Annotated in this window: 47 protein-coding genes (1 of these 47 cut by a window edge); 16 read left to right on the forward strand and 31 right to left on the reverse strand. The window is 56.4% G+C overall.

What is annotated here, in order from left to right; all coding sequences use genetic code 11:
* Positions 1-102: 102 nt before the first annotated feature.
* The 5 genes from B9A24_RS05140 to B9A24_RS05160 all read right to left on the reverse strand — a co-directional run bounded on the left by B9A24_RS05140 (position 103) and on the right by B9A24_RS05160 (position 6,689).
* Positions 103-549, reverse strand: coding sequence for a nucleoside deaminase (locus tag B9A24_RS05140; protein ID WP_084444161.1), 447 nt, complete (start codon positions 547-549; stop codon positions 103-105).
* Positions 550-615: 66 nt separating this feature from the next.
* Positions 616-1,188, reverse strand: coding sequence for a hypothetical protein (locus tag B9A24_RS05145; protein WP_084444108.1), 573 nt, complete (start codon positions 1,186-1,188; stop codon positions 616-618).
* A 260-nt stretch (positions 1,189-1,448) separates the two neighbouring features.
* The gene (locus tag B9A24_RS05150) at positions 1,449-1,907 is read right to left on the reverse strand and encodes a hypothetical protein (RefSeq protein WP_084444109.1); all 459 of its coding nucleotides are present in this window, start codon (positions 1,905-1,907) and stop codon (positions 1,449-1,451) included.
* Between the two features lie 83 nt (positions 1,908-1,990).
* A complete protein-coding gene (locus B9A24_RS05155; protein ID WP_084444110.1) occupies positions 1,991-5,611 on the reverse strand; it encodes a M1 family aminopeptidase in 3,621 nt (1,206 codons plus the stop codon).
* A gap of 184 nt (positions 5,612-5,795) precedes the next feature.
* A complete protein-coding gene (locus B9A24_RS05160) occupies positions 5,796-6,689 on the reverse strand; it encodes an ABC transporter ATP-binding protein (protein WP_084444111.1) in 894 nt (297 codons plus the stop codon).
* 264 nt (positions 6,690-6,953) lie between these two features.
* On the opposite strand from B9A24_RS05160, the gene aspS reads away from it, so the two are divergent.
* The 5 genes from aspS (at position 6,954) to B9A24_RS05185 (ending at position 12,525) form a co-directional block, all read left to right on the forward strand.
* Positions 6,954-8,756, forward strand: coding sequence for an aspartate--tRNA ligase (aspS, locus tag B9A24_RS05165; protein ID WP_084444112.1), 1,803 nt, complete (start codon positions 6,954-6,956; stop codon positions 8,754-8,756).
* 3 nt (positions 8,757-8,759) lie between these two features.
* Positions 8,760-9,218 carry a hypothetical protein gene (locus B9A24_RS05170; RefSeq protein WP_084444113.1) on the forward strand — a complete coding sequence of 153 codons (459 nt, stop codon included), beginning with the start codon at positions 8,760-8,762 and terminating at the stop codon, positions 9,216-9,218.
* An 89-nt stretch (positions 9,219-9,307) separates the two neighbouring features.
* Positions 9,308-10,102 (forward strand): 3'-5' exonuclease, encoded by a 795-nt coding sequence (locus tag B9A24_RS05175; RefSeq protein ID WP_200813868.1) that lies wholly within the window; start codon positions 9,308-9,310, stop codon positions 10,100-10,102.
* A gap of 222 nt (positions 10,103-10,324) precedes the next feature.
* The gene (locus B9A24_RS05180) at positions 10,325-11,719 is read left to right on the forward strand and encodes an OmpA family protein (protein ID WP_084444114.1); all 1,395 of its coding nucleotides are present in this window, start codon (positions 10,325-10,327) and stop codon (positions 11,717-11,719) included.
* 167 nt (positions 11,720-11,886) lie between these two features.
* Complete coding sequence (locus B9A24_RS05185; protein WP_084444115.1) at positions 11,887-12,525, forward strand: hypothetical protein; 639 nt, start codon at positions 11,887-11,889, stop codon at positions 12,523-12,525.
* A 109-nt stretch (positions 12,526-12,634) separates the two neighbouring features.
* Here the strand turns inward: B9A24_RS05185 and B9A24_RS05190 are convergent, their stop codons facing one another.
* From B9A24_RS05190 to nuoK, 5 genes are all read right to left on the reverse strand, one after another.
* A complete protein-coding gene (locus tag B9A24_RS05190) occupies positions 12,635-14,038 on the reverse strand; it encodes an NADH-quinone oxidoreductase subunit N (protein WP_084444116.1) in 1,404 nt (467 codons plus the stop codon).
* 102 nt (positions 14,039-14,140) lie between these two features.
* Complete coding sequence (locus tag B9A24_RS05195) at positions 14,141-15,607, reverse strand: complex I subunit 4 family protein (protein WP_084444117.1); 1,467 nt, start codon at positions 15,605-15,607, stop codon at positions 14,141-14,143.
* Positions 15,608-15,659: 52 nt separating this feature from the next.
* Complete coding sequence (locus B9A24_RS05200) at positions 15,660-16,127, reverse strand: hypothetical protein (RefSeq protein ID WP_143434767.1); 468 nt, start codon at positions 16,125-16,127, stop codon at positions 15,660-15,662.
* 24 nt (positions 16,128-16,151) lie between these two features.
* A complete protein-coding gene (gene nuoL / locus B9A24_RS05205; protein ID WP_084444119.1) occupies positions 16,152-18,104 on the reverse strand; it encodes an NADH-quinone oxidoreductase subunit L in 1,953 nt (650 codons plus the stop codon).
* A gap of 146 nt (positions 18,105-18,250) precedes the next feature.
* Complete coding sequence (nuoK, locus tag B9A24_RS05210; RefSeq protein WP_084444120.1) at positions 18,251-18,583, reverse strand: NADH-quinone oxidoreductase subunit NuoK; 333 nt, start codon at positions 18,581-18,583, stop codon at positions 18,251-18,253.
* A gap of 230 nt (positions 18,584-18,813) precedes the next feature.
* Between nuoK and B9A24_RS05215 the strand changes: the two genes are divergently transcribed.
* From B9A24_RS05215 to B9A24_RS05230, 4 genes are all read left to right on the forward strand, one after another.
* A complete protein-coding gene (locus B9A24_RS05215) occupies positions 18,814-20,163 on the forward strand; it encodes an SWIM zinc finger family protein (RefSeq protein WP_084444121.1) in 1,350 nt (449 codons plus the stop codon).
* A gap of 21 nt (positions 20,164-20,184) precedes the next feature.
* Positions 20,185-20,829 (forward strand): hypothetical protein, encoded by a 645-nt coding sequence (locus B9A24_RS05220; RefSeq protein WP_084444122.1) that lies wholly within the window; start codon positions 20,185-20,187, stop codon positions 20,827-20,829.
* A 135-nt stretch (positions 20,830-20,964) separates the two neighbouring features.
* Positions 20,965-21,567 (forward strand): RNA polymerase sigma factor, encoded by a 603-nt coding sequence (locus B9A24_RS05225; protein ID WP_234997001.1) that lies wholly within the window; start codon positions 20,965-20,967, stop codon positions 21,565-21,567.
* Between the two features lie 73 nt (positions 21,568-21,640).
* Positions 21,641-22,018 carry a periplasmic heavy metal sensor gene (locus tag B9A24_RS05230; protein ID WP_143434768.1) on the forward strand — a complete coding sequence of 126 codons (378 nt, stop codon included), beginning with the start codon at positions 21,641-21,643 and terminating at the stop codon, positions 22,016-22,018.
* Between the two features lie 75 nt (positions 22,019-22,093).
* Here the strand turns inward: B9A24_RS05230 and B9A24_RS05235 are convergent, their stop codons facing one another.
* From B9A24_RS05235 to B9A24_RS05290, 12 genes are all read right to left on the reverse strand, one after another.
* On the reverse strand, positions 22,094-22,603 hold the full coding sequence (locus B9A24_RS05235) for an NADH-quinone oxidoreductase subunit J family protein (protein ID WP_084444123.1): 510 nt from the start codon (positions 22,601-22,603) through the stop codon (positions 22,094-22,096).
* A 222-nt stretch (positions 22,604-22,825) separates the two neighbouring features.
* Entirely contained in the window at positions 22,826-23,803 is a 978-nt protein-coding gene (locus B9A24_RS05240; RefSeq protein WP_084444124.1) for an NAD-dependent epimerase/dehydratase family protein, read from the reverse strand.
* Between the two features lie 5 nt (positions 23,804-23,808).
* A complete protein-coding gene (locus B9A24_RS05245) occupies positions 23,809-24,579 on the reverse strand; it encodes a WecB/TagA/CpsF family glycosyltransferase (protein WP_084444125.1) in 771 nt (256 codons plus the stop codon).
* 806 nt (positions 24,580-25,385) lie between these two features.
* On the reverse strand, positions 25,386-25,964 hold the full coding sequence (locus B9A24_RS05250) for a NuoI/complex I 23 kDa subunit family protein (RefSeq protein WP_084444126.1): 579 nt from the start codon (positions 25,962-25,964) through the stop codon (positions 25,386-25,388).
* A 64-nt stretch (positions 25,965-26,028) separates the two neighbouring features.
* The gene (nuoH, locus tag B9A24_RS05255) at positions 26,029-27,129 is read right to left on the reverse strand and encodes an NADH-quinone oxidoreductase subunit NuoH (protein ID WP_084444127.1); all 1,101 of its coding nucleotides are present in this window, start codon (positions 27,127-27,129) and stop codon (positions 26,029-26,031) included.
* Positions 27,130-27,202: 73 nt separating this feature from the next.
* Positions 27,203-28,204, reverse strand: coding sequence for an NADH-quinone oxidoreductase subunit G (locus tag B9A24_RS05260; RefSeq protein ID WP_084444128.1), 1,002 nt, complete (start codon positions 28,202-28,204; stop codon positions 27,203-27,205).
* A 113-nt stretch (positions 28,205-28,317) separates the two neighbouring features.
* Positions 28,318-29,658: an NADH-quinone oxidoreductase subunit NuoF gene (nuoF, locus tag B9A24_RS05265; protein WP_084444129.1), complete on the reverse strand. Its 1,341-nt coding sequence runs from the start codon at positions 29,656-29,658 to the stop codon at positions 28,318-28,320.
* Positions 29,659-29,733: 75 nt separating this feature from the next.
* On the reverse strand, positions 29,734-30,291 hold the full coding sequence (locus B9A24_RS05270) for an NADH-quinone oxidoreductase subunit NuoE family protein (RefSeq protein WP_084444130.1): 558 nt from the start codon (positions 30,289-30,291) through the stop codon (positions 29,734-29,736).
* A gap of 21 nt (positions 30,292-30,312) precedes the next feature.
* Positions 30,313-31,575 carry an NADH dehydrogenase (quinone) subunit D gene (gene nuoD / locus B9A24_RS05275; RefSeq protein ID WP_084444131.1) on the reverse strand — a complete coding sequence of 421 codons (1,263 nt, stop codon included), beginning with the start codon at positions 31,573-31,575 and terminating at the stop codon, positions 30,313-30,315.
* Positions 31,576-31,593: 18 nt separating this feature from the next.
* Positions 31,594-32,160, reverse strand: coding sequence for an NADH-quinone oxidoreductase subunit C (locus tag B9A24_RS05280; protein WP_084444132.1), 567 nt, complete (start codon positions 32,158-32,160; stop codon positions 31,594-31,596).
* Between the two features lie 70 nt (positions 32,161-32,230).
* Positions 32,231-32,788 carry an NADH-quinone oxidoreductase subunit B gene (locus B9A24_RS05285; RefSeq protein ID WP_084444133.1) on the reverse strand — a complete coding sequence of 186 codons (558 nt, stop codon included), beginning with the start codon at positions 32,786-32,788 and terminating at the stop codon, positions 32,231-32,233.
* A gap of 71 nt (positions 32,789-32,859) precedes the next feature.
* Positions 32,860-33,252 carry an NADH-quinone oxidoreductase subunit A gene (locus tag B9A24_RS05290; RefSeq protein WP_084444134.1) on the reverse strand — a complete coding sequence of 131 codons (393 nt, stop codon included), beginning with the start codon at positions 33,250-33,252 and terminating at the stop codon, positions 32,860-32,862.
* 128 nt (positions 33,253-33,380) lie between these two features.
* Between B9A24_RS05290 and B9A24_RS05295 the strand changes: the two genes are divergently transcribed.
* Complete coding sequence (locus B9A24_RS05295; RefSeq protein WP_084444135.1) at positions 33,381-33,992, forward strand: Uma2 family endonuclease; 612 nt, start codon at positions 33,381-33,383, stop codon at positions 33,990-33,992.
* A 73-nt stretch (positions 33,993-34,065) separates the two neighbouring features.
* Here the strand turns inward: B9A24_RS05295 and pruA are convergent, their stop codons facing one another.
* From pruA to B9A24_RS05320, 5 genes are all read right to left on the reverse strand, one after another.
* Positions 34,066-35,736, reverse strand: coding sequence for an L-glutamate gamma-semialdehyde dehydrogenase (gene pruA / locus B9A24_RS05300; protein WP_084444136.1), 1,671 nt, complete (start codon positions 35,734-35,736; stop codon positions 34,066-34,068).
* Between the two features lie 146 nt (positions 35,737-35,882).
* The gene (locus B9A24_RS05305) at positions 35,883-36,431 is read right to left on the reverse strand and encodes a nucleoside/nucleotide kinase family protein (RefSeq protein ID WP_084444137.1); all 549 of its coding nucleotides are present in this window, start codon (positions 36,429-36,431) and stop codon (positions 35,883-35,885) included.
* Positions 36,432-36,470: 39 nt separating this feature from the next.
* Positions 36,471-37,193, reverse strand: a complete 723-nt coding sequence (locus B9A24_RS05310; RefSeq protein ID WP_084444138.1) for a YjjG family noncanonical pyrimidine nucleotidase — start codon at positions 37,191-37,193, stop codon at positions 36,471-36,473.
* Between the two features lie 2 nt (positions 37,194-37,195).
* Positions 37,196-37,492 (reverse strand): (2Fe-2S) ferredoxin domain-containing protein, encoded by a 297-nt coding sequence (locus B9A24_RS05315; protein ID WP_084444139.1) that lies wholly within the window; start codon positions 37,490-37,492, stop codon positions 37,196-37,198.
* A gap of 16 nt (positions 37,493-37,508) precedes the next feature.
* Positions 37,509-37,892 carry an ArsR/SmtB family transcription factor gene (locus B9A24_RS05320; protein ID WP_084444140.1) on the reverse strand — a complete coding sequence of 128 codons (384 nt, stop codon included), beginning with the start codon at positions 37,890-37,892 and terminating at the stop codon, positions 37,509-37,511.
* A gap of 208 nt (positions 37,893-38,100) precedes the next feature.
* On the opposite strand from B9A24_RS05320, the gene B9A24_RS22580 reads away from it, so the two are divergent.
* From B9A24_RS22580 to B9A24_RS05345, 5 genes are all read left to right on the forward strand, one after another.
* Positions 38,101-40,461 (forward strand): ATP-binding protein, encoded by a 2,361-nt coding sequence (locus B9A24_RS22580; RefSeq protein WP_234997003.1) that lies wholly within the window; start codon positions 38,101-38,103, stop codon positions 40,459-40,461.
* A 134-nt stretch (positions 40,462-40,595) separates the two neighbouring features.
* Positions 40,596-43,925 (forward strand): S41 family peptidase, encoded by a 3,330-nt coding sequence (locus B9A24_RS05330; protein WP_084444141.1) that lies wholly within the window; start codon positions 40,596-40,598, stop codon positions 43,923-43,925.
* Positions 43,926-44,029: 104 nt separating this feature from the next.
* Positions 44,030-46,714, forward strand: a complete 2,685-nt coding sequence (locus B9A24_RS05335; protein WP_084444142.1) for a M14 family metallopeptidase — start codon at positions 44,030-44,032, stop codon at positions 46,712-46,714.
* A 422-nt stretch (positions 46,715-47,136) separates the two neighbouring features.
* The gene (locus B9A24_RS05340) at positions 47,137-47,760 is read left to right on the forward strand and encodes a carboxypeptidase-like regulatory domain-containing protein (RefSeq protein WP_234997005.1); all 624 of its coding nucleotides are present in this window, start codon (positions 47,137-47,139) and stop codon (positions 47,758-47,760) included.
* A 308-nt stretch (positions 47,761-48,068) separates the two neighbouring features.
* Positions 48,069-49,457, forward strand: coding sequence for an NAD(P)/FAD-dependent oxidoreductase (locus B9A24_RS05345; RefSeq protein ID WP_084444166.1), 1,389 nt, complete (start codon positions 48,069-48,071; stop codon positions 49,455-49,457).
* A gap of 59 nt (positions 49,458-49,516) precedes the next feature.
* Here B9A24_RS05345 and B9A24_RS05350 read toward each other — a convergent pair whose 3' ends face one another.
* Positions 49,517-52,717, reverse strand: a complete 3,201-nt coding sequence (locus B9A24_RS05350) for a TonB-dependent receptor (protein WP_084444144.1) — start codon at positions 52,715-52,717, stop codon at positions 49,517-49,519.
* 340 nt (positions 52,718-53,057) lie between these two features.
* Here B9A24_RS05350 and B9A24_RS05355 point away from each other — a divergent pair, with 340 nt between their 5' ends.
* Positions 53,058-55,523, forward strand: a complete 2,466-nt coding sequence (locus tag B9A24_RS05355) for a bifunctional YncE family protein/alkaline phosphatase family protein (protein ID WP_084444145.1) — start codon at positions 53,058-53,060, stop codon at positions 55,521-55,523.
* Positions 55,524-55,642: 119 nt separating this feature from the next.
* Here the strand turns inward: B9A24_RS05355 and B9A24_RS05360 are convergent, their stop codons facing one another.
* From B9A24_RS05360 to B9A24_RS05370, 3 genes are all read right to left on the reverse strand, one after another.
* Positions 55,643-56,017, reverse strand: coding sequence for a PH domain-containing protein (locus B9A24_RS05360; protein WP_084444146.1), 375 nt, complete (start codon positions 56,015-56,017; stop codon positions 55,643-55,645).
* A gap of 131 nt (positions 56,018-56,148) precedes the next feature.
* On the reverse strand, positions 56,149-57,471 hold the full coding sequence (locus tag B9A24_RS05365) for a sensor histidine kinase (protein WP_084444147.1): 1,323 nt from the start codon (positions 57,469-57,471) through the stop codon (positions 56,149-56,151).
* A protein-coding gene (locus B9A24_RS05370; RefSeq protein ID WP_084444148.1) for a response regulator transcription factor crosses the window boundary here: on the reverse strand, positions 57,468-57,671 show its final stretch. It continues 507 nt past the right edge of the window; the window shows 204 of its 711 coding nt (coding positions 508-711); its start codon lies off the right edge, out of view — the gene reads right to left on this strand; it ends in the stop codon at positions 57,468-57,470. The genes B9A24_RS05365 and B9A24_RS05370 overlap by 4 nt, the downstream gene beginning before the upstream one ends.

Raw genomic sequence — 57,671 nt, forward strand, 5'->3', positions numbered from 1 at the left:
AAACGCGTAAGGCTGCCCGGCGTTCGGGCAGCTACTGTACTTCTTTAACTGACAAAGCCGCCGAAGGGTTAGAATTTGCCCCCCAGCGGCCCTCAAAAGTAATTATTTCCGCTTGCGGGCAAAAAACTCCTGCATCAGCCCGGCACTTTCCGCTGCCATGATTCCCGTAACCAATTCTGTGCGCCGATGCAGCAGGTTGCCGTGCCGCCGAAATCCATGTTTTTCCTCGGGTGCGCCATACACCACCCGCCGCATCTGGGCCCAGGCACTGGCGCCCGCGCACATCACGCAGGGCTCCACGGTGACGTACAAAGTGCAGTCGGTAAGGTATTTATTGCCTAAGAAATTAGCCGCTGCCGTCAGGGCCAGCATTTCGGCATGAGCGGTTACGTCGTTTAGCTTCTCCGTTTGGTTGTAGGCCCGCGCAATAATCTGCCGCTCCAGCACCACCACCGCCCCAATCGGAATCTCGTCTTCGGCTAGGGCGTAGCGTGCCTGTTTCAGCGCCTCTCGCATGTAGCTTTCGTCGCTGTAAAGAGAAAGAGTCATAGGTTCATTGATAATTTTATTCAAGGCGGTCACGCAGAGCGGAGCGAAGCATGACCGCCTTTGTCTCTACTTCAACGCAATACTCTTCATCATGGCCTGAGCAGTAGGCTGCCATTGAACCTGCTCCTCGGCGGGACAGTTGAAGGTGAAGACGATAAGTTGGTCGCCCTCAATGGCGTACTGCACCAGCTGGTAGCGACGAATTGGCGCCAGATTGCCCCCCCGGCGCGTATCCGCCACCGACGAGACGAACTCCAGTACCACAAAATCACGCTTATTGATAGTGCGGATGTCTTCGGCCAGGAAATCCACTTTGGTGTAAGCATTCTGAATGCTGGCTTTATAAATCTTGAGCAGAATGCCGTAATCCTTGCTGGTGAAGGTGCTGGGCTTCTGAGCTACGCTGAAATCGACGCGGCCGCTGGGGTTGGTAAATACGGCCAGGGGCTTGCGCGGAGCGGGGTATTTGGCGGCTATTCCATCGTCGGGCAGGGCCGTGAAGCCTTCGGGAATGCCAACGGTGAGACTTTTGGTAATCGACGTTTTCTTGAGCTTGGGCTTTGGCGCGGCAAATGCGACCAAGAATAAAAGCAGCAACGCGTAGGGAGCAAATCGAAGCAAGCGCAAAGGCATTTTCATAGAAAGAAGAAAAGAAAAATCGAACGGGATGTTATCAAAGAACGACGCTCATGGCGGTAGAGACGCGTATTCGCCTCTAGTCGTTGCTGACGTTATTTAGTAAAGTGGTGCGGTACCAGTCGTTCAACGACCAGACATGAATATCAGTCTCTACATTAAGTGCATTGGCAGATTTCGTTTTCAACAAAGCGGCTACAAATAAAAAACCTCCGAAGCCGAAACGACTACGGAGGTAAAAAAAGCTAACTAAATAGGCGGATTTAGCGTCGCTTCTTTTTTTTGCTGGTCACTGGTGCCGATGGATACTTGATGCGTACCTTTTTCCAGTACACATAATTGCCGGTTTTGGCCTCTACCAAGTATGTGCCAGCTGGGATGCGGCCCAGGTCCACGGGCTGGCCGGTGTTGTTCGCAGGGTCGAGGGAGGCGGTATATACGGGGGCATTTTTGTAGTTGGTCATCACCAGCGTGCCGGGCTTGGTGAACTGCTGGGTGAAGCTCAGGAAAATGGTATTCGTGTTGGCATCAGGATACACATCGATGCCGGAGAGAGTCTCCACGCGCTTGATCGGGCCGTCGAGGATGACGGGTTCGGCGCTGGTCTTGGACTTGACGCTGGTGCCGTTGACCTCGGTTTTGGTCTTGCCTTTAGTGGAAGTTTGAGCCTGGGCAGATGCTGCGGTAAGCAAGGCCGCAGCGAGAAGTGCAGTATATTTCATAGGAAGAATAGACAAAAGGCCGGAAAACAAGGTTCTGCTCCGGCCCTTTGCACAATCCGGGCCAAACCCGAAAAGCCCCCCAGCTAGCTACGCGGTAAGTTTTTGACGTTGTCGTCTGGGTCGCGGTCAATTAATTCATTAAATGGGTCAATACCAGCCTTTACCGGCTTTTCGGCCACGATAATTTCGAGCTTATTATTGCCTGCTTTCAAACGGGTTTTGCGCCGGTACAGCGGCTCGTCGCGCCACTTACCATTTACTTTGCGTTCGATGAGCACCGCAATATCTATCCAGTCGTTCATGGGCGCAGGGCGCTCATTGCCTAGGCTGTCGGCGTAGAACTTCTTGCTGTTCAGGTTGAGCGTGACGCGGTATTTGCCCCCCGGCAGCTTCTTGTAAGAAACCGAATCAACCCGGTTTTCATACAGCGTAATCCGCTCAAACATATCAGTAACAAGATATTGAAGGGAGTCGGGCGTAACCTGGCGCAGGTGGCGCAGCAAATCCGGCGAGGTAGTGTAGGGCGGTTGCTGAAACTTTACCTCTTTGATATAGGCCGCCAGCGCCTGGTTTACCTTGTCTTCCCCAACGTAATCCTGCAAGGCATACATCGCCACCGAGCCTTTGCGATAATGGATATACTGCTGATTCTCTACCTTATAGAGCGGCTGCTCCTTGCTTTGCTCCGTGGCGCGGCCGGTGAGGTAGCGGTCCATCTCGTGCTTCAGGAACTTGCGCATGCGGGCCTCGCCGTAGAGCTGCTTCATCACCATCAGGGCCGCGTACTGAGAAAGGGTTTCCGACATCATCGTGGAGCCCTGCACGTTGGCCCCAATTACCTGGTGCGCCCACCATTGGTGCGCCACCTCGTGGGCCGTCACGTAGTAGGGGTAATCTACGTCCTCGGGGTCGGCGGAGTCGATTTTGGCGATAAAGCCGATGTTCTCGGAGTACGGAATGGTGTTGGGGAAACTCTGGGCAAACGTCTGGTAGCCCGGAAACTCCACGATGCGCACCTGCCGATGCTGGTAAGGGCCAAAGTTTTTGGTGAAGTAGGTCAGGCCATCCTGCACGCCGCGCACCATGCGGTCGAGGTTGTACTCGTGGCCGGGCTGGTAATAAATGGCAATATCGATGTCGTTCCATTTAGCCTTGCGCACCGCATAGCGGGCCGATTGGAAGGAGTAGAAATTGAGAATAGGCGCGTCCATTTCGTAGCGGAAATAGCGGCGGCCATTCTCGGCCCATTCCTTCTTCAAGTAGCCGGGCGCCAGCGCCAGCTGGTCGGGCTCGGTGCTGACGGTGGCCGCAAAGCGCACCCAGTCCGAGTCGTGGCTAATGTAGGTATTGCGGCGGGCGGCGGTATCAGTGAGCGACGCCATACGGGGCTTGGGGGGCAAATTATAGTCCTTGCGCGTTTCCTCATCGCTGATTTCGGCATTCGGGTTATAGCCAATGTTGGGTAGGAGCTGACTATTGATAAAAGTGCCGTTGTAGACCACGCTGGTGCGGTTAGTCACGTTCTCAAAACCCGGCGCGGCGTAATACAAATCGAAGCGCAGTGGCAGGGAGTCGCCCGGAGCTAGGGGCTGCGGTAAGCGCTGCACATAGAAGCCCAGCAGCGAATCGCTGAGTACCGTGCGGGCTGGCGCTGCGCCGGCTGCGCCGAGGGTGAGCAGGCGAATACGGGCCTCCTGAGGTAGGTTTAGCTGCACCGAATCGATTGGTTGGCCCGTTTTGTTGCGTAGCCAGTACTGGCCCCGCAGCCGCACTTCCTGACGGCTCGGAAACAGGTCGGCCTGCACTTCCACAGCCGTGATGCGCGGCTGCGGGCGGCGGCCCAGGCGGCTGTATTTTCTCTCAAACTCTACGGTCTGCTTCTCCTGGGTTTTGGAGCCCTGGTAGCGGTTGAGCACGTTGGTATTGTAGTAAATAAAGCCCCCCACGACCAGAAACGTGAGCAGGCCGGCGCCCATCGCCAGCCGGGCCGGGCCGGTAAAGCGACTGGCTGCCAGCTTTTGTCGCACGTTTGCGCTGGTTTCGGTGCCGCGCACCCAGAGCAAATTGGCCCCCACGGCCAACACCAGAGCCAAACCTGCCCAGTACAGCTTAAACCACAAAAACGGCCCGATAAAGTGGCCAAATTTATTCAGGGCCGAGTACTGCACGCCGGGGTCGGAGCCATAAATCGCCAGGTTGTGCTCTAGTCCGATTTGGCTCGCGAAAAGCGTGAACATGTAGTAAAGCAGCATCACGAAGTGGCCCAGATACTTGTGATTTACAAGCACATGCACTGCTATTGCCAACACTACCAACAGCCAATAATCAAGTAGCCGCAGCCCGAACAGGTATTTGATGTACAGCCCTAGCTCAAATTGGTAGTAGCCGGAAAATATCTGCGTCAGCAAGCCGCAAACCAACACTATTACTTGCAGCACCACGGGCACCAGCAGTAGGGCCGCCAGCTTGGAAGCCAAAGGCACCCAGTTAGGCAGGGGCAGGGCGTCATAAATCTGATTGAGGTGAGCGTCCCGTTCCCGCCACACCAGCTCGCCAGCGTAGAAGGTGATAATTGCCAGCGAGAACAGGCTAAACGACCCCGACAAAATGATGGCCACCTGAGCCGTGACGGGAAAGGTTCGGGTGTCGAAGATCTTACCGATCTGCAGGGCGGCAACCAGCAAAAAGGCCAGACCCGCTACCACGATAGCAATAAAATAGGGGCTACGGATGATGTCCAGAAACTCCAGCTTGGTCAGGCGCGCCCACTGCCGCAGGTATTGGCTGGTGCCGAACTGCTGGTGCACGCGCGGCAGCACTACGCTGGCCGTGGTGGGCACTACATCCAGGCCGGGCCGCTCAGCGCGTCGCCGCACAGGTCCTTCGGCGGCACTTTGAGTGAAGCGGAAACGCCAGAAGCAGAAGCCCAGCAGTGCCAAGCCCACCCCCAGCCACACCAGGCGGTTGCCGAGCAGCAAGCCGGTGAGCGGTACGAGTTGGGTGTTTTTCTCGGCCGTCGTCCAGTATTTGGTGAGTTGGCGGGAGGCGCCGCTGCCCATCGGGTCGAGCAGGCTGCCAATGGTCTGGTTATCGAGATCGGAGAGCTGGCCTTGAGCGACAAAATACAGCACCAGAAACACGATACTGCCCACATACGTAGCCAACGCCTTGCGCGTGAGCGTGCCTAAGGCAAAGAAAATGGCCCCCATCAGCACTACGTTCGGCAGTACCAGCGTGAGGTAGGGATTTAAGTAGCCCATTAGCCGCTGCGGCCCGATTCGCTCAGCCGGCATGCCCGGTATCAGCGTTCCAATAAATAAGCCTACCGCAATACCGCTGAGCACCAGCATCGTAATAACGAGCGTGCCGGTGAAGCGCCCCCCCAGATACCCCAGCCGCGAGATGGGCGTAGTAAAGAGCAGCGGGTGCATACGGGTTTCAAAGTCGCGCAATATGGCCGGCCCAAACATAGCCGAAATCAGCAGCACGCCCGGGATGAGAGTCAGAACAGTGGTGTAGCCATTCAGGGAAAACGGCGAGTTCACAAACACCTTACTGCCCACACTCACCGATAGGCCCTTAAAAAAGCCCCCCGAGGTGAGCATCAGCAGCAAAGCCAGCAGCAGCAGAATGCCGAAATATATATAGGTAGCCGGCCGCCGCAGCCGGTACCACAGCTCAAATTTGAATATCTGGAGAAACATGGGAGAGGATGTTAAATTCTTATAAATGGAGCAACGATTGACCTCACCCCCTATCCCCCTCTCCTCGGGGAGAGGGGAAACTAGCTCTAAAAACTAGTCTTCTAGTTAATGCTAGGTTGCTAGAAGAACTAACAGCTAGTCCCCCCTCTCCCCGAGGAGAGGGGGCTAGGGGGGAGATCCTTAACTAAGCTACTACCGCCATGCCCCGTTCTGCCTCCGCAATGCGGGCGAAATACACATCCTCCAAAGAAGGCGTTACGGACTCATACTCCACCCCCGGCGACCCGTCGCTGACCACGTGCACAATGGTCTGGCCTGCATACAGGCGCGAGGAAATCACCTGCTGCTCCTGCTGCAAAGCTGGCAGCTGCTCCTTGGCAATAGCGCGGCGCCATACCTGACCTTGCAACTCATTCATGACTACCAGCGGGTCGCCGGTCAGGAGTACTTGGCCTTTATTGATGATGGCCATGTTGCGGCACAAGTCGCTCACATCACTCACGATGTGGGTGCTCAGAATGACAATGATGTTCTCGCCAATCTCGCTCAGCAGGTTGTGAAAGCGGTTGCGCTCGGCCGGGTCGAGGCCGGCGGTGGGCTCGTCCACGATAATCAAGCGCGGGTTGCCGAGCAGGGCCTGCGCGATACCAAAGCGCTGCTTCATCCCGCCGGAATAGCCCCCCAGATTTTTTTTGCGGACTTCGTAGAGGTTGGTCTTGTGCAGCAGGGCGGCCACCGTGGCCTTGCGCTCCTTGCTGTCGGCAAGGCCCTTGAGCACGGCGAAGTGGTCCAATAAATCTTCGGCCGTGACTTTGGGGTACACCCCAAATTCCTGGGGCAAATAGCCCAGAATGCGGCGTACGCCATCTTTTTCGCGCAGCACATCCAGCTCATCCAGGCGGATGCTACCGCTGTTGGCCTCCTGCAAGGTGGCGATGGTGCGCATCAGGCTTGACTTGCCTGCGCCATTGGGACCTAGCAGGCCAAACATGCCGGTCGGGATAGTCAGGTTCACGTCGCGCAGGGCCTGCACGCCGTTGGAATAGGTTTTCGACAGGTTTTCGATGACGAGGGCCATGTGCGGAGAGGTAGTTAAATAAGAAATGAATCTATAGTGTGGAAAAGGCGGAAAGAACCACCTGAAAGATAGAGCATAGACTATAATAGTTGCCTTGTCGACGCATAATCTTTTGGGAGGAATAAGCCATACATCGCCGCTCTGGGGCAGGTATTACAGCCCCGAAAAAATAAAGCAGCGGCCCTCCCTGAATTTCGGAGCCAGCCATATCTTCCTACCTTCGCTCTCGAAGTCCCGATCACCTCTTACCGACTATTCAAGCACATGCTCCGTACCCATACCTGCGGCGAACTTCGCCTCGAACACGCTGGCCAATCTGTTACTCTTTGCGGCTGGGTGCAGCGTACCCGCGACAAAGGCGGCATCCTCTGGATTGACCTGCGCGACCGTTATGGCCTCACTCAACTGGCTCTGGAAGAAGGCGTTGAAACGGCCGAGGTCCGTGAGCAGGCCCGCCAGCTGGGCCGTGAATTTGTGCTCTGCGTGACGGGCAAAGTAGCCGAGCGCCATTCCAAAAACGATAAGATGCCCACCGGCAACATCGAGATTCGGGTGGAGAAGCTGGATGTGCTGAACCCCGCCAAACTGCCCCCCTTCCTCATCGAAGACGACACCGACGGCGGCGACGACCTGCGCATGAAGTACCGCTACCTGGATTTGCGCCGCTCGCCCGTGCGTCGCAATCTGGAGCTGCGCCACCGCGTGGCCCAGGCAACGCGTCGCTTCCTCGATGGGCAGGAGTTTATCGAGGTAGAAACGCCCGTACTCATAAAAAGCACCCCGGAAGGTGCCCGCGACTTTGTGGTGCCTTCGCGCATGAATCCCGGCGAGTTTTACGCCCTGCCCCAGTCGCCCCAGACGTTCAAGCAGCTGCTGATGGTGTCGGGCTTCGACCGCTACTTCCAGATCGTGAAGTGCTTCCGCGACGAGGACCTGCGCGCCGACCGCCAGCCCGAGTTCACCCAGATTGACTGCGAAATGTCCTTCGTGGAGCAGGAAGACATTTTGCGCACCTTCGAGGGCCTGGTGCAGTACCTCTTCAAAGAAGTAAAAGGCCTGGAAATCGGGATGCTGCCGCGCATGACCTACGCCGATGCCATGCGCTTCTACGGCAACGACAAGCCCGACACGCGCTTCGAAATGAAGTTTGTGGAGCTGAAAAACGCCGAAAAAACGCCCCCCACGGCCGATCAAACGCAGGATATCGTGTCGGGCTATAGCTTTCCGGTGTTCGAAAGCGCGGAACTGGTTGTGGGTATCAACGCCATCAACAGCGCCGTGTACACGCGCAAGCAGCTCGACGAACTGACCGAGTTTGTGAAGCGTCCGCAGATTGGCGCTACCGGCCTCATCTACGCCCGCGTAGAAGCGGATGGCAGCGTCAAATCGTCGGTTGATAAGTTCTACGCGCAGGAAGTATTGCAGCAGTGGAAAGCGGCATTCAACGCGGCTCCCGGCGATTTACTGCTCATTCTGGCCGGCGAAGCCAACCGTACGCGCAAAGCGCTTTCGGAGCTGCGTCTGGAAATTGGGCAGCGCATGGGCCTGCGGAATAAGGACACATTCTCCCCGCTGTGGGTCGTTGATTTTCCATTGCTTGAGTTCAACGAGGAGGAAAACCGCTACTTCGCCATGCACCACCCCTTCACCTCGCCCAAGCCCGAGGATATTGCCCTGCTCGACAACCCGCAAACTATCGGTCAGGTACGCGCCAATGCCTATGACATGGTAATTAACGGCGTGGAAGTGGGAGGAGGATCCATCCGTATTCACGACCGCACGGTGCAGGCGCGCATGTTTTCACTGCTCGGCTTCTCGGATGAGGAAGCGCAGGCCCAGTTCGGCTTCCTGCTCGATGCCTTCGAGTACGGCGCGCCGCCCCACGGTGGCATTGCCTTCGGCTTCGACCGCCTCTGCAGCCTCTTCGGCGGCGCCGACTCCATCCGCGACTTCATCGCCTTCCCCAAAAACAACTCCGGCCGCGATGTGATGATCGACTCGCCTTCGCCGATTTCCGGGGGGCAATTAAAGGAGCTGAGTATTGCTACGGCGGTAGTGGGGAAGTAATCAATGAAAAAGCCCCCCAAGAAGCCCAAACAGATTAGTTATAAATACGAAATAGGGTACTCACAGGGGAGAATAGTAGTTGATGTTGTAATTGGGCTGTTTTTCATTATAGTATTTGGCATTTCCAGTAAATGGTGGATGGGTAATGTTTGGTGGCTGATCATCTGGATAGCAATTGGCACTTTCATTTTATGGGGCGCAATAAAACGAGCCAAAAACCAAGGGCCACAAATAAAAATTAGTTATGCAGGTATTTGGACTAAAAAGACAGGATTGCTGAGTTGGCATAGGATAAGCCTACAAATTCGGCAATTCACTACCTACCGTAGCGTTTCATATAGCCTGGTTATATCTAACCGCGTCAGTGGTATTGAATTGATAAGTTTTAATACTGGAGACCTTGATATGAACCTAGTTGAACTACGTAAAATAGCCAGTGAATTCTCCTCAACTCTAGCTTAGATGAAATAGAGCGTGAAAAGATAAAATTTGCCCCCCAGCGCCCAAAAACCCTATCTTCGGCTCTATCGCCCGCTAGCCACACCTATCCCATGCAGATTCTGCGCAAAACTCCGCTCGACCAAATCTTTGTCCTCGACATTGAAACGGTGCCGTGCGTGGGCTGCCACGACGAGCTGAATGACATGCTGCGCCTGCTCTGGGAACACAAGTGCCACGCATTGCGCCGCGACAAAGGTTGGCGCACCGGCCCCGAGGAAGTGGAAGCTATGCCCTCGCACCTGGAGGCCGCCAGCTTATTCGCTCAGGCGGGTATTTACGCTGAGTTTGGCCGGGTGGTATGCATTTCGGTGGGCTGCTTCAACTTCAATAAGCAGGAAGAAACCTGGCGCTTCCGCGTGAAGTCTTTCGCCCATGAAGATGAGAAGCTGATGCTGCGCGAGTTTTCCGCGTTGCTGGCCCGCAAGCCGCAGTACTTGCTTTGTGCCCACAATGGCAAAGAGTTCGACTTTCCTTACCTGGGGCGCCGCCTGCTCATCAACGGCCTGCCGCTGCCGCCGCAGCTGGATATCGCCGGCAAAAAACCGTGGGAAGTAGCGCACTTCGACACGATGGAGCTGTGGAAATTCGGCGACCGAAAATCCTTTACCTCCCTGCCGCTACTGGCGGCCATGTTCGGCATCCCGACGCCCAAAGACGACATTAGTGGGGCGGATGTGGCGCGGGTGTACTACAACGAGAAGGACTTACCGCGTATCGTGAAGTATTGCCAGAAAGACATTATCACCACGGCCCGCCTGCTCCAGAAGTTTCGCGGCGACGAGCCATTTCATGATGATGCAGTGGTGTACGCTGATGAGGCAAGCACCGTGATGCGACGAATATAGAAGCGGGCTTTGTTGCCGCTCCTGAAAGGATTCGGCCGGAGGTGTAGGCGCGCAGGGCAGAAAAGCCGTAGATGCGAGGGGGTGAAAATCAGTTGCGGGTGCATCTGCCAGAAATTATAAACCACCTATACACTATTGAATATGAGTAGTTTATCAATCAAAATATAAAATTTTTTCCATAAAAATTAGTACTATTATTCTCTCTTCAACTTCTTGCCTGCTATGACTTATAACTTACTGGAGACCGTAAAAAACCACTTCTCCACTGAGGCTATTCAGCAAACCGGAGTAGCCGCGGTAGGAGAAAGTGAAGCAGGCATCGAACGAACCCTATCGAGGGTCATTTCTTTGGTAATAAATAGTCTGACCAACCTAGCCGAGCAAGTGGGTGGGGCGGAAGTGCTCTGGAGCATGGCGCGCGAAGCCCACGACCAGGGCGTGCTAAGTCCCTCCGCCGGCCGAATAATCGGGGGCGGTGGCTGGCAGAGTCGGGGCGCTGAGCTGATGAAGTCGCTGCTGAGCGACCGATACACATTCGCGGTGGAAACCATAGCAGATGGTGCGGGTAGTCAGAAAGCTACCGTGAGCAATCTGCTGGGATTGGCTACTCCTATTACTCTGGCTGTCTTGGGGCAGCAGGCTGCCGAAGCCGGACTGGATTCCAGTGGGTTGAGCCAGTGGCTACAGGAGCAACGCCGTATGGTGGGCGCTATTCAGCCCGACATGGCCCGGCCTTTTGCCCCCCAGCCTCAGCCACAAGCCCAGAATCAGACACAGTCCATTCCCCGCCCAAGTCCGATGAGCTTTGATACGCCGCGCGTGAACGGACTGGGTTATAACCCCGATAAGGTTGGGCTGCAAAATCGTCGTACCTCAGCCGTCGGCGACTACTACCACCCGGAAGAAGTGCCGGTCAAAACTTCTATCTGGTCTTCCAGCTGGCTGGGCTTAGGGATATTGCTGGTAGCAATTGCCGCCGCGCTCGGCTACTTTTTAGGCCAGGACCGGATAGATGCAAGCTTAAACAACTTGCCTGGTAACTCTGAATCGGAGGCTGCGGCTCAGACTACCGTGGTGGCGACCGGGCCAGCCGGTACTACCCAGGGACGCTACGACGAGGCTACTGGCAACTACATCTACGATACGGGCCTGCCCACGCTTATCAAGCTGCGCGATGGCCCGCGGCAAATGGTGGGGGCCAACTCGACGGAAAACCGGTTGTATCAGTTTCTGGCTAATGACGCTGCTCAGGTAGATTCGGTGAACAGAACGAAAGGCTGGATCAGCTTCGACCGGATTTATTTCGCGCCTTCCAGCGCCGTGCTTACCCCCGAGTCGCAGCAACAGCTCCGAAATGTGGCGGCTATTCTAAAGAACTTTCCACGCGCTAAAGTGCGTATTGGCGGCTATACCGATAATAGCGGCAGTTTCGTCAGCAACATGAAGATGAGCGAGGACAGGGCCAATGCCGCGATGGCCGTCCTGGTAGATCTGGGGGTTGATGCCACCCGCGTTACTACCAAAGGCTACGGACAGAAAATACCGATTGCCAGCAACGACACGGAAGACGGCCGGGCCCTCAACCGGCGCATCAGTCTGCGCGTGACGCGTAAGTAGAGACAAGTTTTCAGGATCCTCTGAAAGCCTCCTTATACACTAAGGGGGCTTTTTTTGTGGAGAATCGGGCACTAAAAAGCCCCCCAGAGGTTATCAGAGTCGGCCGGCTTGGTTTGCTCGCTAGGGGTAGTGAAAGCGTATTATCTGGATAAGATGGAATTGCAGGAATGATGATCAACTGGAGTGATGTCTTGGCAAATGTCAGCGTATATGCGCTGCTAATTGGAGCCGCCTCCTGGGTAGCGAAGGCGCTGGGCGAACACTTTCTGAAGATGCGGTTCCGAGCCTATGAGAAGGAACTAGAAAGCAAGTCGATTGAATTCAAAGCCCAGCTCGAGCGGAGTTTGGAGCAGTTTCGAGCGGAGTTACAGCTAGCTAATACCAAGGACTCGCGGCTCCACGAAAAGCGCATGCTCGTGCTGGAAAATCTCTACCAAAAAATAGTGAGCCTGAATGCGGCGCTAAAGGAAATGACAGCCACCCTGAAATTTATCCGCGCCGATGCCGATCAGGAAGAAGACGAGCGTATTAAAATGGCCAGCCAGGCGTATGATGCGTTCCTGAAATATTACACAGAAAATAAAATATTCTTTTCTCTGGAATCGTGCGGCCAACTCGATGCGTTGCGCAATAGCTACTTTGATAGTATGCAGAAGTATAGCGCGTCGGAATATCTAATAGGAAGCGACAATTTTCGTCCTGACTTCGGTAAGGCTCAGCTAGCCTCTGAAATAGTGCGAAAATCAATTCCGATAGTTATGCGGAATATTGAAAAGGATTTTCGGGAATTATTAGGGGTAAAGTAATATAAGGGTTATTATATGCGCCTGGAAGTTAACGAAGCTATAGCTGAACTGGCTGTCATGCTGAGCTTGTCGAAGCATGACAGCCAATTTTTTAATTGTTACGTTCTTCTTACAGAATGCCGCTTACTAAGCCGGGCAACACACCCAGTGCTACGGTCAGCAACGCCAGCACGAATAGCACCGCCGATTGAAAGCTGCCTACGGCAATGGGAGTGGCAACATCATCGTCGGCCGGCTTCATGTACATCGCAATGATGGGCCGCAGGTAGTAGTAGATGCCCACCATCGACATGACGACCGCGAAGACCACCAAGCCAATGTAGCCTTTGTCCACGGCCGCGCCGAAAAGGAAAAATTTGCCAAAAAAGCCCCCCGTGAGCGGAATGCCCGCGAGGGAAAGCATGGCAATAGTCATGACAAAAGCCAGCAGCGGATTGGTGCGGGCCAGGCCGTTCAGACCGTCGTAATCCTCGCGCTGGCGCTGGTCGTGCACGAGCTTGAGCACGCCGAAGGCGGCCACTGTGGCAATGGAATAAGCTAATGAGTAAAAGAAAATTCCGTTGGCCGACAAGCCGCTGAGCTGCCCATTAAACGCCACTAAGCCAATAAGCAGATAGCCCGCGTGCGAAATGCTGGAGTAAGCCAGCATGCGCTTTACGCTCTGCTGGGCAACGGCTCCTACATTGCCAATCAGCAGCGTGAGGGCACACATAGCAACGATTGTAGGAATCCAGAAGTCCTGAGCGGCGGGGAAAGCCTGCACCAGCAGCTTGAGAAAGGCCGCGAAGCCAGCCGTTTTCACTACGGTGCTCATGAAGGCCGCGAAGAACGTGGGCGTACCTTCGTATACGTCGGGTGTCCAATAGTGGAAGGGCGCGGCCGATACTTTGAAACCGATACCAATGAGCATCAGCAGAATGCCGATGTAGAGCATGGGGCGCAGCGAGTCGTTGGCAGGATTCGTAACTGCCGTACCGATTTCGCTGAGTTGGAAAGCGCCCGTAGCGCCGTATACCAAGGCAATACCGAAGAGCAGAATGCCGGTAGCAAACGAGCCCATGAGAAAATACTTGAGGGCGGCTTCGTTGGAACGCACGTTGCGCTTATCGGAGCCGGCTACCACGTACATGGAAATACTCAGGATTTCGATGCCTACGAACAGCATGAGCATGTTGTCGTAGCTGACCATCATAATGGCCCCCACGAGCGAGAACAGCAGCAGGGAGTAGTACTCAGCGAGATTGGCCTCGTTGTCGCGCACGTACTTCTGCGAGAAGGGCAGCAACAGCAGCGTAGTCAGAACCACAATGCCCGTGAAGGCCACCGAGAACCGGTCGATGGTGAGCATCTTGTTGAAATACGACTGGGCAGGCGCGTTCCAATCGTACACGTTGGCTCCGAAGACGATTAACAGAATAACCATAGCTGCGGGCAGCAGCATGCGGTTCGAGCGCAGAAAGCCTAAGAACAGATTGGCGATGCCCAGAACGGAAAGTAATATAATAGAGGCCATTGGCAGGATGTAACCCCAAAGTTTAGCTGTGCTGCCCTTCGGTGAGTCGTTGAATGAGGTCGTTACAGCGGTGCGAACGACACATGGAGCATAACCGCCTGTTTACCGCTGCATCAAGCTCAGAATCCGAATCACGCTGGGCTCCGACATTTGCAGGAAGGTATTTGGAAACAAGCCAATCCAGAAGATCATAACGATCAGGGGCACCAATACGGCCAGCTCGGCGCCGTTCAGGTCGCGGAAAGCGGCGGTGAAGGCAGTAGCCGGACCGAGCATCACGCGTTGGAACATGCGCAGCAGATAAACAGCCCCCAGAATGATGGTGATGCCAGCCACCGCGCCCAGCCAGTTGTTGTACTGAAACACGCCCGCCAGCAGCAGAAACTCACCCACAAATCCACTAGTGAGGGGCAAAGCCACCGTGGCGAGCAGCACCACCAGAAAGCTCACGGAGAGCAAGGGCGTGGTTTGGGTCAGGCCACCCAGCTCGGGGATGAGGCGGGTATTGGTGCGGCGCTGAATAATGTCAGCAATGAAGAACATGCCCACCACGTTTACGCCGTGGGCCAGCATCTGAACGACGGCGCCCTGCAACCCCATTTGCGTCAGCGAGAACACGCCCGCCGCCATCAACCCGACGTGGGAGAGGGAGGAATAAGCAATCAGCCGCTTCATATCACGCTGGCGGATGGCGATGATAGCGCCGTAAATAATGCCGATAACGGCCAGAATCATGATCAGCCAACCCCACTGACTAACGCCTAGTGGCGTGATGGGCAGGAGCCAGCGCAAACAGCCGTAGATACCCATTTTGAGCATAATACCCGACAGCAGCATGGTAGCCGGAGCCGGGGCTTCAGTATATGTATCAGGCTGCCAGGTGTGGAAGGGGAAGATGGGCATCTTCACCGCGAAGGCAATGAAAATCAGCCAGAACAGCCATGACTGCTCCGCGGCAGTTAGGCTCAGATTATAGAACGCCTGAAGATCAGAAGTGTGGGCGGCCAGGCCATTGGCGGCGGGGCCGGTTTGGTAGTAGAGGTACACGAAGCCGGCCAGCATAAACAGCGAGCCGATGATGGTGTACAGGAAAAACTTAAAGGTGACAGCCACGCGCCGCTCCCCGCCCCAAATGCCAGCCAGAAAGTAGATCGGAATAAGCGCCACTTCCCAGAAGAAGTAGAACAGGAACGCATCCATGGAGGTAAATACCCCAATCAGGCCGGTTTGCATGAACAGTACCAGCGCGTAGAAAGCCGACTCATTCTTGTAGTCGTGGCGGAAGGAAGCCAGCAGAATCAGCGGCACCAGGAAGGTGGTGAGCAGCACGAGCAGCAAGCTCAGCCCATCCATGCCGATGTGGAAGCTGATGCCCGCCGAGGCAATCCAGGGCAGGTTCACTTCCAACTGGCCAGTGTTGCTGGCATTGAAGGTAATCGCCGCGTACACCGCGACCAGAAACTCCAGCAGCGCCGCCCCGAAGGCGAATACACGCCCGGCTTTGCCTTTAACAAAGTGCAGCAGCAGCGCGGCGGCAAGGGGGAAGAAAAGGAGAAGAGCTGTGAGCATCCAATCTGGGAAGAGAGTTGGGTTTGACTTAATTTCTAGATGTATAACTGTCTTATTTTTTAGTCTTTGCTTTCACTGCATCCATGTCACATTCAGCTGTATATAAAATAAAATTTCCGCTGTATTTGACAGTAATGATTGCATTGTTTTCATAGTCAGACCAAGTATCTGCCTTAACTTTTTTAAGTTTTTTAGTCCAACTTTCTAAATCAAATTTGTCGGCTGGAAAAGCAAAAGTTACCCTAATGAGCGTTCCTTCTAGGAAGTCAAAGGATATTCCACCATAATCGTGCATATTCAGGAACTTCACGTTCCCAAACGACTCGTCGTCCTTTTCTGAAGAGAACTGATAACCAGTGTTTTGTACATATTTTTTTCTGGTCGAAGATTCATCCAAAAACCATCCCCATTCCTTATTACTAGGCATAGTTGTTAGATAATTATCTACAGCAAAAGATTGGGCTTTTAATGGGGAATTAATAAAAAAGAATCCTAATAAAAGGGATAAAAAGAGCTTCATAATATTCTTTATCGTTTATAGATGTTAAAACTTACCAAAGTTCAGCGCGAGAATCAGCACGATACCCACCACCATTAGAATCAGATACACGCCAATTGTGCCGGTCTGTACGTAGCGTAATAAGTACCCCCCACCGAGAGTCAGGCGACCTAGGCCGTTCACGATGGGATCAATGATGCCTTGCTCCACGAAGCGGTACAGCCCGCGCGATAAGCCCATGATAGGACGCACGAAGAGGGCGTTATATAGCTCATCGATGTAGTATTTATGGTACACCAGGCTCTCGGGAGCCGAGCGTTGCGCTTCGTCTGAAACTGGGCGTACGCCGCGGGAAATGTACTGCACGTAGGCGAAGATGATACCTAGCACGCCAGCGGCAACGGAGGCGCCGATGAGCATGAGTTCGGTGCTGTGGTCGATTTCGCCAGTAAAAGCGCCTGGATTGATTTGGCGGGAGTACGTGAAAATGGGAGCCAGGAAATCGGCCAGGTAATGTTTGCCCCCCAGGAACATGGGTGCGCCCATAAAGCCTCCCACAGCCGCCAGAATGGCCAGAATAATCAGCGGGAGCGTCATGGAGGCCGGCGACTCGTGCAGGTGGTGCTTCTGCTCCTCCGTACCCCGAAACTCGCCGAAGAACGTGAGGAATAGCAAACGGAACATATAGAAAGCCGTCAGGAAGGCGGTGAACAGGCCCACGGCCCACATGAGCTTACTGTGCTCGTAGGTGTGCGCCAGGATTTCATCTTTGGAGAAGAAGCCTGAAAACGGCGGAATGCCGGAAATAGCCAAGCAGCCGATGAAGAAAGTCAGGAAGGTGATGGGCAAGGCTTTGCGCAGGCCGCCCATACGGCGAATGTCCTGCTCGTTGCTCATGGCGTGAATCACGGAGCCAGCCCCGAGGAACATCAGCGCCTTGAAGAAAGCGTGGGTCAGGACGTGGAATAGGGAGGAGGTGTAGCCCATTACGCCCAGGGCCAGGAACATGTAGCCGAGCTGGGAAACCGTGGAATAGGCCAGCACCTTCTTGATGTCGTTCTGCGCCAAGCCAATAGTAGCCGCGAACAGCGCCGTAGCTAAACCAATGATACCCACTACTTCGAGCGTAGCCGGAGCCAAGGTGAAGAGCACATTGGCCCGCAGCACCATATAAATGCCCGCCGTCACCATGGTAGCGGCGTGGATCAGGGCCGATACGGGCGTGGGGCCGGCCATGGCGTCGGGGAGCCAGGTGTAGAGCGGCAGCTGGGCCGATTTGCCCATAGCACCCACAAAAAGCAGCAATGTAATAGCCGTTAGAATGCTGACGGTGTAGGGGCCAAACTGGCTGAGCGCGGCCTTCTGAAATACCTCGGCGTACTGTATTGAGTCGAAGGTGAGGTAGATGAGGAAGATGCCGAGCAGGAAGCCTAAGTCACCGATGCGGTTCATAATGAAAGCTTTCTTGGCGGCGTTGTTGTAGTCGTGGTTTTTGTTCCAGAAGCCGATAAGCAGGTAGGAGCAGAGCCCCACGCCTTCCCAGCCGATAAAGAGAATCACAAAATTGGCCCCCAGCACCAGCACCAGCATGCTGAAAATGAACAGGTTCAGGAAGCTGAAGAACTTACCCACGTTTTCATCGTGGGCCATGTATCCGATGCTGTACACGTGAATCAGGAAGCCCACGCCCGTCACCAGCAGTAGCATAATCAGGCTGAGCTGGTCGATCTGGTACTGGAAGGGAATGCGCATGGAGCCTACCGTAATCCAGTCGAAGAGCTGCACGGTGTACTGCCGCTCGAAGGTGGTGAACAGGTAGATCGAAATCAGGAAAGAGCCCAGCACCGTGGCGCTACCAATCAAGCCCGCCACAGTGGCCGACAGGCGCTTGTTCAGCAAGCCATTGATCAGGAAGCCCAGGAAGGGCAACAGCGGAATAAGAACGTACAGCAGCGTGGAATAGGGTGCGCCGTAATTGGGTAAAACGAGTTCTTGCATATGCTGGTGGGGACCTCATCCCCTAGCCCCTTCTCCTCGGGGAGAAGGGGGACTAGCTGTAATCTTGTAGAATAACTAGCAGCTAAAAAAGCTAAAAACTAGTCCCCTTCTCCCCGAGGAGAAGGGGCTAGGGGATGAGGTTATCATTACCACTTCAACCGACTCAACAGATTGACGTCGGTATTCTGAAAATTACGGTAAATCATCACGATAATACCTAGTCCGACCGACACCTCAGCGGCCGCTACGGCCATGATGAAAAACACGAAAACCTGGCCGTTCGGGTCAGCGCGGTAGGCGGAGAAAGCGGTTAGCAGCACGTTCACGGCGTTGAGCATCAGCTCGATGCACATGAAGATAATAATAGCATTGCGCCGCGTGAGCACTCCGGTTACGCCAATGGCAAATAGAGCCGTGGCAAAGAAAACGTAATACTGAAGCGGGACGGTGCGAATGACTTCTGGGATGGTCTGTTCCATGCAGTTGGGCTAGCCGACAAAGCAAAAAGCCCCCCGAAGCTCGGTCGGGGCTGATTAGCTGGCAAAGGTATCCTGAAAATCGGAAAACACTACCCTTAAAATTGGCTTGGTCGCGAACTGAGAGTGGGTACAAGAACCTGAGACCAACCCAAGTTCCTGCGTGGCGCGCCGTGGGCTGGGAAAGGCTAAAGCAGAATCTGTTACTTTGTTTTTTATCTACGTTGCTGCTTATGTTCACGCTGTTCGACCTGCGCGTTCTAGCCAATGCCGCCAGCTTCAGCCGGGGCCGGGCCTATTTTGAAGAAGGAGCCGTGGGCCGCGTCCGGCACCAGGCCGACGACAACTTGTTCTCCGCCACCGTAAGCGGCTCCGACGACTATACCGTGGAGCTGACGCTGACCCCGGATGGCCCCGACTTCTTCTGCGACTGCCCGTACGACTACGACGGCATCTGCAAGCACTGCGTGGCTCTGGGGCTGACCGTATTGGAGGAATTCGGGCTGGAGGCCGAGGCGAGAAACCCGGCTTTGAAACCTAAAAAAGGTTCTGCTGGCAGCCAAAAAACCGTAGCCCCTTTACCGGCCAAGCCCGCTTTGGCCGAGGCCGCGCCGCCCGTGTCGGCGGCGGCGCTGGAAGCGGCCCTGCGCGAAGTGGGCAAGCCCGAGAAGCTGAAGTTTCTGGAGTTGCAGCTGCGCCAGAACCCCAGTCTGGCGCAGGCTTTCCTGATCCATTTCTACGGCCCGCCCTTGCCCCCCGACCCGCTCGATGCTGACACCACGCTGCCCCGCCCGGACGACTTGCGCGACGAGCTGCGCCGCGCCCTAGGCCGCCTGCGCTTCGACTACGACTACCTGGCCGACGACGATGGTAATTTGCCGCCCGTCGTCACCATATACGGGCAGGCCAGCCGGTTTTTGCCGGCCCTGACGGAGCGTATTGGGGCGGTGCTGGAGCCGGTGCTGCTGCCCGTGGCCGCCGCCATCCGGGCGGCCCTGGAAGCCGGACGACTAGCCGAGGCCGTGCGCCGCTGGCACGGGGCCTGGCTAGGCATCACAGGGGTAAAGCGGCCCGCCGCCGACGCGTACTATCTGTTTTCGGGCGGTCAGTATGCCCGGCAGGTGGTGGAAACCTGGCTGCGTCTGCTGCCCGAAGTGGGGGTGGAGAAGCTGCTGAGCCGTCAGGAATTTGCCCCCCAGGAAGTGGCCCGCTGCGTGCCGGTGCTCATCCGGCCGGTGCTGCGCGAAGCTCACTCCGTGCGACCCCAGCCTAGCCCGCCCACGTCCCTGGCCCAAGTGCCCGACGCCGACCAAGTGCTGCTGCTGGCTGTGGCCTTCAACCCCAGCCTGGCCCCGGCCCTGCGCGCGGCCCTGCAACCCCACGAGGACCGGCTGCCGGTGCTGCTGCGCCTGCGCCTGGCCACCGGCTGCCGCGATTGGGCCTCCTGGGAGCCGCTGACCGCCCAGGAGGCCGCGCACAACCCCGGCATTGCCCTCAGCCTGCTTCAGTTTTACCTCGACCACGACCGACGGGCCGACCTGCTGCGGGCCGCTGACACGTATTTTACCCCCACGCCCAGCTAATCGGGCCGTTCGTGCTGGCCAATGTCACGCCCGCCGAAAGCCGCCATCTTATATGTGAAGGCGCTGACACAGCGGGCCGAAGCCAGCCAGGAGTTTGCCGATTTTGAGGAGCTGGCCGGGCTTTGGACGGCGAAGGAGCGGGCGGCTTCTGTAAAACAGGTGTTGGAGACGCGCAAGGCCCGCTTCTCGCCCCTGTTCCGGGCGCTGGCCGCCGAAAACCGCCCGGCTGATATTCTGTCCCTGGCCTTGCAGCTCGACTGGCACCCCTGGCCCCGCACGTCCTACTGGTCCGTGGCCCCGCCCAACGACCTCACCGACCTGCCGGAGCTGTTGCGCCTGGCCGCTCGCCACGACCCCGAGGCCACTCTCGACGCCGTAATGGAGCGCACGGAAGAATATCTGGATGACAAAATCCGTCGCTCCGTGGAGCTGTACGAGCGCATCGGTGGCTGGCTGAAGGTGCTGCACGAGCTGCCCGCCCTCACCGAGCAGGTGACGCTGTTTGCCGAAGGTCTGTACGCTCAGCACAACAAGCTGGCCTACCTGCGCCGGGCGCTACGGGCGGCCCAGGTGCTGCCCGAGCCTGAACCGGCCCCGCCCGCCCGGCCGGGGCCGGTTCAAGCAGCGCGATCCGGCCGCAAACCCCGTAATCCCTTCGCTCGGTAAGCGCTACCTTCGCAGTTCTCACTTGTTCCGCACGCCATGAGCATTGCTACTATACCTGGCGGCGTCGCTGGGGGGTAAAATAATTCTCGGCAGCAACTAAAATATTTGCCCCCCAGCCACGTCTGCCGAAGCAGAATGGAAACGCTACCCCTCACGCTCGATGCCACGCTGGCAATGACCGCAGGCCACCAAGACCAGCAGATACAGGAAGCAGTTCGCACCCAGCGCGCCCGACTGCTTGCCTTCATCCGTCGCCGTATTCCCGATGAGGCGGAGGCCGAAGACGTATTGCAGGATGTATTTGCCGAACTCGTAGAAAGCTACCGCCTGTTCAAGCCCGTGGAGCAGGCCGCAGCCTGGCTTTTTCGGGTCGCTCGTAATAAAATCACCGACCTTTACCGCCGCAAAAAGCCTGTTTCACTGGAAAATGAGTTGGCAAGCGGCTTTGATGATGAAGATTCCCTGCTGCTGGCTGATGTGCTGCCGGCCGCTGATGACTCGCCCGAGAACCGCCTGCTGCGCGAGACGCTGATGGAAGCCTTGGCAGAAGCACTGGAAGAATTGCCCCCCAATCAGCGTCAGGTGTTCGTATGGCACGAGTTGGAGGAGAAGACGTTCCGCGAAATGGAGGCCGAAACCGGTGTCCCGCTCAAAACCCTGATTTCCCGTAAGCACTACGCCGTGCAGCACCTGCGCAAGCGCTTGCAGAAACTCTACACCGAGCTATTTACAGACTAGAGAAGCCCCCCAGAAGCCATTGCTCCGCATGAGTGCCTCTTCTGCGACAAAAATACTTCCTAAAGCCACCCCCATGAATCGTTCATTCTGGCTGCTACGCGGCCTCAAGTTTTTCTTTCTCGCCGCCCTGTTTGTGGCGGCTGCCGGCTTTGTAACCATGCGCTTGTGGAACTGGCTGGTGCCCGTGCTCTTCAAAGGGCCGTTTATCAGCTTCTGGCAAACACTTGCGTTATTGGTGCTTACTCGTATTCTCTTCGGCGGCTGGGGACGCGGTGGCCGGCCCGGTGGCTGGGCTCGGCGACGCGAAGTATGGCGCAAAAAGATGGAATCGCGCATGGCCCACCTGACGCCCGAAGAGCAGAAGAAATTTCGCCAACAGATGCGCTCTAGCTGCGGGCCACCCTGGATGCGGCGGTCGGTGGAAGAAGAAACAGCCTCTACCTCCGCATAGAATCGGCTAAGCGATAAAAACAAAAGCGGCGACTGAGTTTCAGTCGCCGCTTTCGCTATAGTGCAAAGTGTTGTTTTAGAAGTTGCGCTCTCCCGTTTCCCGCTTGCCCAGCATCACAGCTCCCACCATTGCAGCGATAAACAATACCGATACCAGCTCAAAGGGTAGCATGTACTGCTTGTACAGCGTCATGCCCAGCCGGTCTACCATCCCGATTTGCGAATCGAAAGTTGTGGCGTTAGCGCCGCCGGGCTGAATGTCACGCAGAGCAGCGACCAGGATGAGTAACAGCGAGCCGCCAGCTATAGCCGCCGCTATCTTAGACAGAGCTGATTTATGTGGCTCCGTGTCGGCGTTCAGGTTCAGGAACATTATCACGAACAGGAACAATACCATAATGGCCCCGGCATACACAATGATATTTACGGCCGCCAGAAACTGCGCGTTCAGCAGCAAGTAATGCCCTGATATCGTGAAAAATGTCAGAATCAGGAACAGCACACTGTGAACCGGATTTTTGGCGAGCACCACACCCAGCGCACTAAACAGCGCCACAAATGACAGAAAGAAAAAGAGAGGAGACATAAACGAAGGTAGCACCAAACTTCAGCTTGGCGAATCAGTGAACGGTATTGGTGCGGTAAAGATACTCCTCCACGACTCGAAAATTGTCATCATTGCACGCGCTACACTAAACCTCTCTAACTTCAAGCTTACGGCAATCCTTCGGTGTATACCGGCAGGCACCAGACACGAAAAGGCAGCACTAGTGCTGCCTTTTCGTGTCTGGTGCCTGCCAATCAGAAGTTACTCGACTGTTTCCAGTTGCTTAACTATCTGCTCAGCAATCCAGGGGTATGTTCTCTCCAATCCCTGACGGAGATTAAGTTTAGGCTCCCAGCCAAGCTTCTCCCGGATCAGGGCGTTGTCGGAGTTTCTTCCGCGCACGCCAGTTGGGCCAGGGATATTCTTGATACTCAGCGGTTTGTTGCCAATTTCCATTACCAGCTTAGCAAGGTCATTGATAGTAATCATCTCCTCTGAGCCAATATTAACGGGGCCTGAGAAATCGGAATCCATGAGCTGACGAACGGCATCACAGCAGTCCTGTACGTGCAGGAAAGAACGCGTTTGCTTCCCATCACCCCAGATTTCCATCGTACCACCTTCATCGGCAGAAGCTACTTTCCGGCACATAGCGGCGGGTGCTTTCTCCTTGCCACCCATCCAAGTACCTTCTTCTCCGAAGATATTATGAAAGCGGGCTATGCGTACCTGAATACCGTGGTTCCGGTTATAAGCCAGATACAAACGCTCGCTAAACAATTTCTCCCAGCCGTACTCACTGTCGGGGGCGGCGGGGTAAGCCGAATCCTCGGAGCATTTGGGATTGTCAGGATCCAATTGATTGTATTCAGGATACATACAGGCCGATGAGGAGTAGAAGATTTTCTTCACTCCTGCCAGGCGGCTGGCTTCCGCGACATTGAGGTTGATGGTAGCCGAATTATACATCACAGCTGCATCGTTATTGCCAGTGAAGATGTAACCTGCTCCGCCCATATCAGCGGCCAGTTGATAAACATCTTCTATGTCTTTCACTACCTCCCGGCAAATCACCGGATCAGTTAGATCACCTACGATAAACTCATCGGCGGGCGAAGGGCTGAACTCATTACGCTTCAGGTCACATACCCGTACCCAATAGCCTTCGCTTTTTAATCTTTTAACCAAGTGGCCGCCAATGAAACCACCGCCGCCACAGACGAGAATTTTTTTGCTCATAACTGTCAATGTTGAATTTTGGAGTGTCTTAAATTTAAAATGTTGTAGTAGACGAACAATGGGACTATCTGTAAATATCGCTTCCAAAGTCGCTTAGGCTCTACGCACAGGCGGAAAAACCACTCCAAGCCCATCTTTTGCATAAATCCGGGGGCCTGCACTACTTTCCCAATATGGAAGTCAAAGGCAGCCCCCACGGTGACTATGAAATGTACATTCGTGTAGCGAGCGAGTTGGTATGCAAACTTTTCCTGCTTGGGAGTGCTGATGCCAACCCAAACGACATTTATATCTAAAGAGGTGATTTTTTCGCCTAATTCTCGGAATTCCTGATCTGATAATTCCCGGAAAGGGGGGCAAAATGTTCCGACGACGTTATAATTGTGAAACTTACTGGCGCAAGCCGCCTTCAGTTCGTCAGCTACTCCCTCCTTACCACCGCAGAAAAAGTGCCGAATTGGCGTATGGGCCGTCGATTGCATCATTTCAGCAAAAAAATCGGGACCATAACACCGCTGCATTTCCTTTTCACCCTTCATCCTTCCTACCCATACCGTAGGCATACCGTCGGGCAGATTTATATAAAAGCTGGAGAGAATATTCTTTAGGTTTGGATCGGAGTGTGCCGTAACCAGGCCATGCGCGCCCGTAGCACTAATACAATAGTTATGCCGGGCTTCCTTCCGCATCTCATTCCTCAGAATGCTAGATGCATCCTGAATATTCCCCGCAAAAAGAGGCACATCTAGGACCTTAACTGATTTGATCTTCTCCATTAAATAAGCGCGATGTGCAGCAAATACGAAAACACAATAGAAGCAGACGAAAAAATGTGAAAATTTCTGAATAAAATAACGACTTAATAATAAGGAGGCAATCGATAAAGGCAGAATGCTTTGAGCTATACTACAGAGCTGCGTCGATGAATGATTGGAGCCTTAGAGACAAGCATTAAAGGGCGTAGTTCAGGCACTGATAAAATGCTATATAATAGCGGAACTTACACCAGACCACTATCAAACTAGGAAAGCGTTAGTGTCCAAAAGCTAGTTGTGGAGGCAGCATGGACATACGTAGCAATAATCGCGGCGTTTTATCTTATGCTCACCTTTTTGGTGAGTCAGCTTGTCTTTGAGTCAAGTAGCCATGTATTGATGGCGTCGTCAAACTCTACGATATATCGCCTATCACGCAATGAATTCCGCCTACTTAACGAGCGAAAAAAGGCTGAGGTATGCTCAGGCAAACTAATAGGTAGCCGTAGCGGCTTTGCTTTGTATGTGACTGCCTTGAGTGCAGCTCATCATGCAGTGACTAGTTGTTGGTGACGAACAAGGAAGGGGCCAAACTGAACTCTGATGCCGTTGTATCGCGCAACCACCCTAAGTGACACAAATCGCGACTAGCCAGCGCAAAAAGTTGGCCTCATTTACTTTTTCGTACATAGGCCGGTTGTGGATGAGGCTCCACTCTTGTTTGCTGGTATTGCACAAGAAGAGCCTGTACTTCGGTTATGCACCTAACTTAAATTACTTTGTCTGCGCCAGTATTGTAACTCATTAAGCGAAACTGTTTGTCAGACTCAGACAGCTTGCTGGGTCATTTTATTAAATAATGCTTGAGCTTGCTCCGGCGTGAGTTGAATACCACGCTGGGAGCGCGCGTCCGGCGACACGGGCTCTACCAGGCGGTCTTTGCCGTAGATAAACTCGTCGCGCTCGAAGCGTGGAGGAGCCATTTTATCGGCTTGCAGGTACACGGCGGCTTTCGGGCAGGCTTCTTCACAGAGGCCGCAAAAGATGCAGCGCAGCATATTTACCTCGTAGCTGACAGCGTACTTTTCTTCGCGGTAGAGGCCTTCTTCGCCTTTTTTACGCTCACCGGCCACCATCGTAATGGCCTCGGCGGGACAGGCCACGGCGCACAGGCCGCAGGCCGTGCACCGCTCCCGGCCCTGCTCATCGCGCTTGAGCACATGCAGCCCCCGGAAAATAGGGGAAAATGGCCGTGTCTCCTCGGGGTACCGAATGGTAGCCTTCTTAGAAAAGAAGTGCCGCATCGTAATGCTTAGACCTTGGAAAATAGCCGGCAAGTATGCCCGCTCAGCGAGCGTCATCGGCTTCTTTTCCAGTATCTTGGCTCTATTGCTTAAGGATTGCATGATGGTTAGTTTCTAAATCCGATAACATCGGATGAGCAGCCTGGGAATCTACTTATGAGCCGCATTACTGCAACAGCCACCACTTGGGCACCTGCGGGATGACGTTGAACAAAATAAGCCCCCCGGTGAGCAGAATGTTGAAGATGGCCAGCGGAATCAGGATTGTCCAGCCCAGGCGCATGAGCTGGTCGTAGCGGAAGCGGGGCAGCGTCCAGCGTACCCACATGAAAAAGAAGATAAAGGAGAAAATCTTGGCGAAGATAGTCACCACACCCAGGCCCGTGATGATATTGTGGGCTGTCACTGCTCCCTGCGACTCGGCCAGCCAGGCTTGCAACTCGTACTGGAAAGGGAAGTTGAAGCCCCCAAAATACAGCACGCTCATCACGGCCGAGGCCACGAATACGTTGATGTACTCGGCAAACAGGTACAGGCCCATTTTCATGGAGCTGTACTCGGTGTGGTAGCCACCCACCAGCTCCGTCTCGCACTCGGGCAGGTCGAAGGGCGTCCTGTTGGTTTCGGCAAAGGCGCAGACGATGAAGATGATAAAGCCTAATGGCTGCTTCACCACATTCCAGAAATACCACTCGCCGGGCACCGATTGTTGCAGCGTGATCTGACGCAACGACAACGTTTCGCTTACCATTAGTACGGCAATCAGGGCCATGCCCATGGCCAGCTCGTAGCTGATGTTCTGTGAAGCGGCCCGAATGGCCCCTAGTAGCGAGAACTTGTTGTTGGAGGCCCAGCCGCCGATCATGATGCCGTATACGCCCAGCGACACGACGCCGAAAATATAGAGCATTCCAATGTTTACCTCAATGCCTTGCAGCCAGATGATGGTGCTGCCGAATTGCAGGTAATTACCGAAGGGAATGACCGCCGACGCCATCAGGGCCGTGACCATGGCCAGACAGGGCCCAAAAACGAATAGGGCACGGTTGGAGCCGGCCGGAAAGAATTCTTCCTTGGTGAAGAGCTTCACGGCATCAGCCAGGGGCTGAAGCAGCCCGAAGGGGCCGGCGCGGTCTGGCCCGACGCGGTCTTGCAGAAAGGCGGCAATCACGCGCTCGGCATAGGTAGAGTACGTGGCAATGAGCAGCGAAACGCCGAACACGACTAGGATAACGAGGGCTTGCCAGCCCAGTGCGGGAAGTTCCATTCTTTGAGGTGCTGAGGTGCTGAGGTGCGATGTGCTGATTTTAAAGTGGCACATCAATGCATCAGCATATTAATTAATTACCTAGTTTCAGGGGAGGATTTTGCTCCAGGTCGCGCACGGAGCTTTCCGGTAAATCTGCGATTATCTGCGGATTTACCACCGGCAGCTCGTAGTGATTGGCCGAGATAACGGAGCTACGGTCAATGGCGGCGGGGCCCTCCAGGGTCCAGTCGGCGGTTTCTTTTTTCTCGAAGCGGCATTCGTTGCAAATCCACTCCTTCACCTCGCCGTACTCGTTTTTGCGGGCCGTGACGCGCAGCACGTCCTTGCCTTTGTACCAGAGTACCACGTTGCCGGTGCATTTGGGGCAGTCGCGGTGAGCATTCACAGGCTTAGTAAACCACACCCGCTGCTTGAAGCGCCAAGTTTTGTCGGTCAGAGCGCCAACTGGACATACGTCAATGACGTTACCAGAAAAATCATTATCAATGATATTCTCGATGTACGTACCGATTTCGGAAGCGTCGCCGCGACCAAGTACGCCGTGTACGCGGCCTGGAGTGAGCTGGTCGGCGGTGTACACGCAGCGGTAGCACAGGATGCAACGCGTCATGTGCAATTGAATCAGCGGGCCGATATCAATTTTTTCGAACGTGCGACGCTCTTCCTCATAGCGAGTGGTGGAAACTCCATGCTCGAAGGCGAAGTTCTGCAGGTCACACTCGCCGGCTTGGTCACATACGGGGCAGTCCAGGGGGTGATTGATGAGCAGCATTTCTACGATGCCCTTGCGCACGTTAAGTACCTGCTCGGAAGTAGTGTTCTCCACTACCATCCCGTCTTGGACAGGCGTGATACACGAGGCCACCAGCTTGGGCATCGGCCGTGGATCTTTAGTAGAACCAGCCGCAACGCGCACCAAGCAAGCCCGGCATTTGCCCCCCGAGCCTTTCAGCGGGGTATAATAGCACATGGCAGGCGGTACGATACCGCCGCCGATGGTGCGGGCCGCGTTGAGGATGGTCGTTCCGTCTGGAACTTCTACCTCAATGCCATCGAAAGTTATTTTAGCCATTATGAGTGGTCAGAAACGTATTGTCTGAACCGAAGCAAAGGTATTTCCCGCAGAGTTTCGCAGAGGATTACGCAGAGTTTCGCAGTGTTCAGTAAATGGTAAAGATGAATGACTTAAGCCAAAACGGCTTTGCCAGGGTACACCGCGCCATAGCGCGTTGCTTCCTGCGGATGCTTTACATGCCACTCAAACTCATCACGGAAGTGACGCACGGCAGCAGCTACCGGCCAGGCTGCCGCCTCGCCCAGGGGGCAAATTGTGTTGCCCTCAATCTGCTTAGCCACGCTCACGATCAGGTCAATGTCGTGCAAGGAGCCGTGGCCGTGCTCTAGGCGGTGCAATACTTTTTCGAGCCAGCCCGTGCCTTCGCGGCAGGGTGAGCACTGCCCGCACGACTCGTGGTGGTAGAAGCGCGAGAAATTCCAGGTATTGCGCACGATACAAGTCGTCTCGTCCATGGCAATAAAGCCCCCCGAACCCAGCATAGTACCCGTCACGAAGCCACCATCCGACAACGATTCGTACGTCATCAGACGTGGCTCGCCAGTGGCAGTTTTCAGGATAAGCTCCGTGGGCAGAATCGGTACGGAAGAGCCACCAGCTACTACCGCTTTCAGCTCACGCCCTTTCCAGATGCCGCCGCAGTATTCATCGGAATAGATGAATTCCTCAACAGGTACACCTAGCTCAATTTCGTAGATGCCAGGCTTATTCAAGTGGCCGCAGGCGGAAATAAGCTTGGTGCCTGTGCTTTTACCAATGCCGATTTTGGCGTACTCGTCGCCTCCTTCGTTCACGATAACCGGCACAGCCGCTATGGACTCTACGTTGTTAACAACCGTAGGCCGGGCATAAAGACCCTGCACAGCCGGAAATGGGGGCTTGTTGCGCGGGTTGCCGCGTTTGCCTTCCAGTGATTCCAGCAAAGCCGTTTCCTCGCCGCAGATGTAAGCGCCACCGCCGGGGTGCACGTGCAAATCCAAGGAGTAGCCCGAGCCGAGGATGTTCTCGCCCAGAAAACCAGCCGCATACGCCTCAGCAATGGCTTTTTCCAGAATACGCAGCACGTACAACAACTCGCCACGAATGTAGATGTAGCTGGTGCGTGCGCCCAACGCGTAGCTGCCCGTAATCATGCCCTCAATGAGCAAGTGCGGCAACTTTGACATCAGCTGACGGTCCTTGAAGGTACCGGGCTCCGATTCGTCGGCATTGCAAACGAGATAGCGAGGCACACCTTCCGGCTTAGCCAGAAAGCTCCACTTCAAACCCGTCGGGAAGCCCGCGCCGCCGCGCCCACGTAGGCCCGACTTCTTGACTTCCTCCACCACCTCGTCGGGCGTCATCGTCTTGAGGGCCTTTTCCACGGAGCGGTAGCCGCCGTGTTTGCGGTAGACCTCAAACGTGTCGATTCCTTCGACGTTTATATGTTCAGTTAATAGCTTGCGTCCCATGATTTCTCCAGCGTAAGGGGTAGGAGTGAAGGGTTAATTTGTATTTGTTTTCTAAGCGAGCAATGCGCTTGGAGGCTAAGATTTGGTTTTCTGCTCTTCCCACGGCAACAGCGGACGATGCACCATGCTACGCAACTCGTTTAGCATTGTATCTACCGCTTCAGGCGTTTCGAGGCTCTCGTAATACTTCTCCCGCACCTGCACAACCGGCGCAAACCCGCAAGCAGCCAAGCACTCCACCATCTTGATGGTAAACATCCCATCAGGTGAGGTTTCGCCTACTTTAGCTCCTGTAATGCGTTCTAGGTTCTCAGTAAGCTCATCCGAACCGCGCAACATGCAAGGACCTGTGCGGCAGATTTCGAGCACATGCTTGCCAACCGGTTTGAGGTTGAACATGGTGTAAAACGACGAAACCTCATATACTTCGATGGGCTTGATGTCCAAGGATTCAGCTACCAAATCCTGTACTTCGGGGCTTACCCAGCCACCAAACTCTGCTTGAGCAATGTGTAGCACCGGCAGCAAAGCCGATTTCTTGCGGTCTTCAGGGAATTGATTAATGATGCGCTTAATCTCGGCTTGGGCAGCGGCCGAAAATTGAGGCTTAGCGGGAGCAGTTGTAACTTCCATAGGGGACAAATTCAGCAAAAACTACGCGTCCAGCTCACCGGCAATTACGTTCATCGAGCTTAGAATCACGATGGCATCGGAGAGGCTGGTGCCTACTACCATTTCGGGGTAGGCCTGGTAGTAGATAAAGCAGGGGCGACGGAAATGCAGGCGATACGGCGTGCGACCACCATCCGAAACCAGGTAGAAGCCCAGTTCGCCGTTACCGCCTTCCACAGAGTGATATACCTCGCCCACCGGTGCTTCAATCTCACCCATGATGATTTTGAAGTGGTAAATCAGGGCCTCCATGTTTTTGTACACGGCCTGCTTGGGGGGCAAATAATAGTGTGGCGCGTCGGCGTGGAAAGGACCTTCGGGCAAATTGTCAAGCGCCTGGTTGATGATGCGCAAGCTCTGCCAGATCTCTTCGTTACGAACCAGGAAACGGTCGTAGGTGTCGCCATTAGTGCCTACCGGAATTTCGAAGTCGAAGTCCTCATAAGACGAATAGGGATTCATTACTCGTACATCGTAGTCGACGCCGGCGGCCCGCAGGTTCGGACCCGTAAAGCCGTAGTTCAATGCTTTCTCCGCCGTAATCGGGCCCACGTTTACCACGCGATCCATAAAGATGCGGTTGCGGTTGAACATGCTCTCAAACTCGCGCATTACGGCCGGAAACTCCTTCAGCCACTTGCGCAGCTTCTCGATAGCTACGGGCGTGAAATCTCGCTCCATACCGCCAATCCGACCCATGTTGGTAGTCAGACGAGCACCGCAGACCTCTTCGTAAATCTCGTACACCTTCTCCCGCTCCTGAAACAGGTAGAGGAAACCAGTGAAGGCACCCGTGTCCACACCCAGGATAGAGTTACAGATCAGGTGGTCCGTGATGCGGGCCAGCTCCATCATAATCACGCGCATATACTGTGCGCGCTTCGGAACGGTAATTCCCAGCAGCTTTTCCACCGTCATGTGCCAGCCCATGTTATTGATGGGACTGGAGCAGTAGTTCATTCGATCAGTGAGGGTCGTGATCTGGTAGAATGGCCGCCGCTCAGCTATTTTTTCGAAAGCCCGGTGAATGTAGCCAATGGTGGGGACGCCGGAAATAATCCGCTCCCCGTCCATTTGCAGGATGTTCTGGAAAATGCCGTGCGTAGCAGGGTGCGTCGGGCCCAGGTTCAGCGTCGTCAGCTCCTGGCTGAAGTCGTTGAGCGTGGGCACGAGCTGGTTATGCTGCTGCTCGCGGGCTTCCTGGTGAATCTTATGGGTGCTTTCCAGCGTGTCGTTTACTGCCATGATAAGGGTATCAGGGGCCTAGCGGCCGAAAAACAGGTCAGTTTTGTCTTCGCGGGTGCCATCCTCCAGCGGATATTCGCGCCGCATGGGGTGATAGTCCATATCCTCAACATTGAGAATGCGGATGAGGTTGGGATGGCCCGTGAAGATGATGCCGAAGAAGTCGAAAGCCTCGCGCTCCATCCAGTTCGCCGTGGCATGGATGTCGCTGAGGGTAGGAACGGCTGGATCGGTAATCGGGAAAAATATTTTAAGTCGGAGGCGCACATTATGCACCAAGCTGTGGAGATGATAAATCATCCCCAACTCCTGATCTTCCTGCTCAGGATAGTGAATCCCGCACATGGTAGTCAGAAAGTTGAACTGCATGGTTGGCTCGCCGTGCAGGGTCTGAATGATTTCGTGAATCCGCTCGCGCGTGGTAGTAGCCGTAAGCAAGCCGTAAGGCTCGTCTACATCCGTAAAAGCATCTTCGCCGAATAGCTGATGAAGGGTAGTGAGCACCCGAGCATTAGTCAGCTTATTAGGGTCGGTTTCGGCTACAGCAGTTTGAGCAACAGTGGATTCTTCGTTCGATTCAGCCATTTTTGAGAGGAACTATAAGTTGAGAGCAGCAGGAAGGATATATAAAGTCCTTCCTGCTGCTCTCAACTTCCTACTTGATGTTATAAGAGGCCAACAGCGCCTGGTATTCGGGCGAGTTGCGGCGGCGAATAGACTCGTTTCTAGCCAGATCCTGTACCCGCATCAATCCGTCGAGCACTTGCTCAGGACGAGGTGGGCAGCCGGGCACGTACACGTCTACGGGGATAATGCGGTCGATGCCTTGCAGCACGGAGTAGGAGTCAAAAATGCCCCCTGAGCAGGCGCAGGCACCCATAGCTAGTACCCAACGAGGCTCAGCCATCTGCTCATATACCTGCTTCACGATGGGAGCCATTTTCTTGGCAATGGTACCCATTACCATAAGCAAATCGGCCTGACGGGGCGAAAACGACGGCCGCTCGGAGCCGAAGCGGGAAATGTCGTAATGGGAGCCCATGGTAGCCATGAACTCAATACCACAGCAGGAGGTAGCAAAGGGCAACGGCCAGAGCGAGTTAGCGCGGGCAATGCCAACTACCTTTTCCAGGGAAGTAGCAAAGAAACCTGCACCCTCAACACCTTCCGGGGCCTCTACGGTTTTGATTTCAGGAACTCGTATATCAGTCATAAGAAAGAGTCAATTTCAGAGATGGGAATACCCATCTGACGAACACCAGCCAAGCCGCAAAAGTTTGGCGTTTAGCGCTCCGTCCAGCGTAGCACGCCCTTTTTGATGACGTACACGAAACCGGCCATAAGTAGGGCCAAGAAGATAATCATCTGCACGAAGCCTTCCGTTCCTAACGAGCGAAAGTTGACCGCCCAGGGATACATAAAGATGACTTCCACATCGAATAGCACGAACAGAATAGCTGTTAGGAAGTACTTCACCGAAATCGGCGTCCGGGCGTTACCCACCGACTCAATGCCGCACTCGAAAGAACTGTCTTTGACGGCGCTCTTACGATTGGGGCCTACTAGGTGAGATACGATCATCGCAAAAGCGACAAAAGCCAAAGCAAACCCAAGCTGAACCAGAATGGGTAGATAATCAGAAGGCTGGTATTGCGCAGCAGGAAGGGCAAGAAACATAGCAGCTGGATTAGGTCTGAGGGTAAATCAGCACTGAGGAGCAAAGGTAAGGCGTAAGCGATTGGGAACAAAGGTGAAGGTAGCAGGGTCGGGAAAGACGTATATTTGGAGAAACAGAAGGAAGCCTAATGGAACAGGTACGTAACGCAGCCACTCACTATACCGTCGAGGAGTACATGGCTCTGGAAGCGACCTCCGAGGTGCGCCACGAATTTTATCGCGGTGAGATTTGGGCGATGGCGGGTGCTACGGCTAATCACAACACAATTGCATTGCGCTGCGGCGCACGCTTACTGCCTATTGCTGACGAAAGAGGCTGCCGGGTATTCACCGAGAATGTTCAACTGGAAGTAGCGCAAGGAATTCAGTACACGTATCCCGATGTGATGGTGACTTGCCATGATGAGGACGTGACGGCCGAGCGTACCATGCGCCATCCATTGCTGCTCATCGAAGTGCTTTCTCCTTCCACCAATGACCGCGACCGGGTTTGGAAACTGTTTCGTTACCAGCGCTTGACTTCGTTGCGGCACTATCTGCTCATTTCTCAGCAGTACCAGGCCATAGAATGGTACTACCGCACCAGCGAAACCAGCGAGTGGCAGCGGCAACTACTGACCAAGCCGGAAGAGGCAGTGGAAATCCCTGAGTTAGCGACTCGCTTGTTGCTGGCGGATATCTACGCTAATCTGCGTGTTCCATTAGTAACCGACAACGAGCCTGAGGAACCTCAACTTTAAAAATTAACCTGTAATATATAAAAAGCCCCCCAGAACTTCTTCTGGGGGGCTTTTTTCGACTTAAGCAGAAAGGCTAAAAACCGCCCTGCCCAGTTATGTTCAGGTTCTCGCCCGTCTCGACACCCAGGAAAGGATAGCGATAATCCACGGGTGTCACGAAGGTTTCCTTGATGGCGCGGGGCGATACCCAGCGCAGCAGGTTCAGCATGGAACCGGCCTTATCGTTGGTGCCGCTGGCGCGAGCCCCACCAAATGGCTGCTGACCAACCACGGCGCCCGTAGGCTTGTCGTTGATGTAGAAGTTGCCGGCGGCATTCACCAAGCGCTTCGAGGCCAGGTCAATAGCATAACGGTCCTGGCCGAAGACGGCGCCGGTAAGAGCGTAGGGCGAGGTGCTGTCTACCAAGTCAAGGGTTTCTTCAAACCGGTCTGCCTCGTAGACGTGCATGGTCAATACTGGTCCGAATAGCTCCTCGCACATAGTCACGTACTTAGGATCTTTGGCTACCAGCACCGTCGGCTCCACGAAGTAGCCTTTCGACTTGTCATAATTGCCCCCCGCGATGATTTCTACCGCCGGGTCTTGCTTAGCGCCGTCGATGTACTTGGCCAGCTTATCGAAGGAAGATTCGCTGATAACGGCGTTGATGAAGTTGCCGAAATCCTCCACGTCGCCCATTTTCATCGACTTCAAGTCCTCCTGCAAATAGACTTTTACCTCCTCGTAGAGATTGGAGGGAATGTACACGCGGCTAGCGGCTGAGCACTTCTGACCCTGGTACTCAAATGCCCCCCGCGAAATAGCCGTAGCTACCTGCCGCGGGTGGGCCGAGTGGTGAGCCAGAATAAAGTCCTTGCCGCCCGTTTCGCCCACAATCCGCGGGTAAGACTTGTACTTGTGAATGTTCTGGCCGATGGTTTTCCAGATATTCTGGAAAACGCCCGTCGAGCCGGTGAAGTGAATACCCGCAAACTCAGGGTGATTAAAAATCACGTCTCCAGCCGTGGGGCCGTCCACGTACACGAGGTTGATAACACCGGCCGGTACGCCTGCTTCCTGGAACAGCTCCATCAGCACGTGGGCCGAATAAATCTGGGTATTGGCAGGCTTCCACACCACCACGTTGCCCATCAGCGCGGCCGACGTGGGCAGGTTGCCGGCAATAGACGTGAAGTTGAATGGCGTTAGCGCAAACACGAAGCCTTCGAGCGGCCGGTGCTCCAGGCGGTTCCACATGCCGGGCGACGACTCAGGCTGCTGCTTATAGATTTCCTGCAGGAAATGCACGTTGAACCGGAAGAAGTCGATCAGCTCGCAAGCTGCATCGATTTCGGCCTGATAGGCGTTCTTGCTCTGGCCCAGCATAGTTGCTGCATTCAGACGGGCACGATAAGGGCCAGCCAATAGCTCGGCAGCTTTCAGGAAAATAGCAGCGCGGTGCTCCCAAGGTAGCTCAGCCCAGTCGCGGCGAGCGGCCAAAGCCGCCTCGATGGCTTGGGTTACGTGCGTGCCATCACCCTCGTGGAACTGGCCCAGCACCTGCTTATGGTCGTGGGGGGGCGAAATAGTTTTGGTCTTGCCCGAGCGCACTTCCTGTCCGCCGATATACATTGGAATATCTACCTGCTGCTGCTTGAGGTCGCGCAGAGCCTGTTGCAGCTCGGCGCGCTCCTTGGAGCCGGGCGCGTAGCCTTTTACGGGTTCGTTAATCGGGGTGGGAACGTTGAAAAAGCCGTTGGCCATGGAGTTAGTCTTTGGGTGTAGGTTTATTGATGGGGGACGGGGGCAAAGGTAACAGGGAGTTGAACAACCATGATTAGACGTAGTTGCTAGCTCATTTCTGTGCCCGATTTGGTATTGGCCCCGTCGGGAAGGCTTTAGAGCTACGTCTACAGTCCCACCAATAGCGCCAGCACTTGCTCCTTTAATTCGTCCTGCGAGCCCGTATTGTGGATAATAGTAGCGAAGTGTGGATAAGTATCCATCATCGTTTCGCTGGGGTGATTATCATCGCGGGTGCCGTCGCCGCGCTGACTGAGCGGGTCGCCTTCTACGCGCAACATTTGCCCCCCACGTTCCCGAATAGGGTCAGCTTCGTTGGCAAAACGTATATCAGGCACAATTACAAACTGATCCTCGGGCAGGCGGGCAAAGAAGGCTTTCACCCAAATTTCCGGCTCCCATGCGCGCAGGGCGTGACCTACTTGCTGGAGCATTTCGCCGCGGGTGCGCCCAAAGATGGGTAGCAGCTGCGCTTTGCCATCCTGGTAGTAGTAGGGGGCAACTGCCTCGCCGGCCAAGGTGGCGCACACCGCCTTGATGGCGTCGCCGAAGGAAAGAATCTGCCAGTTGCGCTCGGGCTGCAATTGTTGGATGAGGCGGGCTACGGTATCCTTCCCGCTGCCTCGCTTCCCCGAAATACCGAGTAAGTGTATCATATCGGCGCAAAGGTAGAAGGCATTAAGCGCCTTTCGTTCCTACAAAATCTCCTTTAGCTCGCTCAAACAGCTAATCTCGTAGGTCACCTCATTGAAATGCCGCCGCTTTTCGGGGTTAAAATACACCTGATCGATGCCGGCATTAAAGGCCCCCAGCACGTCGCATTCCAGGTTATCGCCAATCATGAGGCTTTCCTCGGCACTAGCGCCGGTGCGCTCTAGAGCGTGCTCAAACATGCGGCGGTCGGGCTTAAGGCAGCCGCTGCACTCGGAGGTAATTACCTCTTGGAAGTAGGGCGTGAGCTGCGATGAGTCGAGCTTGATATATTGGATTTCCTTGAAGCCGTTGGTTATCAAATGCAGCGTGTATTTGGTCTGCAAATACCGAAGCATGTCGTACGTAAAGGGGAACACGGCCGACTTGGTGGGCAGCAAGTCCGTGAAATGCTGGGAAATGCCTTCGGGCACGTCGGCTTCAGCTACGCCGAGCCGCACGAGCGTGCGCGTGAAGCGGGTGCTGCGCAACTGCTGCTGCGTGATTTTGCCCCCCTGGTATAAGCGCCACAGCGCGTGGTTGATGTCGCGGTAGCGGTCGATAAATTCCTCCACGGTGAATGTGCCGAAACGGCCTAAATCATAGTGGATGAAAAGCGTACGCAGGGTTTCGTCGGCGTTCTTCTCAAAGTCCCACAGGGTATGGTCGAGGTCGAAGAACAGATGGCGATACGCTTTGGCGGGGCGAAAGGAAGAGCTGGGGGGCATTTTTAATCAAGTAGGAGTTTGGATACAACGCGCCCGTGGAGCAGATGTTCGTGCACGATGGCTGGCGCGTCGTCGGGCTGGACGTCACCGTAGAGGGCGCCGTCGGGATAAACAATTAGGGCCGCGCCGCAGCTTTTCTTGCAATGCTTACACACATCGAGGCAGCCAGTGGGGAGGGCGCGGTTGAGCTTTTTGCTCAGGCCGTGCTTTTTAATCTCTTTCTTTAAAGCCTTCACTACGTCGCGGCCTACCTCGCTTTTCTGGTTGGTGCAAACGAAAAGGTGATGTTCGTATTTCATACTACTTACTGCGTGATCAGCCAATCCAACGGCGATTCTGGAGTTTATACGCGGCCAGCTCCCTATTCGACCAGAGGGTTTGGTAAATCTGCTGATCGCGCACGAGCTGGGCGTCTTTTTCCATGTAACCCAAAAACGGATGAACCAGGTCCGCCATCTCGTCCTTTATAAAATAGAATGCCCAGTTGTCGAGCCGCCGGAAGCTGACCAAGCCGGCATTTTTCAGATGCAATAACTGGCGGGAGGTTTTGGTTTGGGTGAAGTCCAGCACCTGCTCCAGGTCGGAGATGCACATTTCCTGATTGCGCCAGAGCAGATGCAGCATCCGCACCCGCGACTCGTCGCCGAGGGCCTTAAATAATTGCTGACCAAAGGCCACACTGAAGTGTTTGAGGCGCATTTTTTACCAAACAAAGCAGGGAAAAAGCCCCCCGCACTTACACGAAACAAATTTACGCCCCGGCCGCGTCTTGCCGCTAAAAACGGGTTGTAGATTCTACTGGCAGGCACCGGGTAAATAGTTAGCTTGCTGCTATAAAGCCCAACTTTAACTTGGATTAATTCCAGCCACGAGAAGTAGCTCTTTGCGTGGTCCTGCCTCTGCCGCTATGCGTTACTTTCTCTTGCTAGTGGCCTGCGGGCTGCTGGCCCTGCCCACCCCAACGGCTGCTCAAGCGCCCGTCGACCCTGCCGAATTGCAGACTACGCGCCTGTCCAGCGACAGACCGGGGAGCGCACAGACCGCGTCGGCCCGCTACCGCTACTGGGAGGCCAACCCCAATTCACTGCGGCAAGTGCTCACGAAGCAGCGTGCCGACACGGCCCGCCTACGTACTCTGATGCACCTGGTCGATGTAGACCCCGTTTGGAGTACAACTAAACCCCAGGTGGAAGAGACGGCAGAACTGGCCGTACTCAGCGCCCGGCTCCAGCGCCCGGAGCAGCGGGCCTATCGCTTACTGGCCAGCGGAAATCGACTCTACCAATCCAAAGCCGTGGCGGCCGCGCTCGACACCCTGCAGGCGGCAGTGTCCGCGTTTGACCGGCTGGGTCGGCCAGTGCCTATGCTGCTGTCTGCTCTGCGCGACCTTTTCAGCGAGCTGAACCTGCTAGAGGCTAGGGGCCGCTACTTTCACTCCAAGCTGGCGTATTATCGGCAGCGGGACGCGACGGAAAACATGGCCCCGTGCCACCACGGCTTGGGCGGCTACTACTTAGGCCGTGGCGACTACAACCAAGCCCTGAGCCACTACTTGCAGGACGTGGCGCTATTTGGCACCTTTAATCGCGTATATTCCTACACCCAGCTGGCGGGCGTCGGCGGCCGCTATGCCGAGTGGGGCAATACCGAAAGGGCGTTGCACTACCTCCAGCAGGCCGTGGCTGGGCTGCGCAGTTACCGAGGCGACCTGTTCTATGCCTATAAAACCATGGCGGAGGTGTATCTGCAACGGCAGGAGTACCCGGCCGCCCGGCGCGCCCTCGACCAGGCCCTGCTGCCTCCAACGGGAAAGGAACTCTACCCCTTGGTCAGGAAGAAAGCCTATACCCTCACGCTCCACAGTGCGGTGCTACTAGCCCAGGGCCATATAGCCGAAGCCCGCCCGCTCCTGCAGGCCGCCCAGCACTTGGTCGACTCGCTCGGCATCCCCTTTTACTCCGGCATCGGCTCTTTAGAGCTGGACGCAACCTGGGCCCGGTACTACGTAGCGCAGGACAACATGGCGCGAGCGGAAACCCATTGGCTAGCCGCCTATGGTAAAGCCCAGCAGAGCCGCATAAAACCCCTACGGCTGGCCTACCTGCGGGAGCTGACCCGCTTTTACCAGCAGCAGGGACAGCCCGGCCCCGCTGCGCGCTATGCCGTATCGGCCTTGGCATTGGCAGACTCGCTCGACGCGAGGGAAGGGGCCTTGCACGTGGCCCGTTACGAAATCGAGCAAGCCACAGAGGCTCAACAGGCGCGCATTGCACGCCTACGGCAAACCCAGCAGCAGGACGCTGCTCGTGCCCGCCGCCAGCGAAACATCCTTTGGGCCGTGCTGGGTGGCGCCGTGTTGTTAGGGGGTGTGGCGGCCGCCCTCTACTACGCCTTTCGCCGCTCCGAACGGCTCAAGCAGCTGGTCACCGAGCAGAAGCAGGATTTGCAAAGCCAGCGTGACCAGCTCGACACCTCGCTCACGGAGTTGCGCGTCACCCAGGCCCAGCTCATCCAGAAAGAGAAAATGGCTAGCCTGGGCGAACTCACGGCTGGTATTGCCCACGAAATTCAAAACCCGTTGAACTTCGTGACCAACTTCTCCGACGTGAGTGCTGAGTTGATGCTTGAGTTGCAAGAAGCGCAACTCGCGGGGGATGGAGAGGAGGTGGCCGCCTTGGCCGGAGATGTGACCGAGAATCTGACCAAAATCCGGCAGCACGGGCAGCGCGCTTCTGGTATTGTCCGGGGTATGCTGGAGCACGCCCGCCCCAGTACGGGAGAACGGAAACCCAACGACCTGAACGCGCTCTGCGACGAGTATTTGCGCTTAGCTTACTATGGGCTGCGCACGAAGGACGCGGCATTTCAAGCCGAGCTACAAACGGATTTTGCCCCCCACTTGCCGCTGGTAAACTTGGTCGGCGCCGACATTGGGCGCGTGCTGCTGAACCTAGGCAGCAATGCCTTCTACGCTCTGCAAGAACGGCAGCAACTGGGCGAAGCAGGCTACCAACCCACTCTCAGCGTCCGGACAATACAACTCGACCGGCACGTAGAGATTCAGGTGCGAGATAATGGCATGGGTATGAATGAGCAGGTCCAAGCCAAAATCTTCCAACCTTTCTTTACCACGAAGCCGCCTGGAGAAGGTACCGGCCTGGGCTTGTCCTTGAGCTACGACATCATTACCCAAGGCCACGGCGGCACGCTCACCGTGGAGAGTAAAGAAGGCCACGGCACGGAGTTCACCATCACCCTACCCGTTTAGCTTATCTGATGATCCAGAAAGGATGAATGGGCCACACAGCCGCCATTTCCACTGCTGATGCATCTGCCTATCTGCTATATTAAAGGCTCTGATAAAGCTGCTCCCTCACTTCGTCAAGTTTCTTACAGTAATCTATGCCACATCCCTACAAACTGCTGCTTTTAGCCCTATTGCTCGGCAGCGCCGCGCTGGCACAAACTGCTCCACCCGAAACCCTACTGCTGCGCGAACCCGCTCTGAGCCGCGACAAACTAGCCTTCAGCTACGCCGGCGATATCTGGACGGCGAACCGCGACGGCAGCAACCCGCAGCGGCTGACGGTGGGGCCGGGAGTAGAAACCAGCCCCCGCTTCTCGCCCGACGGCCAGTGGATTGCCTACACCGGCGACTACGACCGGAACTCGGATATTTATGTGGTGGCGGTCAGCGGCGGTCAGCCCCGTCGCCTCACCTGGCACCCCTCGGCCGAAGTAGTGCGCGACTGGACGCCCGATGGAAAGAATATCTTGTTTAGCAGCTCGCAGGAAGCCTATGCACGGTCACTGCAACTGTTTACTGTGCCGGTGGCCGGTGGCCTGCCTACCCGCCTGCCTTTGCTCATGGGCGAAAAGGGTAGCTACTCGGCCGATGGTCAGCGCTTGGCCCACACGCATATTACCGATGCTACCGCTACCTGGAAACATTACCGGGGTGGCCGCACGGGGCCCATCTGGCTCACTGACCTGAAAACGCTGGCCACGGAGGAGGTGCCGCACGAAAATGCTACCGATACCAGCCCGCTGTGGCTGGGGGGCAAAATTTACTTTCTCAGTGACCGGCAGCGCACCAACAACGTGTTTGTGTACGACGTGGCCTCGAAAAAAGTGGAGCAGCTTACCCGCCACACCGACTATGATGTCAAGTCGCTGGGCGGCTACGGCTCGGAGCTCGTGTACGAGCAGGCCGGGCGATTGTACCTGCTTAATACCGGCTCTGGGGAAGCTAAGGGCATCAAAATCAGCATTTCGCCCGAGGTATTAGCCTTACGGCCCCAATACCGCAACGTGGCGACTATGGTGCGCTCGGCCGCTATTTCGCCTACCGGTATGCGGGCGGTAGTGGAAGCGCGCGGCGACATTTTTACGGTGCCCGCTAAGAAAGGGGAAAGCCGCAACCTGACCCATTCGGACGGTGCCCACGAGCGCTATCCCGCCTGGTCGCCCGACGGTACCCGTATTGCCTATGTCTCGGATGTGTCAGGCGAGTATGAGTTGCAGGTGCATGACCAGCGCGGCATCAAACCCGCGCAGTCCTATTCGCTAGGGCCGCCTTCGTTCTACTATCATCCGCTTTGGTCACCCGACAGCAAGAAGATTGCTTATACCGACAAAAAGCTGAATCTGTGGTATCTGGACCTGGATAAGAAAAAGCCCGTGCGCGTGGCCTCCGATGCCTATGGTCCGCTGCTCGATGATGCGGTGATGGCGCCGGCCTGGTCGCCGGATGCCCAGTGGCTGGCTTACTCGGTTCAGATGCCAAACCACTTGCGAACCGTGGTTGTGTACCACTTGCCTTCGGGGCGGCGCTTCGCCATCAGCGACGGGCGCAGCGATGCTACCTCGCCCGCGTTTAGCCGCGACGGGAAGTATCTCTTCTTTGCGGCCAGCACCGACGTGGGCCTGCGCACCACCTGGCTCGACATGAGCTCCTACGACCGGGTAAGCAAGCGCACGCTGTACGTGGCCGTGCTCAATAAAAAGGACGATTCGCCTTTTGCCCCCCAGAGCGACGAGGAAAAGGAGGCGATGAGCAAACCCGACTCGGTAGCGGTGGGGAAGCCCACGGGCAACCGCGCGGCGCCAAAAGTCGCCGTAAAAGATTTGCGCGGCAAGAAGCCCGAGGCTGTGAAAGTCGTAATCGACACGGCGGGAATGAGCCAGCGCGTGCTGGTGGTGCCTGGCTCGGCGGTGGGCGAACTCAGCAACGTGCAGGTAGCCGACGCTGATAAGCTATTTTATCTGGAAGAAATGCCCCCCAGCGCCGCCGCTGGCCCCACAGCCACCGCTCCGGAGCCTACCCAGCGCCTGCACCGCTTCGACCTAAAGGACCGCAAGGACGAGATATTCCTCAGCGACCTGACGGGTTATGCCTTGAGCGCCGACGGCAAAAAGATCCTTTACTTAGGGCCCAAGGATACCTATGGCATTGTGGAAGCTGCTGGCAAACCTGCGGCCGGAGATGGCAAGCTCGCTCTCACGGCCCTGGACGCGTATATCGACCCGCGCCACGAATGGCAGCAGATGTTTAATGAGGTGTGGCGCCTGGAGCGCGACTATTTCTACGACCCCAAGATGCACGGCCTTGACTGGGCGGCAACGAAGAAAAAGTACGCAGCTTTCTTGCCCCACGTGGCGCACCGCGCCGACCTTAACTACCTCTTTGCCGAGATGATGGGCGAAATGGTAGTTGGCCACAACTACGTAAATGGTGGCGACCTGCCCGCCCTGACGCCTAGTCCCGTGGGTCTGCTCGGGGCCGACTACGAAGTGGTAAACGACCATTACCGGTTCAAGCGGGTGTTCAATGGGGAGAGCTTCAACCCCGGTCTGCGTGCCCCGCTTACCGGGCCCGGCGTAAGCGTAGAGGCTGGTGACTACCTGTTGGCGGTCAACAATCGTCCCCTACGCGGCACGGACAACGTGTACAGCTTCTTCGAAAATACGGTGGGCAAGCAAATTACGCTCACGGTAAACGACCAACCCACGCTACGCGGTGCTCGCGAAGTAACGGTGGTGCCCGTAGCCAGCGAAGCTACGCTGCGCCGCATTGCCTGGGTAGAAGGCAACCGGCGAAAAGTAGACGAGCTGACGGGCGGGCGCGTGGCTTATGTGTACCTGCCTAACACCAGCGCCGAGGGCTACGAGTTTTTCAACCGCTACTACTTTAGCCAGTTAGATAAAGAAGCCGTCATCGTGGATGAGCGCTTTAATGGCGGGGGCTTTGTGGCCGACTACATCCTCGACTTGCTCAATCGCCCTTTGCTCAGCTACTGGGCCCCACGGGAAGGAAAGGCATTTACTTCGCCGGGCGCATCCATCTATGGACCCAAGGTGATGCTAGTGAATGAGTTTGCTGGCTCAGGCGGCGACGCTCTGCCCGCGTTTTTTCGGCGGCGCGGGCTCGGCACCATCGTAGGTAAGCGCACCTGGGGCGGCCTGGTGGGCATTTCGGGTTACCCGGTGCTGATGGACGGCGGCACCGTGACTTCGCCTAGCTTTGCCATCTATAGCCCCGAGGGGAAGTGGGAAATCGAAAACGAAGGGGTAGCGCCGGACATCGAAGTAGATGTATTGCCCAATGCCACTCAGAATGGCGCCGACCCGCAGCTGGCCAAAGCCGTGGAGGTTATACTGGGAGACTTAAAAAAACAGTCTTTCAAGCCCGTACCGATTCCCGCTCAATATCCGGAACGCGGTAAAGAGTAGTCAACGTGTCGATTAATTAACGGTGGGGGGCAAATTTTGCCCCCCAGCTGCCTTGTATACTACTTACTAGTGATTTTATACTCACCCTACTTTCTTGCCCTGAGATGAAAAAGTATTACGGTTTGCTGCTGCTCTTGCTGGCCACGCTAACGGCCTTGGCTCAATCCAAATCCAATCTGGCGTATTACCTGCCCCAGACGGTGACCTACAACCCAGCCATCCCGACGCCGGCCTCGGTGCTGGGCTATGAAGTAGGTGAATGGCACGTGAGCCATGACCAATTGCTTATGTATATGCGGGCCGTGGACGCTGCCTCCGATCGGGTGACCCTCACGGAATACGCCCGCACCCACGAGCACCGGCCGCTGGTGCTACTGACGATTACCTCGCCGGAAAACCAGCGCAACATCGCGCAAATCAAGGCGGAGCATCACCAGTTGACCGACCCGGCCGTATCGGGTCGGCTCGATATCAGCCGGATGCCGGCCGTGCTCTGGATGGGTTACAGTGTGCACGGCAGTGAGCCCAGCGGCACCAATGCCTCTCTGCTAGCCGTGTATTATCTGGCGGCGGCCCAGGGCCCGGCCATCGACGAGACGCTGCGCAATACGGTGATTCTGGTGGATCCTAGCATCAACCCCGATGGCATGAGCCGTTTCGCGGGTTGGGTAAATTCGCGGCGCAGCAAGAACCTCGTTACGGACCCGAACAACGTGGAGCAAAACGAAGTATGGCCGGGTGGGCGCTTCAATCACTATTGGTTTGACTTGAACCGCGACTGGCTGCCGTTGCAGCACCCGGAGTCGCGCGGCCGCTTACAGCAGTTTCATGACTGGAAGCCCAACTTGCTGACTGACCATCACGAGATGAGCAGTAACTCCACTTTTTTCTTCCAGCCGGGCGTGCCCTCCCGCAAGCACCCCCTCACCCCGGAGCGTAACTTCGAGTTGACCAAGAGCATCGGCGCCTACCACGCCAAAGCCCTGGACAAAATCGGCTCCCTGTACTTTACGGAAGAGAATTACGACGATTTCTACTACGGCAAGGGCTCGACTTATCCCGACGTGAACGGGGCGGTAGGAATTCTGTTTGAGCAGGCCAGCTCGCGGGGACATGCCCAGGAAACGGTAAATGGCATACTGCGCTTCCCCTTTACCATTCGCAACCAGGTAACCACGACGCTCTCGTCTATTGAAGCGGTGCAGGCCCTGCGGCCAGAGCTGCTTGCCTACCAGCGCGACTTCTACCAAAAAGTGGCCGGCGAAGCCCGTAACCAGGGCGTACGAGCTTATGTGTTTGGCGCCGATCAAGACCCCGCCCGCAGCTATGAGCTGGCCCGTATTATCCGGCAGCACCAAATTGCCGTGTACCGCCCCAAAAGTGCGCTAACGCTGGGTGGTCATATGTTTAGCCCCACGAATGCTTACGTAGTGCCGACCGACCAGCCTCAGTTTCGGCTGATACAGGCCATGTTTGAGTCGCGCACAAAGTTTCAGGATAGTATCTTCTACGACATCTCTGCCTGGACCTTGCCCTACGCGTTCGGCCTCAACACGGCGGCAGTCACGAAAGCCCCGAAAGCGGGGCTGCTAGGTCAGCGCCTCGATAGTGTTAGTTTCCCCATGGGTCGGGTGCTGGGCGACAAAAACGCCTACGCCTATGCCTTTAGCTGGCATGGCTATTATGCCCCCCGGGCGCTGAATACCTTATTGGCCCGGAAAGTAACTGTGAAAGTGGCTACCGAGCCCTTTTTTATTGGCGATACCAAGATGGACTATGGCAGTATAATGGTGCCCGTAGCCTCACAGTCGCTGCCAGCCGATTCGCTGCACGCCCTGATGCAGCGAATTGCGGTGCAAAACGGGCTCGACGTGCTAGCCATTACCACGGGCTTGTCGCCCCAAGGGCTGAAACTGGGCAGTGTGAACTTTGTCACGTTGAAAAAGCCGGAAATTATGCTGCTGGCCGGCCAAGGCGTTAGCCCCACTGATGTAGGCGAGGCATGGCACCTGCTTGATAACCGCTTCGATATGGCCACCAGCTTAGTAGCCCCCGACGCGCTGGACCGGGTTAACTTAGACCGCTACACAGTCATTGTCGTGTCCGATGGCACCTACGGCGGCATTACGCCCGCAAGCCGGGAGAAGCTGCGGGCGTGGGTGCAGCGGGGCAACACCTTGCTGGCTATTGGAAGGGGAGCTAAATGGCTGGCCGACAACGGTATGTCGACTACCCGGTTTAAGGCAGCAGGAACCGCTCCGGCTCCCATGGCCCCAGAAACGGTGGCATCACCCGTGGCTTCTAATACGACTAAAGCGCCGGCTGCTTCCCCAGCTTCAGCACGAGCCGGCACGCCTACTGCCGGCCTGCCGCCTCAGCAGCCATACGTTGGGATGCGCAACACTGCCAGTGCCCAGGAAATATCGGGGGCCATTTTTAGCGTCCGCCTCGATCTGACGCACCCGCTGGGCTATGGCTATGAAAGCCCCGACGTGCACCTATTTCGCGACCATACCTTGTTTATGGAACGCTCAGCGAGCCCTTACGCTAACCCGCTCATGTACACGGCCCGCCCCTTGGCTAGTGGGTTCATATCTAAAGCCAATGAGTTGAAGCTGCGTAACACGGCTGCCGTCGACATTGCCGACGTGGGTGCCGGTCGTATTATATCACTGGTCGATGACCCGAATTTCAGGGCATTTTGGTACGGCACCAACAAGCTGTTTCTCAACAGCATCTTCTTCGGCCAGTTTATACGCGCTGGCAGCCCAACCCCGAGTGAGGAGTAGCCACTGAATGCCAGTTTGCTTACTTCAATCTGACTGGGCTCGGGCTGAAAGAGAAGGCAGGAGTTAGTCATTAGGCGCCAAATACTAACTTCCACTTCGCCTGGTAGCAATCCGTGCGAAGCTTGTTCGTTCTATACAGGGGCCACGTAGCTATCGGTGTACACGGCTGCCCTGAGCCACCTTTCGTTCGGGGGCTAATTTTCCTTCCTATCCAACGGTTTAGAAAAAGATTACAACCTTTTAAGTGGTTATAGCCTCACAAGGGAGGGAAGTCAAGGTTGTCAGGAAGGTCTTTGAATCGGTAATCCTGGTCTAACCCTGCCTTTTGCTCGTATTATTGCAGTATAGCACACCCAAGTATGTTTGATAGGAGTCGAATACATATTGTTTTAGCCACACTGGGGCTGTTACTAGTTCTGCTAATGCTGGCCCCCACTGCGAGCTATGCCCAGGGTCAACGGCGGGTAGTGCAGTTCTCGGGCATCGTGGCTACCGGCGACAGTCTGCTGGGCGTGCCGGGCGCGACGATATTTGTCCCCCAGGCCGGTCGGGGCACCGCCTCCAACACCTACGGCTACTTTTCGCTGCCTGTCCTTACCGGCGACAGCATCGTGATTCGCTCCCTGGGCTACCGCAACCAGTACGTTATTATCCCGCCCGATTATCCGCGCCAAAGCTATTCGGTTATCGTTTCGCTGCAGGAAGACGTGACAGTGCTGCCCGAAGTGCGCGTGTTTCCTTACGCCACGGAAAAGGAGTTTAAAGAAGCATTTCTGGCCCTGAGGCTGCCCAAAGAGCGCGGCAGCAGCGCCGCCAAAAACCTTAGTCCCGACGTGCTCCGCCAGATTTTCAACAACGCGCCCGTCACCAGCGCCGGCAACTATCGCCAGACGCTTCAGCAGCAGCAGCAAGGCTACGACCGCCGCATGGGCATGGGCCAGACGCCCCAAACCAACAACCCGCTGCTGAACCCCTTCAGCTGGCTGAAGCTGATTCAGCAGGTTAAAGATGGAGAGTTCAAGAAGAAGGAAGGCGTCGATTATTAAGTAATTCAATAAAATACTAGCTGGTCATACAGAGCATTCTGCGCATCCAGAAGCGACGAAGCATCTCGCCGGCGGTTGTAAGATTACTACTCCTTCTAAACACGCGAGATGCTTCGCTGTTGCTCTGCATGATCGATAGCATGACCGACAGATAGCGGAGGGGCCTAGCCGAACTGAATAAGCTCAACCATTCGGAAAACAGAACAACCAGCCAAGCGGTTTTACGGTAGAACACCTGATGCCGACGCCATATGGCAGCCGGCCAGTGCGGGCTTTTAGCCGTGCCTTACTCCTTGATTCTCAGTTTTATGGATACGAACCTTCCGGTTTCTTCCCATCCGCGCGTCGTGATTATCGGCTGCGGATTTGCGGGCTTGCAGCTGGCCAAAAAATTACGCCACGCGCCCGTGCAAGTGGTCGTCATTGACCGCAATAACTACCACAATTTTCAGCCTCTTCTGTATCAGGTAGCTACTGGTGCCCTGGAGGCGGACAGTATTGCTTACCCTATTCGCAAGATTTTCGCCGGCCAGAAAAACTTCTTCTACCGCATGGCCGACGTGCAGCGGGTGGAGCCCGCGCGTAATCTGGTGCATACCAGCGTGGGCGATATTCGCTACGATTATCTGGTCATTGCCACGGGCTCGCTCACCAATTTCTTCGGGATCGAAAGCATTGAGAAGAATGCCATGCAGATCAAGAGCATTCCCAACGCGCTGAATTTGCGGAGCTTTATTTTCCAGAATTTCGAGAAAGCCCTGCTCACCGAAAACCCCGAGGAGAAGCAGGCTCTATTGAATATCGTAGTGGTAGGCGGCGGCCCGACGGGCGTCGAAATCAGCGGTTCGCTGGCCGAAATGCGCCGGCATGTGCTGCCTAAAGACTATCCCGAGCTGGACTTGCAGCAGATGCAGGTGATTCTGGTGGAAGCGAGTCCAGCCGTGCTCGGCCCAATGTCGGCGAAGTCGCAGCAGGAGTCGAAGCGCTACCTGGAAGAGCTGGGCGTAATCGTGCGCCTGAATACCTCCATCAAACGGTTTGAAAACTGCCGGGCGTACTACTCCGACACCGAATATATTCCGACCGAAAATCTCATCTGGGCGGCGGGCGTGAACGGGGCTGAAGTACCTGGTTTGCCCCCCGAAGTGGTGGCCCGCAACAAGCGCATAAATGTAAACCAGTGGAACCAGGTGGAAGGCTTCCAGAACGTGTTTGCCATCGGCGACGTGGCTAATCTGGTAACCGAGGAAATGCCTAAGGGCATGCCTATGCTGGCACCGGTAGCGCAGCAGCAAGCCAGCTTGCTGGCCGAAAACCTGCAACGCCTCATGCGCAATGAAGCCCCCAGGAACTTCGAGTATGTCAACAAAGGCGTGATGGCCATCGTGAGCCGCAATAAGGCCGTGGTGGATTTGCCCAAAGACGTGCATTTCAGCGGTATTCTGGGCTGGTTTACCTGGCTCTTTGTGCACCTGATGACGCTGGTCGGCTTCCGCAATAAAGTCGTGGCCTTCGTAGACTGGGCCTTCAGCTACTTCAGCTCCGACCAGGCCCTGCGCCTGATCATTCGCCCCTTCAGCCGCCGCGACGTGAAGGACGACCAGGGTAAGAAAAAAGCCGAGCACCAGAACTCCACGCCCGAATACAACCCCACGCCGCCTGCTATTCAAGCGCCAATAGCGACCAAAATGGCGTAACGCACAAAAAAGCCCCCCAACTACATAGCTGGGGGGCTTTTTGTGCTGCCAACTGCTGGCTAAAACGCGTAGCGGGCACCAAGTTGAATCTGATAAGGGGTGCCGTTTTTCTGGATGACGCCCGTGCCGGAGTTGATGGTGTACGTGTATTGCTGGGTTGCCTGATTGAAGCCGGATACGTTCAGCAGATTTTGGTTGCCCAGGTTAAAATTGCCCCCCCAGTCTTTATTCAGCAGGTTGGCGAAGTTGAACACGTCAACGGACAATTCCAGCGACTGCGTTTTAAACGTCTTAATAGTTTTCAGCAAACGCACGTCCACCACGCCCGTCAGCTGCTTGTTCTCGCCGCCGTTGCGGTCCGCGATTTTTCCGAAGCTTTCGCGGATGTAGTCTTTAGCCCGGCTGTCCGACTCGTTCAGCAGGCGGTTGAGGTCGGCGCGAATATTTTCGGGCGTGCTGGGGTCATTCGGGTTGGGCACGAAGGCCAGGTCATTGCGGTTGCCGGTCTGGCCCACGAAGTCGCCGTTGATGTCGCCGGCCACCAGCAGGGAGTAGCGCGTGCCGCTGATGCCGCTGAAGCGGGCATTCAGGCTAAATCCTTTCCAGACCGGTGATACCCCGTAGAGCACCACTTTGTGGCGGAAATGATTATCGGAGTAGTTCAGCTCCGAGAGGCTGCGCGGGTCGCTCTTCACGGGCCGGAACGTGGAGGTGTTGGCCACGTTGCCGTTGTAGGAAGTGTTGTCGCGGGCATCATTCAGCGTATAGCTGGCGTTGAATGCCCCGATTTTGGGGAGCTCCACCTGCGCGTCCACGATGAGGGAAGCCGTGCGCAATTTGGCCCCATTGGTCAGAATCAGGGTGCGGCCCACCAGCGGGGAGCGGCGGCTGAGCACGTTGTTGGTCTGGCCGCGGCTCGAAATGGAGCTGGCCGGTACGAACACGCCCCGGTTCTCCTCGTTGGCCAGCCGGAAATCCGGCTCATCGCGCAGGTTGCCGTCCAGATACACGTAGTTGTTGTTGGTGCGCGACACCAGCGCGTTCACGCCCACCCGCAGCCACTCGTTCACGATGCGGTTGTAGCTCAGGTTGGCCTTGTACACGGTGGGCACCTCAAAGTTGGGGTCGGTCAGGTTGATGGTAGCTACTGACGTAGTGCCGGCCGGCACGCCCGGCACCGTGGCCGGGTCGCGGCGGTAGCTGGGGAAGTCGGGCCGGGGCACGGGGTTGGGCGCGGTGGCACTGTTGGGTCGGGTCACGTCGATGGCCGCGATCTGGGTGCCGTCGTTCTGGATATTGTTCAGTTGGGCATAGTTGATAACATAGGCCGAAAACACGCCCCCGCCCAACCGAAAGATATTGCGACTTTTGCCCCCCACGTCCCAGGTCAGCTGCAAGCGGGGCTGAATGTTGTTCCAGTCCGTAATCTGCGCGTCGGTGCGCAGGCCCAGCTCCTGTTCCACCAGCGGATTATAGGCGGCGGGCGTGAGGTAGCTGGTCACGTCGTAGCGCACGCCGAGCTGGGCGGTCAGATCGGGGTGAGGATTGTAGGAGGCCTGGGCAAATACCGACGCGTCCAGCACCGAGTGCTGCACGTCGGGAATGCCGTTCAGCGGCACCTCGCGGGCGTAGCGGGAAGGGTTGAGGTTATTAAACTCGCGCAGGCTGTTGAAGATAAAGCGCCCGTTCTGCTCATTGGACACGTAGTTATCCAGAAACGTGAGCATATTATCCGTGCCAAAAGTTAGGTTGAACCGGCCGGCCGTCAGGTAGCTCGTGTTCACCAATTGAACCTGATTTACCTGCTGAGTTTCGGGCGTGAAGCGCTGCCCGCCAAGCTGCACGTCGGTCTGGCCCGTGCGCCCGTCGGGCAGCACCGAGCGCACCGTCACGATGGCCCGCGGAATATTGGCCGCCGGCAGCTGGGGGTTGGGCTCAATGCCGTTGCGCGAGTACACGTACTGCACCTTCAGCTCATTCAGCAGCTTGCTGGAAAATGTGGAGCGCAACGACAGCGCCGTGCTGTTCTCGCGGGAGCTGAAGCCCGCCCAGGTTTCGTAGAGGTTGATGCGGGAGTTGTCGTTGGTGCTGACAGGGTTGTCCCAGTCGCTGTAGTTGTTGCGCAGCGTGAGGCGGTGCTTATCATTAATCTGCCAGTCGAGGCGCGCGAAAACCGTATTGGCTACGGTCTTGCGGTCAAACGAGCCGGTTTGGCGCTTATTACTCAAGCCGTACTTTTCCCGCCCTATAGTCAGCACGCTGTCCAGCACGCTGCGGGTAATACCCAGGGCCTGCTCGTCTTCGGGCAGCTGTATATCGGCAATGAAAAAGGGCGCGGCCTGCTGCTGCCGGTCCAGGGCCACGAAGAAGTGCAGCTTGTCCTTCACAATAGGCCCGCCCAGGCTAAATCCATACTGGGTCGTGCTGAAATCGGAGGTGCGCTTGTTGCCCCGAATATCGCGCGGATTGGCCAGCCAGTCGGCGCGGTGGTAAGTAAAAGCAGAGCCCGTAAAGGTGTTGGTGCCCGACTTAGTAGCCGCGCTGACCGAAGCGCCGCCCTGCCGGCCCTGGGTCACGTCGTACACGTTATAGGCCACTTCAAACTCCCGAATGGCTTCCAGCGACAGCGTGTAGGGCCCGCGCCCTATCGGCCCGCTGGTGAGCATATTGCGCGAGCTCAACCCGTCAATCAGGTAGTTGGTCGACGAGGGCAGCTGGCTGCCAACGCTGGTGCCATTGGAGGTCGGAGCCAGACTAGCCAAGCTGGTAAAATCGCGGTTGAGCGCTGGCAGGCGCCGGATAGCCTGCGCCGTGATGGCCGTGCTGCTACCCAGGCGGTCGACCCGGCTGGTCAGGGCATTCTCCGTCACGACTACCTCTTGGAGCTGCTCCGCCGCTTCGCTGAGCCGGAAGTCCGCCGTTATTCGGTCGCCCTGGTTCAGGGTGTAGCCCGTGCGCCGCTGGGGGGCAAATCCCACGAAGCTGACGATAATATCATAGGGACCGCCCAGGGGCAGCTGCCGAAAATCATAGCGTCCGTCGGTGCTCGTGGCCACGCCGGTCTGAAAGCCGGTCGAGTTGTTTTTGACCACGACGGTCGCACCGGGCACGGCCCCGCCCTGGGTATCCTCCACTACCCCCGCGATGGAGGCATCCGTAGACTGGGCCCGCAACGGACAAGTAAGCACGGTGAGCAGCACCCATAGCAGGCCGGTCAGCATCCACGGTCGTGGCCGAAAGGGGAGTAACGTGATTTTCATACGATTAGGAAAGAAGTAGGATGGATTGGCACCCAAAAGTATCTTGCCTTTGTAGGGTTTTATCTGCTTAATTTCATAATTCACCTAAGCTTGATATCCGCTTAATACTTGCTTCACATTGCGGCAGGATAAGTTATGTTTGCGTTAAGCTTCGGTGCTTTAGTAGCTTTATTCTATTTTTTAGTAGATAGCGAACTGCTTTTTCGCCGCTACATTTCCTTGACTAGTGTCGTATGAATGGTGGTATAAGCCGTAGAATTTCTGGTATTAATTCTGTGTTACCCTGTCATCTTCGGGCTGTTCCAGCGCGTACCTTCGTGGAGGATTAACCCTGCTGCCCATGAAACCTTCTGCCTTGCTTGCCCTGCTGCTGGGGTGGCTGCTCGCCGGCTGCGCCTCCAGCCCCCGCCCGTACGCGCCGACGGCGGTGGCACCCCCCGCTCCGCCGGTACTGCCGGGGCCGTTGCCCGCTACCCAGCAAACCCTGCTGCCCAACGGCTGGAAGCTTTCCCCGGTCGGTCAACAAGTTCCGCTCGGTGATTTGCCCCTGAATCTGGTGGTGAGTGCCAGCGGCCGGCTGGCGGCCGTTATCAATTGCGGCTGGGGGGCAAATTCGGTGCAGCTGCTGAACCCCACTTCCGGGGCCGTGCTCGACGAGCAAATTATCAAAGCCGGCTGGGTGGGACTGGCGTTTGGCCCCCAGGAAAAGATGATTTACGCCTCCGGGGGGCAAAAAAACCGCATTTACTGCTTCAGGATCGAAGGCCAGAAGCTGGTGCCCGACAGCGCCATCGTGCTGGGCGAGGCGTGGCCTAAGCAGAAGATCGGGGTGGCCGGCCTGGCCGTGGACGCGCGCCGCCAGCTGCTCTACGCCGTCACCCGCGAGGACAGCGCCCTCTACACTTTTGATTTGCGCACCCGCGCCCTGGTGCGCCGCCTGCCCCTGGGCAGCGAGGCCTACACCGCCGTTTTGGCTCCCGATGGCAATGCCCTTTACGTCTCGCTCTGGGGCGCGTCGGCCGTGGCCGTGTACGACCCGCGCCGGCAGCGCATCACGGCCCGCATTCCCGTCGAGAGCCACCCCAACGATATGCTGCTCAGCCGCGACGGGCGGCGCCTGTTCGTGGCCAACGCTAACAGCAACTCCGTGTCGGTGCTGGATACGCGCGCCGGCCGGGTCACCGAAACCCTGGTGGCGGCGCTGTTTCCCAACGCCCCGGCGGGCAGCACCCCCAACGGCGTCGCGCTCTCAGCCGACGAAACCCAGCTTTTCGTGGCCAACGCCGATAACAACTGCCTGGCCGTGTTCGACGTGCGCGAGCCGGGCAAGAGCACCTCGCTGGGCTTCGTGCCCACGGGCTGGTACCCGACGGCCGTGCGCACGGCGGGCACTACGCTGCTCATCGCCAACGGCAAAGGCAGCAGCTCCGCGCCTAATAGCGAGGATGGTCCCAATCCCCTCAAAAATGGCCCCCGGCCGACCCAGTACATCGCCGGGCTGCTGCGCGGCTCGCTCACGGTGCTGCCCACCCCCGATGCGGCCACGCTGGGGGGCTTTTCAGCCCAGGTATACGCCAATACGCCCTACACCAAAGCCCGCGAGCAGGCCCCCGACGTGCCCGCCGGCAACCCCGTGCCCCAGCGCGTGGGCCAGCCCTCGCCCATCAGGCACGTCTTTTATATTATCAAGGAAAACCGCACCTACGACCAGGTATTGGGCGATATGCCCGAAGGCAACGGCGACAAAAGCCTGTGTCTGTTTGGGGAGGACGTGACGCCCAACCACCACGCCCTGGCCCGCGAGTTCGTCCTGCTCGATAACTTCTACGCCGACGCCGAGGTCAGTGCCGACGGCCACAACTGGAGCACCGCCGCCTACGCCAATGACTACGTGGAGAAAACCTGGCCCAGCAACTACTCGGGCCGGGGCGGCAGCTACGACTACGAGGGCGGCCGGGGCGAAGTGGCCGTGCCCAAAGACGGCTTTATCTGGGACTACTGCCAGCGGGCCGGCGTGAGCTACCGCAGCTACGGCGAGTTCGTGACCCAGGGCAAAGCCACCGTCAAGGCCCTGGAAGGCCACGTCGCGGCCGATTTTCCGGGCTATAACCTGAGCATCCTGGACGTAGACCGCGAGAAAATCTGGGAGCGGGACTTCGACAAGCTCGTGGCGGCCGGGCAGGTGCCGCAGTTCCAGGTGATTCGGCTGCCCAACGACCATACGTCTGGGGCGCGGCTGGGAGCCCGCACGCCCCTGGCCTACGCCGGCGACAACGACTTGGCCCTGGGCCGCCTGATCGAGCATTTATCCCAGAGCCCGGTGTGGAAGGAGTCGGTGGTGATGATCGTGGAAGACGACGCCCAGAACGGCCCCGACCACGTAGATGCCCACCGCACGACGGCCTACGTGGCCGGCCCCCATGTGCGGCGCGGGGCGGTCGTGCACACCATGTACTCCACGGCCGGGATGCTGCGCACGATGGAGCTGATCCTGGGTTTGCCCCCCATGAGCCAATACGACGCGGCGGCCCGGCCCATGTGGGAGTGCTTCACCAGCACGCCCGACGCCCGGCCCTTCGTCGCCCGCCCCGCCCGCGTCGATCTGAATGCCAAGAACACGGCCCTGAACCGTAGCTCCCGCGAGGCCGAGAAGTTCGACCTCTCCCGCGAAGACGCTGCTCCCGACGTGCCCTTCAACGAGAATATCTGGCGCACCATCCGCGGCGAGCACAGCATAATGCCCGCCCCGCGCCGCAGCTCCTTCGTGCGCGTGGTAGCGGAGAAAGAGGATGAGGACGATGATTAAAGGATTTTCAACTAAACAGGCTCAGCATGACCGTCTGTTTAGTTGAAAATCAAAGCCGAAAAAAGCCCCCCAACCGCACGGCTGGGGGGCTTTTTTATGTGCTAAAAAGCGGGCTTCAGTTAAAGCGCATAGTCGGCCAGGGCCTTACTTATATCATAAATATTGCGGTCGTTGCGGAAGGTTTTGCTGATAGGCTCCGTTTGGCCGCGTACCCAGATTTTCAGCTCCGCGTCGAGGTCAAAATGGCCCGTGGTTTCCATCGCGAAGCGCTCGATGCTGCGGTACGGCACACTCAGAAATTCCTTCTTCTTACCGGTCATCCCTTGCTTATCGACCAGAATCAGGCGCTTATTGGTGAAAATAAGCTGGTCGCGGATGATGACGAAGGCCTTTTCTATGCGCTCATCCGTCGCCAGCAGGCGGGTGAGCTCCTGTTGTAATTCCTGCGCGTCGCTTTCCGAAGCGTTGCCGAGTAAACCGTCGAGAAGTCCCATAGTTGGTATAGAAGTGGTGGAAGACGAAGCTACAACGAAAGCAGGCGGCAAGCTAGTGAGCGTCAGATCAAAAAGGCGGTCACGATTGGCTCTCGAGTTATAACACTATTCCCCAAACAAGCAGAACCGCTCTATGCCGCAGGCGGCAGGTGCATACTAAATTCCGTCCCGTGTTGCAGATCAGATTTCACCTGAATCGGAATATGATGCAGTTGCGCGATGCTGCGCACCGCGGCCAAGCCCAGGCCGTAGCCCTCGGCCGCATCCTCATCGAAGCGGCGGAAGCGGTCGAAGACAAAGGGCAGATGCTCGGCGGGGATGGGCTTGCCGGTGTTGCTGATGCGCAGGCGGTAGCCACCGTCCGGCGTGGGCTGGCCGGTTAGCTCAATTTGTCCCCCGTATTGGTTGTACTTGATGGCGTTGCTGAGCAGATTGAAAAAAAGCGTAAAGATCAACGACCGGTTGGCGGGTGCCAAGGTAGGTTCGCCGCTCAGGCTCCAGCGGATAGTCAGGGCGCTGTCGTTGATGCGGTCTTCCAGCTCTTCGGCAACCTCGGTTACTACCCCGCGCACCGCTACCCGCTCGGTGCGGGCAAACTGGTTGTTCTCGACCCGCGAAATGAGCAGCAGCGTGCGCAGGGTCACCGTCATGCGCTGCAAGGTTTTCTGGGAGGTTACGAGCTGCGTTTCAGCTTCCTCGGGCAGATTTTCGGCCCGCAGCATATTCTCAAATCTGTTTTGCAGAAGAGAAATCGGAGTCAGCAGCTCGTGGGAGGCCGTGGCGATGAATTGCCGCTCCTGCTCAAACACCGACTGAATCTTGAGCAGCATCTGCTGAATGCTGGCATCCAGGTACTGAAAATCGGAGGTGCTGGTGCGCAGCGGCGGCGCGGCCAGCGGCGTGGGGCCCTGCACGGCCCGCAGCCGCTCCACGATGTGGTCGAAGGGCCGCAGCAGGTAGCCAATAACGCCCAGCTCCAGCAGCAGGGTGGTCAAAACCGCAAATACCAGAGCATATACGGCCAGGTTACGCAGCAGCTCATATACCTCCTGCACCGACTCAATGCTTTTGCCAATCTCGATAATGTACCGCAGGCCCTGGTAAGTAGCTGTATGCCGCAGCACCCGAAAATCTACCTCGCTACCCTGGCGCTGGCGGGGGAAAGTGCCGATGGTGTCGGGGGGCATTTTGGCGGTTACAGCCTGTAAATCGATAAATTCATCTTGCAGCAAATCATAGTGCGTGCGCCGCTGGGTCTGATTTTGGGGCAGGAACTCAAAGATGCCAACCTGCTCAATGCGGGTTTGCACCTGCCGCAGCTCCGTGCGCAGAGCCTCGTCGGTGTGGCGCAGCACCAGGGTTTGCACCAGCCAGGGCAGAATCAGCAGCAGCACGGCCGCCATCAGGCCCTTGGACAGCGTGGTGAGCAGGACTAGCTTTTGCTGAAGCTTCACGTCGTCGGGGCTGGTTCGTCTTCCAGCCGCAGGCGGTAGCCGATGCCACGCACCGTTTCCACCCAATCGGTAACAGGATCCTGCTGGGTTAGCTTTTTACGCAGGTTCTTGACGTGCACGTTGATGTAGTTCGAGTCGTGGTCGGCGCTGTCGTTGATGTTATTCCCCCAGATGTGCTCACTGAGCTGAAGCCGGGTGAG

Origin of the sequence: Hymenobacter roseosalivarius DSM 11622 (genome assembly GCF_900176135.1) — a bacterium.
GTDB classification, from domain to species: domain Bacteria; phylum Bacteroidota; class Bacteroidia; order Cytophagales; family Hymenobacteraceae; genus Hymenobacter; species Hymenobacter roseosalivarius.

Excerpts from the sequence above, each read along its gene's own strand:
- B9A24_RS05140 (WP_084444161.1), bottom strand. The coding sequence starts at position 549 with ATGACTCTTTCTCTTTACAGCGACGAAAGCTACATGCGAGAGGCGCTG.
- B9A24_RS05145 (WP_084444108.1), bottom strand. The coding sequence starts at position 1,188 with ATGAAAATGCCTTTGCGCTTGCTTCGATTTGCTCCCTACGCGTTGCTG.
- B9A24_RS05150 (WP_084444109.1), bottom strand. The coding sequence starts at position 1,907 with ATGAAATATACTGCACTTCTCGCTGCGGCCTTGCTTACCGCAGCATCT.
- B9A24_RS05155 (WP_084444110.1), bottom strand. The coding sequence starts at position 5,611 with ATGTTTCTCCAGATATTCAAATTTGAGCTGTGGTACCGGCTGCGGCGG.
- B9A24_RS05160 (WP_084444111.1), bottom strand. The coding sequence starts at position 6,689 with ATGGCCCTCGTCATCGAAAACCTGTCGAAAACCTATTCCAACGGCGTG.
- aspS (WP_084444112.1), top strand. The coding sequence starts at position 6,954 with ATGCTCCGTACCCATACCTGCGGCGAACTTCGCCTCGAACACGCTGGC.
- B9A24_RS05170 (WP_084444113.1), top strand. The coding sequence starts at position 8,760 with ATGAAAAAGCCCCCCAAGAAGCCCAAACAGATTAGTTATAAATACGAA.
- B9A24_RS05175 (WP_200813868.1), top strand. The coding sequence starts at position 9,308 with ATGCAGATTCTGCGCAAAACTCCGCTCGACCAAATCTTTGTCCTCGAC.
- B9A24_RS05180 (WP_084444114.1), top strand. The coding sequence starts at position 10,325 with ATGACTTATAACTTACTGGAGACCGTAAAAAACCACTTCTCCACTGAG.
- B9A24_RS05185 (WP_084444115.1), top strand. The coding sequence starts at position 11,887 with ATGATGATCAACTGGAGTGATGTCTTGGCAAATGTCAGCGTATATGCG.
- B9A24_RS05190 (WP_084444116.1), bottom strand. The coding sequence starts at position 14,038 with ATGGCCTCTATTATATTACTTTCCGTTCTGGGCATCGCCAATCTGTTC.
- B9A24_RS05195 (WP_084444117.1), bottom strand. The coding sequence starts at position 15,607 with ATGCTCACAGCTCTTCTCCTTTTCTTCCCCCTTGCCGCCGCGCTGCTG.
- B9A24_RS05200 (WP_143434767.1), bottom strand. The coding sequence starts at position 16,127 with ATGAAGCTCTTTTTATCCCTTTTATTAGGATTCTTTTTTATTAATTCC.
- nuoL (WP_084444119.1), bottom strand. The coding sequence starts at position 18,104 with ATGCAAGAACTCGTTTTACCCAATTACGGCGCACCCTATTCCACGCTG.
- nuoK (WP_084444120.1), bottom strand. The coding sequence starts at position 18,583 with ATGGAACAGACCATCCCAGAAGTCATTCGCACCGTCCCGCTTCAGTAT.
- B9A24_RS05215 (WP_084444121.1), top strand. The coding sequence starts at position 18,814 with ATGTTCACGCTGTTCGACCTGCGCGTTCTAGCCAATGCCGCCAGCTTC.
- B9A24_RS05220 (WP_084444122.1), top strand. The coding sequence starts at position 20,185 with ATGTCACGCCCGCCGAAAGCCGCCATCTTATATGTGAAGGCGCTGACA.
- B9A24_RS05225 (WP_234997001.1), top strand. The coding sequence starts at position 20,965 with ATGGAAACGCTACCCCTCACGCTCGATGCCACGCTGGCAATGACCGCA.
- B9A24_RS05230 (WP_143434768.1), top strand. The coding sequence starts at position 21,641 with ATGAATCGTTCATTCTGGCTGCTACGCGGCCTCAAGTTTTTCTTTCTC.
- B9A24_RS05235 (WP_084444123.1), bottom strand. The coding sequence starts at position 22,603 with ATGTCTCCTCTCTTTTTCTTTCTGTCATTTGTGGCGCTGTTTAGTGCG.
- B9A24_RS05240 (WP_084444124.1), bottom strand. The coding sequence starts at position 23,803 with ATGAGCAAAAAAATTCTCGTCTGTGGCGGCGGTGGTTTCATTGGCGGC.
- B9A24_RS05245 (WP_084444125.1), bottom strand. The coding sequence starts at position 24,579 with ATGGAGAAGATCAAATCAGTTAAGGTCCTAGATGTGCCTCTTTTTGCG.
- B9A24_RS05250 (WP_084444126.1), bottom strand. The coding sequence starts at position 25,964 with ATGCAATCCTTAAGCAATAGAGCCAAGATACTGGAAAAGAAGCCGATG.
- nuoH (WP_084444127.1), bottom strand. The coding sequence starts at position 27,129 with ATGGAACTTCCCGCACTGGGCTGGCAAGCCCTCGTTATCCTAGTCGTG.
- B9A24_RS05260 (WP_084444128.1), bottom strand. The coding sequence starts at position 28,204 with ATGGCTAAAATAACTTTCGATGGCATTGAGGTAGAAGTTCCAGACGGA.
- nuoF (WP_084444129.1), bottom strand. The coding sequence starts at position 29,658 with ATGGGACGCAAGCTATTAACTGAACATATAAACGTCGAAGGAATCGAC.
- B9A24_RS05270 (WP_084444130.1), bottom strand. The coding sequence starts at position 30,291 with ATGGAAGTTACAACTGCTCCCGCTAAGCCTCAATTTTCGGCCGCTGCC.
- nuoD (WP_084444131.1), bottom strand. The coding sequence starts at position 31,575 with ATGGCAGTAAACGACACGCTGGAAAGCACCCATAAGATTCACCAGGAA.
- B9A24_RS05280 (WP_084444132.1), bottom strand. The coding sequence starts at position 32,160 with ATGGCTGAATCGAACGAAGAATCCACTGTTGCTCAAACTGCTGTAGCC.
- B9A24_RS05285 (WP_084444133.1), bottom strand. The coding sequence starts at position 32,788 with ATGACTGATATACGAGTTCCTGAAATCAAAACCGTAGAGGCCCCGGAA.
- B9A24_RS05290 (WP_084444134.1), bottom strand. The coding sequence starts at position 33,252 with ATGTTTCTTGCCCTTCCTGCTGCGCAATACCAGCCTTCTGATTATCTA.
- B9A24_RS05295 (WP_084444135.1), top strand. The coding sequence starts at position 33,381 with ATGGAACAGGTACGTAACGCAGCCACTCACTATACCGTCGAGGAGTAC.
- pruA (WP_084444136.1), bottom strand. The coding sequence starts at position 35,736 with ATGGCCAACGGCTTTTTCAACGTTCCCACCCCGATTAACGAACCCGTA.
- B9A24_RS05305 (WP_084444137.1), bottom strand. The coding sequence starts at position 36,431 with ATGATACACTTACTCGGTATTTCGGGGAAGCGAGGCAGCGGGAAGGAT.
- B9A24_RS05310 (WP_084444138.1), bottom strand. The coding sequence starts at position 37,193 with ATGCCCCCCAGCTCTTCCTTTCGCCCCGCCAAAGCGTATCGCCATCTG.
- B9A24_RS05315 (WP_084444139.1), bottom strand. The coding sequence starts at position 37,492 with ATGAAATACGAACATCACCTTTTCGTTTGCACCAACCAGAAAAGCGAG.
- B9A24_RS05320 (WP_084444140.1), bottom strand. The coding sequence starts at position 37,892 with ATGCGCCTCAAACACTTCAGTGTGGCCTTTGGTCAGCAATTATTTAAG.
- B9A24_RS22580 (WP_234997003.1), top strand. The coding sequence starts at position 38,101 with ATGCGTTACTTTCTCTTGCTAGTGGCCTGCGGGCTGCTGGCCCTGCCC.
- B9A24_RS05330 (WP_084444141.1), top strand. The coding sequence starts at position 40,596 with ATGCCACATCCCTACAAACTGCTGCTTTTAGCCCTATTGCTCGGCAGC.
- B9A24_RS05335 (WP_084444142.1), top strand. The coding sequence starts at position 44,030 with ATGAAAAAGTATTACGGTTTGCTGCTGCTCTTGCTGGCCACGCTAACG.
- B9A24_RS05340 (WP_234997005.1), top strand. The coding sequence starts at position 47,137 with ATGCTGGCCCCCACTGCGAGCTATGCCCAGGGTCAACGGCGGGTAGTG.
- B9A24_RS05345 (WP_084444166.1), top strand. The coding sequence starts at position 48,069 with ATGGATACGAACCTTCCGGTTTCTTCCCATCCGCGCGTCGTGATTATC.
- B9A24_RS05350 (WP_084444144.1), bottom strand. The coding sequence starts at position 52,717 with ATGAAAATCACGTTACTCCCCTTTCGGCCACGACCGTGGATGCTGACC.
- B9A24_RS05355 (WP_084444145.1), top strand. The coding sequence starts at position 53,058 with ATGAAACCTTCTGCCTTGCTTGCCCTGCTGCTGGGGTGGCTGCTCGCC.
- B9A24_RS05360 (WP_084444146.1), bottom strand. The coding sequence starts at position 56,017 with ATGGGACTTCTCGACGGTTTACTCGGCAACGCTTCGGAAAGCGACGCG.